This window comes from Bacillus sp. AFS029533, from assembly GCF_002585125.1.
Lineage (GTDB): Bacteria > Bacillota > Bacilli > Bacillales > Bacillaceae_G > Gottfriedia > Gottfriedia luciferensis_B.
Genome location: NZ_NUQC01000053.1, coordinates 1 through 57,671 on the forward strand (window position 1 = coordinate 1; position 57,671 = coordinate 57,671).

The window sequence follows — 57,671 nt, forward strand, 5'->3', positions numbered from 1 at the left end:
TTTTATTGACGTAGATACAGAAAACCGCAATTAAACGTTTATTATACCCATACCGCTTACCGTTTCACGTGTAATTCCACTAAAATCAGATGATAATATCAATCTTATTCAAACTTTTTCATCTAAAAAGGTTAACACAGACCAATTATTACCTAGAATCAGCTATTTTTCAGAGCTAAGCATGGTTAGGCTCGAAAGAATACCCTAAAAAAATAAAAAATCAGGCCACTGATCTAGCCTGATTCACTTTTTATTAAATTACTTCTTCACTTACTAAACTTGATTCCATTAAAAGTTTAATTTCATTAATCTTATTTTGATTAAATAAATCAACAATTTTACTTCCAACAATAACTCCATCACAATCTTGGCTTAATTCCTTTACTTGTTCTGGATTAGATACACCGAATCCAGCTATTACAGGTTTATTACTAATTTCTTTAACACTTTTTAAAAAGGATGATAGGCTATCATCTAGCTCATTTCGAACACCAGTAATCCCTTTTACTGTTACTGTGTATAAGAATCCTCTTCCTTTTTCAGCAATTTTAATGATTCGATCTTTTGGTGTAGCCATTGTGACTAATCGAATTAGTTCTACTCCACATTCTTCAAGTTGATGAATGATAATTTCTTCTTCTTCGATTGGTAGGTCAGGAATAATACATCCATCTACCCCTGCTTGCTGTAGGTCAGATACGAACCTGTCAATTCCATAAGCTAAAATGGGATTCATATAGGTCATGACGATTAAAGGTACAGAAATTAACTTACGAACTTCTTTTATTTTTTCGATTACAGCTTTTAATGTTGTACCAGCCTGTAATGCTCGAATACCTGCTTGTTGAATTACTGGTCCGTCTGCTACTGGGTCTGAGAATGGAATACCTATTTCGATTGCTGATGCGCCAAATTTTTCTAGTAAAGCAAGTCTTCCCCCTAATACTTCAAGACCACCATCTCCTGCCATTACATAAGGAATAAAAAGCTTTTCCCCTTTTTTAAGTCGTTCTGAAAATTGGAATTCAATTCGATTTAACATATTATTTACCCTCCTTTAATCGCTCACGAACGGTATGAACATCTTTATCGCCTCTACCTGATAAACAAATGACTAAACTTTCATCTTTCTTCATTGTTGCTGCTAGCTTTATTGCATAGGCAACAGCATGTGCACTTTCTAATGCTGGAATGATTCCTTCTAATCTTGCTAGTAATTGGAATGCTTCAAGTGCTTCTTCATCTGTGATCGATTCGTATTTAACTCGTTCAATATCTTTTAAATAACAATGTTCAGGACCTACCCCTGGGTAGTCAAGCCCCGCAGAAATTGAATGGGCTTCTTGTATTTGACCATCTTCATCTTGTAGTAAATACATTAATGCACCGTGTAATACGCCTGGTACACCTTTTGTTAAAGATGCTGCTTGCTTATCTGTATGGATTCCATGCCCAGCCGCTTCTACTCCAAATAACTTTACACTTTCATCCGTTATAAATGGATGGAACATACCAATTGCATTACTTCCTCCGCCAATACAAGCTACTACTGCATCAGGAAGTTTACCTTCCTTTGCTAAAAATTGTTGTCTTGTTTCTTTTCCAATTACACTTTGGAAATCTCGTACCATCATAGGAAAAGGGTGCGGCCCCATTACTGATCCTAATAAATAATGTGTGTCATCTACATTTGCAACCCAGTAGCGAAGTGCTTCATTTACTGCATCCTTTAGTGTCGCACTTCCGGATTCAACACTAATCACTTTTGCACCTAGTAATTCCATTCGGAAAACATTCAGTTCTTGTCTTCGAACATCCTCCGCGCCCATGAAAATAACACATTCTAAATTTAATAAAGCACAAACAGTTGCAGTTGCTACACCATGTTGTCCCGCTCCTGTTTCAGCAACGATTTTTCGTTTACCCATTCGAATTGCAAGTAATGCCTGACCAATCGCATTGTTAATTTTGTGAGCACCAGTATGATTTAAGTCCTCACGTTTTAAATAAATGCTAGCTCCGTTAGCATGCTTAGTTAAGTTTTCTGCAAAGTAAAGAGGTGTTTGGCGACCTACATAATCCTTTGACAATCTTTCAATTTCCTCATTAAATGCTGCATCATCTTTAATTTTTGAATAAGCTTCTTCTAATTCAGTTATGGCTTGAACAAGCGTTTCGGGTATATATTTCCCTCCATACATACCGAAATGACCTTTTACATCTGGAAGTGTATACGTAGACATTTAAATTCCTCCTAATTTAACTTTTTTTATAAAACTTTTTATTTTTTCTTTATCTTTTTTTCCGTTTGTTTCAACCCCACTACTTACATCAACCATTATTGGTTTTACGACGCTACATGCAGGTATTACATTCTCAATCGTCAATCCACCGGCTAAAATCAAATTATCTACTTTCTTTGATCTAACAAGATTCCAGTTAAATGTTGTTCCGTTTCCTCCACGATATTTTCCACTCGGGCTATCAACTAAAATATAATCACAATCATATTCTGCTATTTTTTCAACGTCCTTTTCCGATTGAACTCGTAATGCTTTGATTACTGGAAAAGATAATGAACGACAAAATTCTGGCGTTTCATCCCCATGTAGCTGAAGATGTGTTAAACCAACTTCCTGGTAAATGGATTCTAATGTCTCCTTTGTTTCATTTACAAAAACGCCAATCTTCATTACCGAATCTGGCAATGATTCGATGATTTTTTTTGCCTCGGAAATTTCAATTTGACGTTTACTTTCTGCAAAAACAAAACCAATTGCATCAGCTCCGGCATCTATTGCACTTTTAGCTGTTATTAAATCGGTAATACCACAAATTTTCACTTTCACTGCTTAGCCTCCTTAAGAATAGGAACCATCAACTCTCTCATGTTTGATGATAATTCATTGCTCCTCATTAATGCCTCTCCGACTAAAATTCCGTTTGCCCCAACATCTCTTACACGTTTTGCATCATACTGATTGAAAATTCCACTTTCACTAATAATGAACCCTCCATCTGCTTGAATAAGTGGTGCTAGTCTTTCTGTCACACCCAGATCCACTTCAAATGTTTTTAAGTTTCGGTTATTAATGCCATATAGACCAGGCCTAATTTTTAGTGCTTTTTCTAAATCTTCCTCGTCATGTACTTCCATCAATACTTCAAGATTTTGCTGCTTAGCATACTGATATAAATGATTTAATGCTGTAAATGGTAACGCAGCAGCGATTAGTAAAATAATGTTTGCTCCATGCTCTTTTGCGATATCTATTTGAACTGGATTGATAATAAAATCCTTGCATAATATCGGAATATTAACGGAATCACGCACGATTTTCAGATCTTTAAAGGAACCTTTGAAGAAAGTTGTATCTGTTAAAACAGATATTGCGGCTGCTCCATTTTCTTCGTATTTCTTTGCTTGTTCTGCAGGATTAAGATTTGTATTAATATCACCTTTTGATGGTGATGCACGTTTAAACTCTGCAATAATCGATAAATGGTCTGCAACTTTTAATTGTTCAATTAATGATAAATTCGTTGATTGGTTTGTTATTTTCCGACTAATCGCTCTTAAACTTTTAATTTCGATTTGTTTTTGAGAAATAATTCGATCTAAAATGGTTTCCATTTATATAACCTCTCTTTTTAGTTTGCTAGTTTTTTCGACTAGTTTTTGTAATTTCTCATAAGCTGCACCAGAATCAATGCTCTCTTCAGCCTTCCTAATACCATCTGTAATTTGATTGACAAGCCCTGAGGTATAGATTGCTAAACCAGCATTTAATAAAACTGTATCTCTAAAAGCTCCTTTTTCTCCTTTTAATACTCGAAGAAGAATATCTGCATTCCTCTTTGCATCTCCACCTTTTATTTCTGTATTTGGATAATAAGTTAATCCGACTTCTTCTGGATGAAGTGTCATCTTTTTCAGTTCCTTATTTTCAAGTAGGATGATATGATTTTCGCCGGCTAACGATGCTTCATCTAAATGCCCTGCACCGTTTAATACAATCGCTCGTTTACGTCCTAATTTATTTAGTACTTCTGCAAATACCTCTAAATAATCTCTTCTGTAAATTCCTAATAGTTGGGTCTCTAACTCAACAGGATTTGTTAAAGGTCCTATTAAATTAAAAATGGTCGGGATTTGCAACTCACGTCTAACCTTCATAACTTTTTTCAACCTTGGATGAACATATGGAGCAAATAAAAAGGCAATTCCTATTTCATCTAAAAGCTCCTCGGAAGCTTGTGTTGGAATCGATAGCTCCACACCTAATTGTTCTAATACATCGGCACTACCTGTTTTACTGGACATGCTACGGTTTCCATGTTTTGCAATTGGAATTCCACTTCCCGCAATAACAAACGCTGATGTTGTACTCACATTAAAGCTCGATGAGTTATCTCCACCTGTCCCACAGTTATCAATGACATTATGAAACTTCCTAGTAAATCCTACCGTATGATTTCGAATTGCGTTTACTAGTCCTGCGATTTCGTTTACTGTTTCACCTTTTGTTTTTAAAGCAACTAGAAATGCTGCGATTTCACTATCTGATATTTGATCATCCTGTAGAATCCTACCGACAGCTACTTGCATTTCTTCTACTGTAAACGACTCTCGATTAGCTAAGCGTTGAAGGTACTCTTTCATCTTTTAATTCCTCCTTTATTTCATTTAAAAAATTTAGTAAAAGTTGTTTTCCGTATTCTGTTCCAATAGATTCCGGATGAAATTGCATGCCGTAGATTGGATATTTTCGATGTTTAATGGCCATGATTTCTTGATCGTCCATAGCAAATGCTAAAGTTTCAAATAATGGCGGTATAGTTTCCTTTTCAATTACCAGTGAATGGTATCGCATAACTTCTAACGGTTGGGACATGTAGGCAAATAAATTACTGCCATCATGCCTAATTTTCGATGTTTTTCCATGTTTGATTTGTCCAGCTTTAATGATTTTTGCGCCGAATGCATAACCGATTGCTTGGTGCCCTAAGCAAATGCCTAGTATTGGCACAGTCTTATGAAAAGTTTGTATGAGTTCATTCGTTTCCTGCTTCTCTTCGGGCTTACCTGGTCCTGGAGAAAGAATAATTGCTTTTGGATTCATTTCTTTTATTTCATCAATCGAAATTTTGTCATATCTAGCGATTTTCATTTCTTCGCCAAGCTCTCCTAAAAATTGATAAAGATTGTAAGTAAAAGAATCATAGTGATCAATTATTAAAATCATGATTTTCCTCCAAAAAAGCCTTTAGTTTATTAATGGTCTCTTCATATTCGTTTTCAGGTTTGCTGTCATAAACAATACCTGCTCCTGCTTGAATATAGGCCATTTGATTTTTTAAAATCATCGTTCGAATAGCTAATGCAAAATCAAGGTTTCCATTTACGGATACATAACCGACTGCACCGGAATATACCCCTCTCTTTGAACTCTCTAAATCATTAATGATTTCCATTGCTCTAATCTTAGGTGCACCCGATACAGTTCCAGCTGGTAAGCAAGCAATAAGAGCATCAAGTGAGGTATGTGGTTTTTTTAATTGCCCGCTAACTTCGGAAACGATATGCATGACATATTTGTATCTTTCAACGTTCATATATTTTTCTAATTTGATTGTTCCAAACTCGCAAACTTTGCCTAGATCATTTCTACCTAAATCAACAAGCATTTTATGTTCGGCAAGTTCCTTTTCATCCTGTAATAAATCCCTTTCGATCATTAAGTCTTGTTCATCCGTTTTCCCTCTTCGTTTCGTACCGGCAATTGGATTCGTTATGACCTGATTATCTTTAACTTTTATTAAACTTTCAGGGGAAGTACCAGCAACAACGCTATCACCAAAATCGATATAATACATATATGGTGACGGATTTTGGATTCGTAATTTTCGATAATAATCAAATGGATTCCCTTCAAATTTTGCTCCCATTCGATGTGATAGAACGACTTGAAAAATATCTCCTTTTTGAATAAATGACTTTGCCTTTTCTACTTTGGACATATAGTCCGATTTACTAACTTCAGATTCGAACGTAGAAAATACAACTGGTTTTACTTCCTCCTCTTGATTTGAGTTAGATAAAATTAGTTGCTTATACTTTTGAATTTCGCTCTTCAAATCTTCTAATGTTGTTTCATCCGTAAGCCTTGTTCCAACCAAATGAATTTTCTGTTCCAAATGATCAAATACAATAATGACTTCAAAAAACATTAAATGGAGATCTGGCATTCCGATAACATCTTCCAGTTCATCACCGATCTCTTCAAACTGGCGAATCATATCATATCCTACATACCCAATTCCCCCTCCAATGAAAGGGATATCCAATATCTTTAAGCAATCCTGCTTTGGTATTAACTCTTTCAGTTTTAAAAGAGGATTTCCAACAAACTCTTCTTTCTGGCCATTTTTATAGATGATTTGGCCACTTTGATTTGTCCCAACCAATTCAAAAGCTGGTTTTGAGCCAACAAATGAGTAACGTCCAGAATCTTTATGTTTAAATGAACTTTCAAATAAAAACTTTTTGCTAGCGGTCAATTTCTTAAATAATAAAATCGGTGTAAACAAATCCCCCATTATCGTTTCAATGACTATTTCTGCTTTGTTTTGTACTGACAATTTGTTCGACCTCCAAAAATTTAATGTTGAATATAAAAAAGTCCCCTATACGCACAAAGATTGTGCATATAGAGGACGATTAGTTGCTACCGCGGTACCACCTCAGATTGGATCAGATTTATCTGAATCCCACTTTTCGGATACGGGAATAAGTTACTAATCTAATTCCGATATCCTATCCTTTTAACGGTGGAAATCCGTGCATCCCTACTATATTGTTCAAGATGCCTCTCGTAAGCCCATTCGATAAAGGTTCCTGTATTAGACTCCCACCATTGTCTAACTCTCTGTGACATTCACCAATATTTACTCTTCTTACTCAGCGATTTAATTTTATTTAATTTTAAAGAAATACAAAAAGGGCCCCCCGTCTTAAAAAGGACGAGAGACCCGTGGTGCCACCTTCATTAGCTGATTAACAGCTCGCTTTGTCGGTATCCAATCAACTTTCCATTGAATACCCGTCTTTTGTAACGAGAAGACTACTCGCCAAAGCCTACTACTTATTTAAGGTTCGGTTTGAATGCTCAGAAGTCCATTCGCGATTACTTTCACACTGATTCGCACCAACCATCAGCTCTCTTTAGTTTCCGTAATCGTTACTACTCTTCGTCAACGCAAAGTAATTATAGATGTTTATTTAAATTAATTGTCCTTATATTATTATGCAAAAAATAAAAAGTCAACAAGTTTATTTCTACAAGATTCGATTTTTCTACTTTTTATAAAACTGATATTTTACGTTTTTGTTAATCTAAAAAACGGAATCGTAAATGATTTATCATATGAGTCTTCATTGCATACACAACCTAATTTTGGAAAGAATAAACCCAATTAGACCTTCCATCAAAGAGGTATCAATATGAGAACAAATACAACAACGATGAGTTCAAATAAAGATGAAGTTTTAACAAAAAATCTAAAAAATAATATTGAAATGATTCAAGATTACTTATGTCAAACAGAAGATTTAGTCGTTAAGATTATTCATAAAAATGCTCAGATTTTTGCTATTTTGTTTCTTGAATCGATGATAAAAATTGAGGCACTTCAATCATTTATTATTGAACCTATTTTAAGAGAAACAAAGGATGAAACAGGCAATATCGTCAAATCATATGAGATTAAAAACTCAACAAATATCTCAGAATTAGGGGATAGTTTATTAGACGGATTTTGTCTAATTTTAGAAGAAAATTGTTTAAATGGAATATTAGCAGCAGCAGCAGATGATAAGGAACGTACAATTTCTGAACCTGCTAATGAACAAAATATTAATGGTCCTCACGATGGTTTTGTTGAAAGTATAAATACAAATATACAATTACTAAGAAAAAGAATTCGTACACCTGAGTTAAAGATTAAGTATTTTACGATTGGTACGATTACGAATACTAAGGTTGCTATGGTTTATATCGATTCAATTGTAAATCGAAAACTTGTCGAGGTCATTGAAGAAAGAATTTCAGGTCTTAAACTAGACAGTCTTCGTTCAACAGGACAACTCGAAGAATTGATTGAGGATAATACGTTTTCACCTTTTCCACAAGTATTAAATACAGAAAGACCAGACCGAGCTGCATCCTATCTTTTAGACGGAAAAATAAATTTACTTGTAGATGGGAATCCAACTGTTTCTATTGTTCCAATTACCTTTTTCGCTTTTTATCAAGCTCCAGATGATTATAATCATAGATGGTTGATTGGTTCATTTTTTCGAATTATTAGGGTATTTAGTTTTATAGTTGCAATTAGCTTACCTGCCATATACATTGCAATCGTATCCTTCCACTCTGAAATACTACCCATAGGCCTTCTTTATTCAATTAGGGTTTCTTTAGAGTTTGTACCATTTCTCCCTCTCGTCGAAGCTTTTGCGATGCAAATCATATTAGAGTTGCTCAAGGAAGCTGCTATTAGACTGCCTTCTCCCATTGCTCAAACAATTGGTATAGTTGGTGGGCTAGTAATTGGTACAGCTGTTGTAGAAGCGCATTTAGTATCAAACACGATGATCGTCGTAATTGGTTTTACAGCAATTGCTTCGTTTGTAGCTCCAGTTAGTGAGATGGGTACTAGTATGAGGCTATTGGGCTTTCCGACGATGATCATGGCTTCAATACTAGGTTTCTTTGGAATTACACTAACTTTAATGTTAATTTTTATGCATATGTGCAAATTAAAATCTTTTGGCATGCCTTATTTTTCTCCTATGGCGCCTTTTCGAAAGGAAGATATAAAGGATACTTTCTTTAGACTCCCTTCATGGAAACAAAATACTCGACCAACTGATGCAGTTCCCCAAAAGATTGTACAGCAAAGAATATCTAGGGTGTGGAAGAAAAAATGATAACGAATAGTAATTCGATTTCTAAATTACAGCTCTACTTTTTTATTATCCAAAGTCAAATCGGTATTGGACTTCTCTCATTACCAAATGCAGTTCAAAGTACAGCCAAAGGTGATGGGTGGATTTCTACCTTAATTGCAGGAGTAGCAGTCCAAATTACATTATTCATTTACTGGCTTTTACTAAGAAAATATCCAGATGCAACATATACAGATATTACAAAAAAAATTTTAGGTAAATATGTAGGAAAGCTCTGTAACTTATTTATATATATCTATTTTATTATGATTGGAAGTCTGGCTTGTGCTCTTTTTATCAGAAGCATAACTCTTTGGTTATTACCGTTAACTCCTATGTGGTTACTATCGCTAATTATTATTTTATCAAGCATTTATTTAACAATTAGTGACCTAAGAATCATATCAAGATTTTTTGTATTAGCATCGGTTTTAATCATCCTTCTTTTTTTACTATCGTTCTTTACCTTTTATTTACCAAATGATTTTCACTATATTCAACCGATTGGCCAATCAGGTGTAAAAAATATAATTTTAGGAAGTCATAAATCATTACTCTCGATATTAGGATTTGAAAGTCTTTTACTAATTTTCCCTTTTGTGCTTGATACTGAAAAAGGAATATTAAAAACTGTAAGTCTTGCCAATTTCTCTGTGACATTATTCTATACATATTTTACCTTTATTTGTCTAATAAGCTTTAGTCCGACACAACTTCTGCAAATTAGAGAGCCTGTTTTATATTTATTTAAAGCCCTTTCGTTTGAAATGATTGACCGCTTAGATTTGATCTTTTTATCGGTCTGGATTGTACCAATGACAACCTCGGTAATCCTTTATTTATTTTTATCAGCTAAAACTATCAGTAATGAAAGATCATTTAAAAAAAATGTATGTCTTAGTGGAATCTTAATTTTTTTCATAACAAACATACCATTGGATGAGGATCAACTAGCTATCTTTGATAAGTATGTAACTTACTTAAGCTATGTAGTTGTTTTTGGACTTCCCATCATTCTGTTATGTTTATCCTTCATCATTTCAAAAACTGAAAGGAGTGAACAATTATAAGAAAATCAATTTTGATAACCTTATGTTTGTTTACCTTTTTTTTAGCTAGCTGTTGGGATCAAAATCTATTAGTAAATAAAAAAATGGTCAATGGCATTAGCTTCGATTTAGATCAAAACGATAATGTTTTAGCTACAGTTAGAGCTTTAAATATTGAAAATAAAGGTGGAGGACAGTTTGAAGTTAAGGACGAACTTGTTAAAGTAAACCGCCCTAGTGTATCCGGGATGGAAGTTGACATTAACAATAAACTACCTGGCTTAATTGATGTAAGTAAAGCACATATTATCTTAATCGGAAGAGAACTTGCTAGAAAAGGAATTTACCCTTATTTAGAGCTTTTTTATCGCCCTAGACAAGCCTATGTTTCTACTAGAGTTGTAATAGCAGAAAATAAGGCTTCAGACATTATTACACTTAATCCTGGAACTAGCCCTATAGCATTTGTTATTTTAAAAGGGCTAGAAGCTGCTGAAGATACTACAAAGATTCCTAAAGAAACTGCTTTTACAGCATGGACACAAATTACAGATACAGGTCGAGATATCGTTTTACCTTTTGTAACAAAAGACGAAAATGATAAAATTACAATCGGTGGAATAGACCTATTTAATGGGGATAAATTTTCAGGAATTAGCTTACCTAATGAAAAAGGAAGTCTTTTATTGTTACTAATGGATCGACTAAATAAATATGCTGAAATGGCTGTACAGTTAGGAGACCATCGTTCAATTTCATATAGAGTAAAAACAATGAAAAGAGATTTAGATTTAAAAGTAGATAAAAAAACTAAAAAAATAACTTGTAGAATTAATTTAACTCTTGATTTAACAATTACTAGTTACACAGGTAAAGTAGGAGAAAAGCTTAACAAAGACAAATTAAATAAAGATGTTTCAAAAATTCTTACTAAACAGTCTGATGAAATCACTAAATCACTATTGGAAGCTAATTGTGATGCTTTAGGAATTGGAGGAATCTTATCTAGCTCTTATCCAGATATATGGAAAAAAATAAATTGGGACAAAGAATATAAGAATGTTAAGTTCAAAACTTCCGTAAAGGCAAAAATTGATCGAACTGGACCTGTTTTTTAAGAATCATATTTATAAAATTTCATACTCTTGAGCAACATAATGTAAGGATTAGAATCAATCTGTTTTTTAGGAGGAACTATACTTGAGACTAGGTAAAAAAAATGATACATTCTTTGAAATGCTCTTAAATATTGCAAATAATTTAAATGAATGTTCGATTTATTTTGATGACTTTAAAATAAAAAATGCTACTGATTTAAAAACATTTTCTGCAGAAATGAAGGCTTATGAAACAAAGGGTGATACATATATTCATCAAGTTATCGTTGAATTAAATAAAACATTTATTACACCAATTGAACGTGAAGATATACTAGAACTGGCAAATAAAATGGACGATGTACTAGACGGAATGGAGCAATGTTCAGCAACATTCGAAATGTACTCCATCATTCAAATAGATGAATTCATGGTGAAGTTCGTTAAAAATATTCGCAGTGCTGCAAATGAAATATTAAAAGCAATTCAGTTACTTTCAAGGAAAAAATTATTAGAAATGCGCGTACACGCAATCCAAGTAAAGGATTATGAGTCACAGTGTGACGCGTTATTACGCACTTCCATTAAAGAGTTATTTAAAAATGAAAAAGATCCAATCAAAATCATTCAGTTCAAAGAGATTTATGAAATGCTAGAAGCAGTTTCTGATAGTGCACAAGATGTAGCAAATACACTTGAACAAATTATTATGGGTAATGCGTAATTAAATACTAACTAAAAAATACAGCCTAATTAGACTGTATTTTTTTATCTCTCATCTAATAGTTTTTTTGCAAGTTTTCTAACGATTGATCGTGGGATGAATCGAACAGATTGCGCTAAAATTTTATTCTTAATACCTGTAATAACAACCGTTTTCTTCTTACTAACTGCCTCATAAGTCAACTTCGCAACTTTTTTTGGGGTCATAATTTTACCTTTAAATAGCTTTGAATTATTTCCACCGGATGAATTTATGATTCCCGTTCTAGTTGGTCCTGGACATACAGCTGTTACACTAACTCCTGTGTGCCTTAATTCCTCTGAAAGAGCTTCACTAAATGATAGTACATACGCCTTTGAAGCTGCATAAACAGACATTTTTGGCCCTGGTTGGAAAGCTGAAGTAGATGCAATATTAATAATTTGGCCCGATTTTTTTTGAAGCATATTTGGTAAAAAGTATTTTACTATCTCTGTTAAAGTAACAATATTTAGCTGAATCAACTTTAACTCTTTAATTAAATCAGTCTGACCAAATTCCCCGTATAGGGCAACCCCAGCATTATTTACTAGAATATCAATCTCCGTTTGTGATTTTGTAACTTGATCAAAAATGGACTTAGCAGAATTTACTTTAGAAAGGTCTTCTGTAATAACTAGTACTTTTATATTGAACTGCTTCTTCAATGAAATAGCCATTTCTTCTAATTTAGTTTTATTCCTAGCAACTAAAACTAAGTTGTAATGATCTTTTGCAAATAATTTAGTTAACTCATAGCCGATTCCTTCCGTTGGACCGGTAATTAATACTGTTTTACCTTTTTGTTTTTTGACCATCATTTTGATTATCCTTTATCTTTTTATCGTTTGAACACTTTTCGTTTTACTATATGTTCAACTTAATAAAAAAAGGAATCTTACTTTATTTTTCATAATATTTCTTAACTAACTCAATAAATATTTCCATCGATTTCGTTTGCAGTTCGATTTTATCAGTGATAATTGAAAAATTCCGTTGAATAGGTGTCCCCTCTACTTTTAGGTAATCAATGGTATTTAACTGTTTTTCTTTTTTTATTGCTAGCTCGGATAGATAGGTAATTCCCATGCCAGCTTCTACAGCTTCTTTAATTAATTGTGTACTACCAAATTCAATTATATTTTTAGGACGTATCTTTAATAATTCAAATAATCGTTCAGTCGCTTCCCTTGTTCCAGATCCTTCTTCCCTAACAATCCAAGTTTCATTTTCAATTTGATTCAATGTCACAGCTTCAATGGAATATATTTCACTCTTAGTTCCAGAAATAATATACATTTCATCATTTGCAAAAGGCTGTATATTTAAATTTGAATGAGTCGCTTCTCCTTCAACTATACCAATATCAATTTGATAACTTAGTGCGGCCTGAACAATTTCTCGAGTATTCCCTATTTGTACTGATGGTATGACATTCGGGAAAAGCCTCTTCATTTCAGCTAAAATTTGCGGTAATACATATTCACCAAAAGTATAACTTGCACCTATTTTAAGATGACCACTAGCCTCATTCATCAGATCATTCACAAGAGTTGACATACGCTTGTATAAACTAGTTATTTCCTTAGCATGCAAATAAACAATTTCTCCAGCTTTCGTTAACTGAACATATTTATTCGTTCTAATTAAAAGCTTTGCACCGATATGCTTCTCAAGTAATTGAATTTGCTGACTAACAGATGGTTGAGTCATATGTAACTCTTCAGCCGCTCTTGAAAAGTTTCTTTTTTCAGCGACCGCCATAAAAACCAAAAGAATTTGATCCATACTCAATCTCCTAGTATTAGATTTACTTATTATCAATATTATCATCATTTATTTTTCTTATAATAAGAAATTGATAAAACAGGTAAATAGAAAAGACTGATTCAAAATGAATCAGTCTTCTTTGACGCCTTAACTTTTCGAATTAAGTTAATTGCCAAGTATGCTAAAACCATAAAGACAAGATAGATTGATGCATAAAACCAGTACTCTTTATTGGTAAGTTTATTACTTAGGAGACTTAATATGAAGAATGTTGTAAATGAACCTAATAATAGCCCAATTAATGTTTTTAACTTCATTACAATGCACTCCCATTAAAGTAATTTTAAGTATTTAAAGAAACCCTTTTACAGTCTATATAGTTCATTATTGGTAAGAATATTCCATTCTAACCTTTTAAAGTGCAAACTAAGCCCTTTCTATACACGATTTCCAATAAAAAAGGCTGAATTAATCGGTCAATAATCCGATACTCTTTTACTATATTGAACTCCGACATCAATTAGATCATTTATAAACTCTTTAATATTTCCTACTAGGATTCCTCCATGTCCAGTACACATAACATTACTATCAAACTGATTTATTTTTTTTAGTCCACTTAGAAAATGATCTAAGTGTTCTATTGAGACTCCACCATCTCTCAGATACTTTACCCACTCATTTCTAAGGTCATCTCCTTTAGAAACTAGCCCATCTTTTGATAAAGGATCACCGAAGAAACATAAGAAATCACCCGTAAAAACTGTTTTTGATGGGCGCTGATAAAAAACGACCGAACCTGGAGTATGGTATCCAACTAATTCATATTCAAACTCATTAATTACTTCAAATACTTCTAGGTCATTACTAAACTGAGTTAAATCAAGTGAATCCATCAAATCATTATCATTTGAATGGATAAACTTCTTAGCATTTTTAAAAATATTAGAACCTTCAATATGATCTTCATGTCCATGTGTAGCTAAAAAGAGATGGACGTCTTCTGGTGTTTTACCCAGTTCAACCAGAGCTTTCCTAAGATACTTAGAGTGGATCCCTTTTCCTGAGTCAATGAGAGTAACTCCATTATCTTGAATTATAAAATAGCAATTATTATATGACTTCCATTCAGTATCCCATATCGCTAAAGCGTATATGTTATCTACTACATGTTCAAAAGAAACTTCCACGTCTTCACCTCCAGAATAGATAGCATTCCACAATTAACAAAAAATCGGTCTAAAATACCTAAATTATAGTGTTCGATCTTTACGACTAATAACCTTTTATCAATAGGTTATATAGTCATAATGAATAAATTTTATGAAAGATTCATCAGATTTAATGGGTCTTATCCACTATATCAAAATCACATAAGACATAATTTTAATTTTTCAGAAAAAAACAGATTGGAAAATTAATATGCTATAATCTTTCTAATTTTATAAATATAGTCCTGGAAGGAGCGTTTAACGTGGAAAAAGAACTAAATTTAAAGAAAAATATTGGCTTTTTCGTATCAACGTCTTTAGTAATCGGTACAGTAATCGGTTCTGGAATCTTTATGAAACCTGGGATCGTGCTGTCTTCAACTGCTAACTCCACTATGGCTCTTCTAGCGTGGATTATCGGTGGCGTTATTACACTAGCAAGTGGATTAACAATCGCTGAAGTAAGTGTAAAAATCCCAAGAACTGGTGGATTATATGCTTATATAGAAGAGGTTTATGGTGAGAAGTGGGGATTTTTGTGCGGTTGGGTACAAACCCTCGTCTATGGACCTGCTGTTATGGGTGCCCTTAGTCTTTATTTCGGCTCTTTATTGGCAGATTTTTTCGGTTTTCAGGGAAGTAGTAAAGTTATTGGTATTATCACGATTATATTACTAGGTGGTCTAAACATACTAGGCACTCAACTTGGTGGATTTATTCAAACAATTTCTACTGCAGGTAAACTTGTTCCTATTATTTTAATTGCTGTTTTTGGTATCCTTCAAGGGGACGTATCAGTTTTTAATGCAGATAGTGGTAGTTCTACTCAAGCACTTAGTATGGGCGCAGCAGTATTAGCGACTTTATGGGCATATGACGGCTGGATGAATGTAGGTTTTATGGCAGGAGAAATGAAGAATCCTTCAAAGACTCTACCTAGAGCTATTATTTCTGGTATTGTTATTGTTATTTTAGCTTATCTTTCTGTTAATATCGCAATGCTACATGTTTTATCTGCAAGTAAAATTGTTGAATTAGGTCCTAATGCAGCTACAGCGGCGGCTTCTTCACTTTTTGGTAGCATTGGTGGAAAAATTCTTGCCATCGGAATCTTAATTTCTATTTTTGGCTGTTTAAATGGCAAAATTCTCACATTCCCAAGGGTTACATTTGCAATGGCAGAACGAAACTTTCTACCTGGTTCAAAAGTATTATCTAGTATTCACCCTAAATTTAATACGCCAGTAGGCTCAACAGTTTTTCAAATTGTTTTAGCTTTAGCAATGATGATATTCTGGAACCCAGATCGACTTTCTGATATGGCTATATTTGCAGTGTTCTTATTTTATGGACTAGCCTTTAATGCAATCTTCATATTACGTAAAAAAGATAAAGGAGGAAATAAATTATATAAAGTGCCTTTATACCCTATCACTCCGATTGTGGCAATATTAGGTACACTTTACATCATCTGTAGTACGATTATAAATGCACCAATGGATGCACTTGTATCAATTGCTATTGCAATTGTTGGTTTACCTGTTTATTGGAGATTAAAATCGACTATTAGAAGTGACGAAAAATATAAAGCAAGTTGATATATAAGTATATTTAAGATTAATAAAAAGCAGGAAAAGACTTCAGTGTCTTTAACCTGCTTTTTATGTTCTCTATTATTTATGTGCAAAAAATACTAATTGAACTAAAAATAATACTGCAAATAAATAAACAAATGGGTGTACATCTTTAAATTTACGTTTTACGATTTTCATGATTGGATAAGAAATAAAGCCTAAAGCAATACCGTTTGCAATGCTTGATGTTAATGGCATACTAACGATGACTAAAAATGCCGGGAATGCTTCTTCAAAATCATCCCATTTAATCTCCGAAATACTTTTAATCATAAAACAGCCAACAATAATTAAGCTAGGCGCTGTAATTGCAGCAACTTCTGAAACGGAACCAATCATTGGGCTAAAGAATGCTGCGATTACAAATAGGACTACAACCGTTAATGAAGTTAAACCAGTTTTTCCACCAGCACCAACACCAGCAGAGGATTCTACAGTTGCTGCAGTCGGACTTGTTCCTAACATTGCACCAACAATTGTTCCAATTGAATCAGCTGAGAATGCACTTCCTCCCTTTTCTAACTTCCCATTTTTGATAAGACCCGCTTGTTTAACAATTGCTAGTAAAGCTCCTGTTGTATCGAATAACATGACAAGTAAGAATGAGAAAATCACACTATAAAGTCCATATTGAATAATGTCTTTCACTGAATCAATTGGGTTGTATACTAAAATTCCTTTTGGTAAATGAGGCATAGCAACAAAGCCATTTGCAAAATTTAATTGACCTGTAAAATAGGCAATTAGCCCCGTCGTAATCATCCCTAGAAATAACGCACCATTTAAGTTAAGTGCCATAAATACAATTGTTATTAGTAAACCAATCAATGTAAGTGCAACCTTAGGGGAACTAAAATCACCGATTTGAACTAGATTAGTAGGGTGATCTGTGACAATACCTGATAAACGTAAGCCAATAAAGGTAATGAACAAACCAATTCCAGCAGCAATTGCATGCTTTAAGTTTGCAGGAATTGCCTGAATCAATTTTGTTCGGAAAGATGTTAAAGAAAGTAGTAAAAATAAAATTCCAGTAATAAAAACAGCAGAAAAACCTACTGAGTATGGGAGATTATGTCCCCCAATTACAGAATAAGTAAAATAGGCATTTAACCCCATTGCAGGCGCAATAACGATGGGATAATTAGCAATCAATGACATGGTTAAAGTCCCAATAATTGTTGCTAGAATAGTAGCTAGGAATGCCTGGTTAAAAGGTACACCTGCGTCCTTTAAAATCATAGGATTGACAATAATGATGTACGCCAATGTTAAAAATGTAGTTAAACCAGCTAATACTTCAATTTTAACTGAAGTATTTCGTTCTTTAAGTTGAAACATATGATGACTCCTTTATTATATTGAAATAAAAAAACTGCCCGCTTTTCATGAGAAAAAGCAGGCAGTTTTACATTGTAAAGAAAACAAAAATCCAGAGCTCTTCCTCATAGTCTAGCAGTTTACGGGCGCTAGGTAGAAACTCTTGAACCTTATTTTCAAGTTTATATGAGAAAATATTAATATATTTTTTCTATCATACGACCTGACTTACAGTCTGTCAATAAAAAACATTTTTGTTATATAATTTAGAAAATAATATAATGAATGTGGATAAAATAGTAGTAAACAAAAATAATTTAAAAGTACTTTTCGTTATAGTCGAATGGTATTCTCATTAAAAAGCTATATATGTTATTCTGAAAGTATAATTTAGAATTTAAGGGGTTGTTTAACATTCGTTTAAATAAATTTATTAGTGAGTCTGGAAAGGCTTCGAGACGTGGAGCGGATAAGTTAATTAGTGAAGGACGAGTAAAATTAAATGGTAGAGTAGCAAAAGTCGGCGATCAAGTTGAGCCTGGTGATGAAGTAATTGTAAATGGTGAACATATTAGACTAGCCCGCAATCATGTTTATATAGCCTTGAACAAGCCAGTTGGTATAACAAGTACTACTGAAAAAGGTGTTAAAGGAAATATTGTTGATCTAGTAAACCATCCATTACGTATCTTTAATATCGGAAGATTGGATAAAGATTCTGAAGGTTTAATTCTCCTTACAAATGATGGTGATATTGTAAATGAAATTTTACGAGCTGAAAATAGGCATGAAAAAGAATATATTGTATCTGTAGATAAACCAATAACTCCTGAGTTTTTAACAAAAATGTCTGAAGGGGTAAAAATATTAGGTACAAAAACATTACCATGTGAAGTTAAACAGCTTTCAAAATATGATTTCCAAATTATTTTAACACAAGGTTTAAACCGTCAAATTCGTCGTATGTGTGAAGCGCTTGGATATGAAGTTTATCGATTACAAAGAACACGAATTATGAATATCACTCTAGGTAATCTACCAATGGGTCAATGGAGAGACTTGTCTAAGAAAGAAAAAACTCAATTGTTTAGAGAATTAAATTATGAACCTAATGAATGGTGATTTTTAAAAGACTGATTCGATTGAATTAGTCTTTTTTTATGATGGGTTAGTGAGTTTCATCTTATCAATTTTTTGCTTAATCATGAACCCTTTATGAGTTACTATATTTCATTTTTTCGCTTTTTTACTTACTCATGAACCTCTTATAAGTCATTATATTTCTTCTTTTTCCTTTTTTACTTACTCATGAACCTCTTATGAGTCACTATATTTCTTCTTTTTCCTATTTTACTTACTCATGAACCCTTTATGAGTTACTATATTTCATCTTTTTCCTTTTTTACTTACTCATGAACCCTTTATGAGTTACTATATTTCTTCTTTTTCCTTTTTTACTTACTCATGAACCATTTATGAGTTACTATATTTTCTCTTCTTCCTTTTTACAAAAAACAAGGTTTCCCATAAAAAAAGAAACTACTATTAAGTATTATTTAATAGCAGTTCCTTTGGGAAATAAGATTATAAGCCTAATTGACTCTTAATCGTTTCTAATGTTTGGTTTTTGTAGATCGTTTTCGGTGTCGGCGCATTTTGTACTGATGGATTTTTCTGCAAGTAATTTTTCTCAATCAAAGCGAAATCTTTTGCATCTACTGTTCCGTTAAAATTGATATCAGCACTTCGTTTATTTGTTCCCCAGTAAGTTTGAACGTAAAGTGCATCTTGTACATCGATTACGTTATCTTGGTTAACATCTCCACCAACTAAGTCAATGTTTGTTGATTCGGATTTTCCGTATAATTCGCCTTTATATTCAAAACCGAATTTCTGTGTTTTCTTCGTAATAAAGTGCCCTGGTACATTCACTTCAAATGTGTATGCATCTTTGCTTAGAGGAAGTGGTTCTATCTCAAAACGCCCACCACTTTTAATTAAATTAGTTCCGTCAAGATTATAGGCCCCATCTGTTACCTTCATTGATGCACCTATTTTTGTCCAATCACGGTATCCAGTATATGATTGACCTTCAACTAGGTACCCTTCTGGTATTATATTACCTTGCACTCGATTAAATCTTGGTTTTAACTGGAATCGTTTACCTGCGTTTAATAGCTTCACTGATTGACCGTTAGCATCTACTATATTAGCAGATGGGTTAATATAACCTATTGGATAGAAAAGTTGGTCTTGTACTTTTACTTTTACATTTACGATTTCTGCACGATCAAATACCATCGCTTCTTTAAATGTCACTTTAATTTTATTACCAGTTACTTGAATAGTTGCTTTATCTTTGAATTTATCCGTTAAAGCAGCATCTACAAGATTAACATAAGGAATCCCCGCAGCTTGAGCATCATCAAAATTCCAAGTAACTTCTTTTACACCTTGTAAGTTATCTAATACTAGAGATGCTGACAATATATCGCCTGATCTAGCTAGCTCTACATTATGTTTAGCGTAGGAGACAGGTGTACCTTCTTTTACAAAGTAGTATTCCTTCCAGTTTGCTTGATTTCCAGCTGCATCGTAACCAATTAAGTTAAATGATAATGCTGGAACTGTTTCAATCATTTCTACTTCATCAATCCACTTGCCGTTTTTGTCCATTTTAATTGGTCCATTTGGAAAAGGAGCACCATACGTATAGACTGCAAAATTCGATGTTTCGTCTAGATCAATACCAGCCTTCTGCATTTCAGTTAAAGCGTCATCTTTTATATCCATTTCAAAAGGATATGTTTTTTGTCCCGATTTATACTCTATAAACGGTGAATCTCCATCTAATGAACTTTTTACTTTAGGTGTGTCGATATCAATAAATACATCATCAAAGCTTATTTTTTGTTTCCCACTTGGTAAAGTAGTAGCGTATTTTAATTTGTAGTGTCCAGGTTTAGCAATCGTTGTTTCTTCAGAAATAGGATGTTTTTTATCTCCAGTAAACTCGTTATATGCACCACCAAACGCTTGAAGGAAGTAGTCTTTGTCCGTTGGTCTTCCTTCTAAATTAAGAGTACCGACTAACCCTAGATCTTCATTCGTTTTTCCGTCTTGTAAAATTACATCTAATGTATTAATTGGTGAACCTAAGTTGAATTTTAACAAGGCTGTTGTGTTACGATAGCCGTCATACGCATGATTATAATAAGAAGGCGTAATAGCAGGCGTTAGTAAATCAAGCATATCAAAGCCTTCATCTGATTTTTTGAAACTAAATGGGATACGATATTGCTCTGTTTTATCTTCACTATTTGTGATTAAAACATAGCCTTCATAAAAACCTTTTTTTGCTGTGGATGGGACAGTTAATGTTGCTTTGATTGTTTTAATGGTGTTCTTGTCCACTTTAAATGAATTACTTATATCTAGAACCACTCCGTTATCTTGTAATCCATTCTTACCATTTGCATTATCTACTATTTTTACATCAAATGTTTTCTTTTTATTACTATTGTTTGTAAACTCAATGTCTTTCTTTACTTTAACTTGTGAGTCATCTTTTACTACTTGTTTACCGAAACTCAACCCACCTGTTTCATTCTCAGCTTTTAATAACTTATCACCGACGGGGATTAGTGTTTCATCTTGTACTTTTATTTCTGTTTGAGTATGAAGAGCTTGATATGGATCTACACGACCTGCTCCTACTTCAAAAACGCTATAGTCTCCATTAAGTTGATCAGCAGTGTTCATCAGAATTGATTTAACGTCTGCTGGCTCAAGGTTTGGATTCTGTCCGATTAATAATGCTGCCACACCAGCTGCAAATGGTGATGCCATAGACGTTCCATCCATTCTTTGGTATGCATATCTATAGTCTTCTGGTGTATCATGATTTGCAATATAAGAAGGAACCGTAGATAGAACACTTACACCAGGTGCAGTAATCTCTGGCTTCATTTGGAAATTACCATTAACTGGTCCTCTTGAACTGAAGTCAGCTAATTTATCTCCTCCAGTTAAGATTTCCTTCAGGTTCGTAAACGTGAACGTTGTATTTCCGCTCGCAATTTTTTCTTTTAATTCTTCTCCTGCTTTCTTTGTCATAGAGAACGCAGGAATATATTCCATTGATTCACCTAAGTTATATCCAACATGGCCATCAACATTATTGTACATAATGACAGCTTTTGCTCCATTTTGCTTTGCAAACTTCACTTTATCTACTAGAGCAAAATTTCCACGTTGAACGAAAGCAATTTTCCCTGCAACATTTTTATTCTTGTATTCATCTAGTGTTCCTAAACCAACATCTACTAGTTCAAGAGATTTTCCTTCTAAACTATTGAAGGTATCAGCAAAGCTTCTAGCCATACTAACAAGATCAGTTGACCATCCACCTGCTATTTTCCCTTCAAATGTTAAAATTGAAGTTGGGACATCACTAGCTCCAACCGTTAGAGCAAATGCTGCTGTACCTGGTGAGCCTAAGGTATAAGCGTTAGGTCCACTGTTACCTGCTGAAACCACCGCTGTTACGCCATTTAGTACAGCATAATTTATTGCCGTACTAGTTGGATAATATGGATCGTTTATTGCTGCTCCTAATGAAAGGTTAATAACATCCATACCATCTTGAACTGCTTTATCAATACCTGCAATTACATTTTCAGATGATCCGCTACCGTATGGACCAAGCACACGGTACATATATAGATCCGCGTCAGGAGCAACTCCTTCTACCGAAACTTCACTATCATTTTTATTTTGTCCAACAATTGTCCCTGATACATGCGTACCATGCTCTGTATAGTAAGAGCCACCGCCATTACTTTCTGGTTGGTTTGATGCCTTCCAATCCTTATATGTAGTTTCCATTGGATCATTATCATTATCTACAAAATCGTATCCGCCTTTATACGCGTCTTTTAAATCAGGGTGGTTATAGTCAATACCAGTATCTAGTACCCCTACTTTAACGCCTTTTCCTGTTATTCCTTCTTTATGTAGCTTGTCCACATTTAAATAAGGAATGCTATCTACTGATGAAGTTGTTTTACTAGCAACATCTGTTGGAACCTCTTCTTTAATTGGATCTACATTAAAAGTTACATCTTTATATATCGTTTTAACAGCATCTGATTTTAAAAGTTCTTTTACTTGATTTGCAGGAAGTGTAATCGCTGCACCGTTAAATGCTGTTTTATATGTTTTTGTAATAACAGGTGCCTTTTTCTTTTCTTTCACTTTTACAAACTTTCCAACGTCTTCTTTAAAAGTATTGTGCTCTTTGTCTACCTGAGCTTGTGCTGATGCTTTTGTTAATGACTTTCCGTCAACTGCTGCTTCTAATACTGCGACATTACTTGGATCTGAGTTAAACTGAACGATGACAGAGATGTTTTTATCAGAATTCAATTCACCTTCTTGAAAGCCCTGAAGCCCATCTTGATCGTTTAATTCTAATTGTTTTAGTGCTTCTCTTTGCTCTGGTGTAATTGATGCTAAAATTTCTTCAGCTTTAGAAGTTGCTGCTTTTGCCGTTAAATATGACTTTGCACTGATAGGTGAAATAAGCAGACTTGTTGAAAGGGCAAGTACTGCCGAGTGCTTTGCCAATGTTGTTGCCTTCATATTCTTCATCCCCCATTATTCTCTATATAATTAAAAAATTCTTACTATTTAAATAGTAATCGCATTTAGGAAAAAAGCATATTGTGTTATTTTTAATCGAAATTTTGGTTATTTTGTAGGATTTTTTTACTAAAAAGTATTGAAATCTGAAAGAAAATTTCATTAAATATTAAAAAAGCATGAAATTTTGATAAAAAAATTGTGTTATTTTTAATTTAAATTGAAAGTATTTGACTTTACCAATTTCTAGCTATAATGAAATTAATAGGTATTTCAAAGTCATTGTACTTTCTAGTTTCTTAGATTTGCGTTTCAAAATGAACATTCGCAAATTGTAGGAATGCAATCTTGCATTGACGAAAAAACTTCATAGTTAAGCAACTGGAATTAGAAAAGGAGAGCACATATGCTTGAAGGCGAAATCATTAAATTTTATCGTAAAAAAGCGGGATTGACCCAAGAGGAATTAGGAAAAGACATTTGTACCGCTACCCATGTAAGTAGAATTGAAAGAGGGGAAACTCGATATTCTGAAGAAATTATTCAACTGTTCTCTCAACGTCTTCAGATTGACATTAAAAATGAGATAGCCGCTGTTCAAAATATTGAAAAGAAACTCCAAAAATGGCATAACGCAATTATATTAGAGCGAATGAAGGACGTTATCATCATAAAAGAAGAATTAGAAAGCATTCACTATATTAGTGCGTCTAACTATGCCATCTATTTTCAGCTTTTATTAGCCCGATACTTTATTTTATGTAAAAGCATTGAAAAAGCAGAGCGTATTATAAAACGGATTGAAAAAGATTCTCCTCCTATGTCAACTTATGAAAAGAACCTATTCCACCATGTCAGAGGAATATATTATTTAGTCCAATATACCCGTCTAGAAGATGTAAATAAACAAATTGCCTTACAAGAATTAAAGAAGGTTAATATAGAAGAATACGGAAATAAAGAATATTACTATCATCTAGGAACAGCCTATCATTGGACACGCTCTAAGGTTATGGCATATTTCTATGGTGAAAAAGCTTTTAGATACTTTAATAAAACAAATAATTATGCAAGGGCAATTTTGGCTGAATCCTTGATGCTAGTACAATTAAAAGACAGTACACAACTAGATTTTAAAGAAATTGTAAAAAGGTATGAGAGTTTAATAGAGCATAGCGAAGCTTTAGGCCTTTTAGATAAAAGAGGAATGATCTTACACAATTTAGGTCTAATGTACTTTTGGAAGCAAGACTTTAAAAATGCACATATTTTTTATAAAAAATCAGTTGAAGAAGCCGATAAACAATCATTACCTTATTTAAATCGTTTGTATAACTATCTAGATAATGCAGAGGAAGGTAAGCTTTTATTGACGAATGAATTGCTTAATGAAGCAAATGAAGGACTTGCCCTTTCAGAAAAGGCCACAAATAATTTATATAAGATCCTCTTTACTCTTCTAATTTTACGTTTTAACGAAAAATTTGATGAGTATTATGATTACATGGAACAAACTGCATATCCTTTCTTTAAGAATCACCATCATGTTACACATGCAATTAAATATGCAAAGTTGCTTTACAACTACTATGTCGAGACTAAACAGTATGAAAAGGCAGTTCATACTGCGGATATGTTTATTAATGGTAATTAGAGAATAATTAAAAATAGACAAAAAGGGACTAATTCAGATCGAATCTGTCCCTTTCAGTGCTTTTTAGAATCTATAAATCTAGTAAAATTAGTGTACAAGTAAGTCCTTCTCTAACTGATTGTATTCATCAGTAATTAAACTAATTAACTCGTTGTAATCTGATAATTCAGAATATTTTACGAGCAACTCTTCCACAGTATGATCTTGAAGGAAGTTTTGTAGTTCAACTGCTTCATGATCATCATTATTTTTATAGAATAAAGCAACTGCAATTGCTTTAACTAAAAAGGTAGGAGTTATTCCAAAATTTATTAATTCTCTAGCTGGCTTAATAAAACGGTCATTTGCTCCTAATTTACGAATTGGCGAACGAGCAACACGAGATAATTCATCTGAAATATATTCATTATCGAATCTACCTAATATTTTACTAATATAGGCAGTGTGTTCATCCGAATCAAAGTTATATTTTTTAACTAATAACTTACCCGTTTCATCTAAAATAGAACTAACAATATTTCTAATATTTTCATCAGAAATTGCTTCTTTAATCGTTTTATATCCATAAAAATTTCCTAAATATGCAGTTGCTGCATGTCCAGTGTTTACAGTAAATAGTTTTCTTTCAATATAAGGAAGCAAATCCTCTACATAAGTCACACCATTAATTGCTGGAACTTCTTCTATCATTTTTGATTGATCAATAACCCACTCATAAAAAGGTTCTACCGCTACTAATAATTTATCTTCGTGACTTTGAATTGGTACGATTCGATCTACAGCAGCATCCGGAAAACTGACCGACTGTTCAGTTTTTTTCTTCTGAGATTCAGTCATATTTAAATAAACTTCGTCTCTTAAAAAAGTACTTCCACCTATCATATTCTCACATGCAATTATATTTAACGATTTATCTGAATTCTCAACTCTCTCAATTAATCCCTCTGCAATTAGCTTTGCTATTTTAGGAAGAATTGTGGGACCCACTGCTGTTGTTACAATATCAGCCTGTACAATTGCTTTTGCTACTTCCCCTGGATCTTTTAGACTATTGATACCTCTTACATTAGTTATTTTTATTTTTTCTTGAGTACGATCTGCTAACATGACAGTATACGATTTCTTCTCATTCAGTTCATTAATAATCTCTTCGTTTACATCAACGAAGCAAATCTCATATCCTGCCTTGTGTAATAATTGTCCTATAAATCCTCTTCCAATATTACCTGCGCCAAAGTGTACGGCTAACATCTTACTCCTCCTCGCTAAACATTAAAATTAGTTCCTCTTTTGATGTGGCTGCGACCAATTTATGTACATTTTCTTCCTCTGAACAAAGGATCGCAATTTGAGATAACAGATCAAGATGCTCATTATCTTTGCCAGCAATACCAAATACTACCTTTACAATATTTCCGTTCCCAAAGTCTACTCCATTAGGAATTTGAAGAATTGAAATTCCAGATGAGATTACCTCTTGTTTTGACTCCTCAGTTCCGTGTGGAATCGCAATAAAGTTCCCCATATAAGTTGTTAAAGACTCTTCTCTTTCAATCATCTTCTCAATATAATTTTCTTTTACATAACCGTTTTTTACTAAGAGATTTCCCGCTAAACGAATAGCTTCATCTTTTGTTTTCACATCTACATTTAATAAAACATTATCTGTTGGTAATACTGTCTGAATCATTTCATAATCCCTCAATCCTTAAATCTTTTTTGTAAGTTGTCATAAAGTGCATAGCTTAATTTGCTATATATATCTGTATAGTTATTTGATGTAAAAATCCGTGTTGATTCTTCATCATCAATAATTGTTGAACTAATTGTGCTCAATACCTCTAATTGACCTGTTTGCATATCAACTGGAGCTAGTAATAATAATAATGTATTGATTTTTATTGACGAGTGGTCCATTGCTTTGACTACCATAGGCTCATGAAGCAAAAAGGATAAAAACACCGGTTGCATAACATATTCTGAACGACAATGATACAGTGCTATGCTAGTACCTGGTATCCCTAGACCACCCTTCTTTTCTCTTTCTGTGAGTTGATTAGTCACCTCAAAATAATCACCTATTAAACCTCTAACATTTGCCTGTTTGCATACTTCCAATAATAAAATAGATGAGGTTGGAATAAACGGTAATGAAATTGTCTCAAATGTATTCAATATATGGAGTACCGTTTCTGTGTACTGCTGAATAACTTCAAGATTTTGTTTAATTAATTTTGGCGTTTTTAGCTTTATCTGCTTTTTAAACTTTTTGTTGTGAAGCTTTCTTAGTAAAGTTGCTTCCGTTGTAAGAGAGTTACGTTTTATTTCATCTCGAATCTGTTCAGCCTCTTTCTTTGGCAATAAAGGATTTACGGTAATATATTTTTTTGAAAATCCCGGCATCTCAACTGTAGATAAAATAATGTCATATTGGTCAATTTGAATATTTCTTAAGTTCGCTAAAGACGATACTTCAATCTCCGTTATTTCTTTTATCTCTTTTTTGATTCGACTCGCTAGCATTTTAGAAGAACCGATCCCACTTGAACATAATACAAGCGCTCTTACCTCTTTACTGTTATCATAGATTACTTGAGATGAACCAAAATGTAGGACAAGATAAGCGATTTCCTCAGTTGGAAAAACAATCTTTGGAAAAGCTTCACTTAAACCTTCTTGAATGATCTTAAACATTGCAGGATAATCCTCTTGAATTTGACCTGCTAAAGGATTATTTGCATCTAGCTTTTTTTGAATTCGATAGATTGCTGGTTCAATATGAGTAATTAATCCTTCAAATAGGGCTTGGTCTTCTTCAAAATTTATTTCAAGTTCTTTAGATACATAATTGATTAACTTTTTTGAGCCTACAACCATCTCTGTACTACTCTCTTTTTGCCAATCATTTTTCTCTTGACGCTGCCTTGCACCTAATAAATGCATCGTAATATACCCTTTTTCAGCAATTGGAATATTAACTTGAAACACTTCTTCTAATTCAATAACAATCTGACTTGCGATAATAAATTCTTTAGAGATACTTAATTCCTCAAGAACCTCTTGATCTATTTGTATTACTTCACCTTGAATAATTCTTTCTATGGCTAAAGATAAGTGAATTGTAAATGTCATAAATGCACTATCAGCTAGAGAATAAGGTAATTGTTGTTCAATATCTCGAATCATTTTTCCAATCATGGTGAGTTTTTCTAGTTTTATTATTTCTAATAATCCATTTGAGAATCTAGTCTTTGACTCATACTCATCTTCCACTACAGATAAAAACTCATATTCATTTAATTGCTGTGCGATTAGATGTCCTAGGGCTTTTCTTTTTTTTCGTTCCGAACCAAGTAAGGCAATGCCATAACCTTTCTTTCTTATTAGATTCAAATCGAAGTCTTTTAACCATTCTTCTACTTTATTGAGATCATTACTAACTGTAGCAACGGTGACATGCAAATCATTTGCTAGTGAGCTTAGTTTAATAGATTCTGGTTCTTTTAATAACGAACATAGAATTAACTCTTGTCTTTCTTTTTGAGTAAACTCTTGCCCACTTTTTAATATTGCAATTTGAAGCTCATTTTTTTGCTCAGGTGTCCCTTCAATATACATTCCGACACCTAATACCTTTTTTAAGAAAAGACTATGAGCTGAGGCAATACTTTCAACTCCTTTTAGTTCCCGTTGCACGGTTCGGCTACTAACATTTAAACTCTCAGCAATTTCTTGAACATTGATTCCGTCTGGATGATCCAACAACAAATTAATGATTTCTCTTTCTCTTGCTGATATATGCATTTACATACCTCTTTAAATTTTTATTATTTTATTAAAGAATTCACTAATTCATCATACTTTGGACTGTTTAAGAAGTTCTCTACTGAGATATGAACTGCATTCGGTACTTTTGCCTTTGCTCGATCAGTTAAATCTTTATGAGTTATGACAACATCTACATCACTTGGTAAATTATTAATTGCTACATTCGTAACCTCTAATTCTAGTCCCTCTGTTTTTACCTTTTTGCGTAATATTGATGCTCCCATGGCACTGGATCCCATTCCAGCATCGCATGCAAAAATAATCTTTTTAACTTCTTTATTAATACCAAGGGAACTTGCTACCTCTTTTTCAGTCTGTAATAAACTAGCTACTTTACTTTCTTTACCTTTTAATTCTTGTGTTTTTTGAGCTGCACTTTCTAAATCTTCATCTGATGCAACCGACTTAGATGATTTCAGTACTACAACTGAAACTATAAACGAAACGGCTGTTGCAACAAATACGCCTGCAAGAATTGGTAAGTATCCTCCTTTTGGAGCCATTGCTAATATTGCAATAATACTACCTGGTGAAGCTGCTGCTACTAGACCTGCGCCAAATATATTAAAAGTAAATGTACCAGCCACACCACCAGCGATAACGGACAAGATTAACAAAGGTCTCATTAAGATATAAGGGAAATAAATCTCATGAATCCCACCTAGAAAATGGATAATCACTGCCCCTGGTGCTGTTTGTTTAGCCGTTCCTTTTCCAAATATCATATATGCTAGTAGTACGCCTAAGCCCGGTCCTGGATTGGCTTCTAGTAAGAATAAAAGTGACTTTCCAGCTGATTTTGCTTGTTCAAGACCAATTGGACTTAAAATTCCATGGTTAATCGCATTGTTTAAAAATAAGATTTTTGCTGGTTCAATAAATATGTTTGCCAGTGGAATAACGTTTGCTTTTATCATCATATCTACACCGTTAGCTAATGCTTCTGTTAGTGTCGAAACAACTGGATTAACACCTATTAAACCAATTATTGCTAATATTGCTCCTAAAATACCCGCTGAGAAATTATTAACTAACATCTCAAATCCTGACTTAACTTTTCCTTGTATAGCTTGGTCAAATTTCTTAATAGCCAAACCGCCAAGTGGTCCCATAATCATAGCTCCTAAGAACATCGGCATCTCTGCACCAACAATTACCCCCATTGTTGCAATCGCACCAACAACTCCACCTCGAATATCATGGACCATTCTTCCGCCAGTAAAACCAATTAGCAAAGGTAATAGGTAAGTAATCATAGGTCCTACTAATACAGCTAATTTTGCATTAGGTATCCAACCTGTTGGGATAAACAATGCAGTTATTAACCCCCATGCAATAAAAGCACCAATGTTTGGCATTACCATACCGCTTAAAAAGCTACCAAAGCGTTGTATTTTTACCTTTATATTATTATTTTTACCTGTATTCAAATTTTTACCTCCTTTATGAAGCTTCTACTTAAATGATAAAACGCTTACAGTATCAATACAATGAAATGAATATTCGTATTTGTCGCTTACTAATGTGACAAAATTTAAAAGGGCTAAAAAAAGAAATAACCTTTTTCTATAATATCTACTTTTAATAGAATGCTAAATTTCATCAACCTGAGCAATAGGTCTCTAATCACACTCAAAAAAATGACATTCTACCTACAAAAACACCCCTACATCAGACACATAATCGGTATAAATAATAGAAATAAAAAAGGAACATATTCAAGTTATGAATATGTTCCTTTTAATTTTATAATGTAGAAATTAAAGCTTCCAACCTACAACTCTTATCCGACCTGTCCACTATATTTAGATTCTTCTTCTGGGAATAAAAATCCTAACTCATGGTGTTCACCTTCATAAACTGAAGATTGAGTTATACGGATTTCAGAATTCAAATCAACTACTTCCAATTTACAGTATGCACGATTAATTTGTAGCGCTTCATAAAACTCATTAACAGTAGAGACATTTTGTCCATTTACTTTTGTAATGCTTTCGCCTACTTTAATGTTCATTTTATCTGCTACAGAGTTTGGTAGAATTCCTAAAACAATTAGGCCCGTTGATTTTACTGTAAAGTATGATGGTGTATTAATATCTCTATTTTTATGAATATAGTTTATAGCCTCTCGTCCCACTACTGCAACTGCTACAGCTATAAATGCTACAAAACCAATAAAGTAACTTACTATACCACCTACACAAACTATAATTGCTAAAGCCACTATTTGTTTACCAACAAGCTTAATTGATTCCTTTGGTAGCATCCCTTGAATTAACTGGTAAAATCCAATTCCAAATGGTACACAAAGAATGGAATAGCCACTATCACCTAAAGCAAGTGTAGGCCACCATGAATAATCACTAACGATCGAACCACTTGGTATCAGTAAAAATAATGGCACCATCCATAACCTATTTGCCTCATGTGCCCCTACTCTTTTTCCACGTTTACTCTCAATAAATAAAGGAGTTGTATGATTTGCAGCATTACGTTGAACTAAAATTCCTTCAGCCAATAAAAGTAAAGCCAATAGAATCGTTATAGCAGGAAGCATCGCATTCAGATCATTAGGTATAAAGTTTTTCAACAAAGGTAATGAATCTTGCCCTCTATTTAGTAATGGAAGTGCTACTAATGCTAGTCCAAAAAGATAAGCAGGAGACATCCATCTGAATTGCAAAATAAGTGCACTAATGATCGTTAATACACTTAGTAAATAAACCATTTCAATCGGAATGGTAATTCCAGCTACCAATGTGATAACTGAAAGAATTAATCCAATCAGTAATCCATACCCTAATGAAGTTTTCCACTCGAACGTTACATTAAAATTTCGAACCGAAAAATGCTTACGTTCTCTTTTTACACGTAAATTGCCACAGAAAATTGATGCGATGAAAAATATATAAGTAAATGGATTTAAAAATAGTTTACCGAATCCAACTAATAGTTCAGATAATAAATTTGACCACATAACATTCACCACCTTTTTCTATAATAGATTGATATACTTATGTTATCGGTTTATTAATGTTTTTTCAAAGAGAATATGCTACAAAACAATAAAAAAAGCACACTTCTCCATAAAGTGTACTTTCGACATACTAAACTAAAACTCCTGCATGGATTGTAATTTCAAATCTATTTCCCGGGAATTATGTCAAAAGAGGACGAAATAAAGTTCGCCCTTGGACTGGACTTTGTCTATATACAAAGAGGACAATACGATATTGTCCTCTTTGTGTATTATTATTGAGCTACCATATCTAAAGCTTTTTCTAACTGAAGATCATTCTTTTCATCTTTAATTTTATCAATTAATGATGATTCAAGTTTTTCTGAAGTTAGAGGATCAATCTCACCGTTAACAGTAATTCCAACAGCTTTTTGATAGTTTTTAACTGCTGTCTCAGTTTGCTTGCTGAAATATCCATCTTTACGGCCTGGGTCGTATCCTAAACCTTTTAACATGATTTGCGCTTGTTTAATATTTTCATCATTGTCATCAAACTTAAATGTTTTCTTTTTATCAATTGGTGTAGCGTAGAAATAATCAGGTTGTTTCACAGCAACATCTGGTTTAATACCTTTTTTGTGAATCCAAGTACCATCTGGAGTTAACCATTTAAATTGCGTTAACTTAATATTGCTACCATCTTTGAAATCTAATGTAGATTGTACAGTACCTTTACCATAAGATTTTTCCCCAATTAATTCATAATGTCCTGCTTCACTTAATGCCGCTGCTAAAATTTCAGCCGCAGATGCACTTCCTTTATCAATTAATACATCAATTGGATATGGTTTCGCTTTATTTAATTTAGTATAATACTTTTCACGTTGGCCATTTCTATTTTCAACTTGTAAATATGGCTCACTTTTTACAACTAATTCTTCTAAAACGCCTTCTACAGCTTGTAAGTACCCACCAGGATTTCCTCGAACGTCAATTGTTAATCCTTGGATATTTTGATCCTCTAGCTTTTTCAATTCTTTCTTGAACTCGTCTGCTGTTTTTTCATTAAACGAAGTAATATGAATATAACCTATTTTTTCGTTATTTACGTCTTTTACTGAACTAAATACTGTATACATTGGAATATCATCGCGTTTAATTGTAAATTTAATTGGATCCGGAACTCCTGGACGTTGTATTTCAATCGTAACATTTGTTCCTTTTTTACCACGGATTTTTAACACTGCATCATATTGAGATAAACCTTTTACACTTTTGCCATCAACTGATAAAATTTCATCCTTTGGTTTCAGACCAGCTTTTTCCGCAGGAGAGTTCTTAATTGGTGATACAATAATTAACTTTTCACCATCTTTAGAAACTTCCGCTCCAATTCCTTGGAAAGAAGAACCTAATGATTCATGGAATTGTTTAGCTGTCTTTCCATCCATATAAGTAGAAAACGGATCATCTAAAGTTGTTACCATCCCCTGGATCGCACCTTCAGTTAATTTATCAGGATCAATCTTTTTTACATATTGATTTGCAATAATTTCGTAAGCTTTTTGTATTTTAGCAATATTTTCATCTTCTGAAGCCTTTACTTCTTTACTCTCAGAGAATTTCGAAACGATTGTACTTGTACCATCATTAAATGCAAATGTACCTACCCCCATACCAACAACAAATGTTGCTGTTGCAAGTAAAGCCGTTGTTTTACGATTCATACAGAACCTCCTATTTTTCGTTCCAAAGGGAACGTACCAATCTATTAAATAGTGTATGTACTTGAAAAAGCATCACACAGACGTGCGATGCCATTTCTGTTCTATTATATGATAAGCCTGTATCACTTATGTTTGCAAGTAGAACACGATTTAATAAATTTTTATTAGAAGAGTTTAATTTATTTTGGTAGATGTTGTAAGTATGGCGTTAGGTTAATACCTAATTTAGCCGCAAGTCTCTCACCTAACTTTGCATCTGCACGATAGAAGTTACAAACTGCACGAAGCTTAATTTTTTCATCTACACCTGCTAGATCAGCACTAATATTTTTAATAACAGCATCCTGCTCCGTTTTACTATATCTATTCCACACTTCCCCTGCTTGGCCGAAGTCATTTGTTTTTTCTATTTTTTTGCGCTCAGAAACACCACTTAATGGTTGAGCTACTTCAACATAATCGGCATCCTCTTTTGGTGTATCCGAGTAGCTATTTGGCTCAAAGTTAATATGATGTGTTTGCTGACTAAAAGGCATATGACCATCACGTTGACCATTCGCTACTTTCGCAAAAGGACAATTAATTGGAAGTTGTAAATAATTTGCCCCAATACGATATCTTTGGGTATCTGAATAAGAGAATAATCTTCCTTGTAGTAACTTATCCTCAGATGGTAATATACCAGGAACTAGCACACCTGGATTAAATCCAACTGATTCAGTTTCTGCAAAAATATTTTCAGGGTTTCGATTAAGGACCATCGTTCCGACAAATTGTCGAGGAATCACATCTTCAAACCAATCTTTTGTAGGATCTAATGGATCAAAATCGAAATCATCCATATCTGCAGGATTTAATACTTGTACATATAAGTCCCATTCTGGAAAATCTCCGTTTTCAATTGAATCGTATAAATCACGGCTTGCATGATTAAAGTCTATACCTTGAACTTCACTAGCTTCTTCCATTGAAAGATTTTGAATTCCTTGCTTTGGTACCCAACGATGTTTTATATAAACAGTATTTCCATATTCATTTACCCATTTATATGCGTGAACACTTGAACCTCTCATTTGACGATAGTTAGCTGGAATACCTTCATCAGAAAATACATGTAATAACATATTTGTTGACTCAGGTGTTAGAGACATGAAATCCCAATATCTGTTAGGTGTTTGTAGATTAGTCCTTGGATCAGGCTTTAATGAATGAACCATATCGGGGAATTTCATTGCATCACGAATAAAGAATATAGGAAGATTATTACCTACAAAATCATAGTTACCATCTTCAGTATAGAATTTTACAGCAAATCCACGAGGATCACGTAATGTTTCAGGAGAATGTAATCCATGAATAACGGTTGAGAAACGAGCAAATACTGGTGTTTCTGTTCCGGCATCTTGTAAAAACTTAGCTTTCGTATATTTTTTCATACTATTTTTAGTTATGAAAACACCATGTGCGCCGGCTCCACGTGCATGCACAACACGCTCAGGTACTCTTTCACGATCAAAATGAGCTAGTTTTTCGATTAATTGATAATCCTCTAATAAAGTTGGACCTCTACGTCCCGCTGTAAGTGAATTTTGATTATCTCCAATTGGCACACCTTGATTCGTTGTTAGTCGATTATTTGTCATATCATTTCTCCTTAATTATAATTATTATAATCTAGTAATAATTATATAATAGTCTAACTTATAATGAAAATCAATATCAAATTATAATTATTATAATCTAGGTATCAATATGATTGAATTTAATTTCCTCTTAACTTAAGTAGGTATAAATTGTAGTTTTATAAATTAATTGAGATTTATAAAACAAAAATAAAGAAAAAAACCTATCCTAGTGTTTTAGGATAGGTTTTTAGTAAATTAAAAATTAATATATTTCATAGGATCTACTGCATTTGATTTAGCATAATTCCATTCACCTTTATGTAATTCAAAGTGTAAATGTTGTCCAGTAGAATGACCTGAATTTCCCATATAACCAATTTGCATACCTTTTGAAACAGTTTGTCCAGTTGATACATTAAAACTAGCCAAGTGAGCATATACTGTTGTCCATACTTGTCCATCAATATTATGTGTAATAAATACACAATTTCCATAAGAAGATGAGACATAAGCACGAATTACAACCCCATCGCCTGCTGCTACAACTGGTACAGTTCCCGCTGAGGCAATATCAACACCTTCATGGAACTCTCCACCCTCAAATGAACGTTGTCCAAATCCAGAAGAGACATAACCATTTGCTGGTCTTGTAAAGTTGCCACTAGACACGGTTGGTGTATTATCAGAACTACCGGCACTATCTGAATTACTAGAATTACCTGAACCACTTGAGCTTCCAGATCCACTTGAATGACTTGTACTTGTAGATGTCTTTTTACTTTTTGCAGCAGCTTCTGCTTTACGTTTAGCCTCTGCTTTACGTCTAGCTTCTGCCGCAGCTCTTTCAGCAGCTTGTTTCTTAGCGATTTCAAGAGCTTTTTGCATTGCAGCCTGCTGACTTGCTAATAATTGATCTTGTTCCTTTAAATCTAAAACATCTTCATGAGCTTCACTTTCTTTAGCTTTTAATGAAGCCATTAATTTGTTCTTTTCGCTAACCTGACTTGCAAGTTGATTATTTAGACTCTTTAAGTTCGCTAAATCTCTTTCGATTTTTGCTTGTTTTATAGTCAAATCATCTTTTTTAGCACTAACTTCTTTTAAGTCCAAGTTTTGCTGGTTAATTATGTCCTCGTCAGCCTTCATAATAATTTGTACGGCACTCATTCGTTGAATTAAATCTCCGAAACTATTAGCACCTAAAATGACATCAATGTATGATACCATTCCACCAGCTTTTTGAAGAGAACGCATACGGTTTTTCAATAATTCTTCACGAGATTTAATGCGTTCTTCAATAAACTTAATTTCTTCCTTTAGTTTTGAAATTTGCTTTTTCCCATCACTAACTGCATCTTCAGTTTGGTTAACTTTCTGCTTAGTCAGTTTCATCCGAGCATCAAGTTTTTCAAGCTCCGCAACAACTTCTTGCTGGTCATGCTTTATATCAGCAATTTTGTTGTTTGTTGCATCAGTCTTATCCTGAACTTCACTACGCTTCTTTTTAATGCGGTCAATTTCTGATTGGTATTTACTTTCAGCAAAAGAAACGGATGGGATAGCACCGACTATGAAAGTACTGCATAACATAATCGTTATTACTTTCGATGATTTTCTCTTACTCATCTAAGATCCCTCCTTATATGTATATAGAAAAGCCCTAGTACCTGTATCAACTCAGACAGACGTTAAATTGGGAACTAGAGCTTATCAATCGAATTACACTATTAAAACAATAGAACTACAAATGAAAAAATTTATCTTATTTACGTAAAAACTTACGAATTGACATGACAGAACCCCACATCCCGATTATTGCACCAATAGCTATTAATATTGCAGATAGCTGGTACACAAACGGTGAAAATGGCAATAATGTAAACATTGTTCCTGCTAATTTTGGCATTAGCATATTATAAATGACTTTATAGCCAGTTAATAGTAAAACAATCGGAATAACCGATCCTAACACACCTAGCAGTAAACCTTCTATTAAGAACGGCCAACGAATAAAGTTATTAGTTGCCCCTACTAATCTCATAATCTCAATTTCACGTCGTCTTGCCATGATCGTTATTTTGATAGTATTAGAGATTAAGAACATCGCAGTAAATAATAGTCCGAAAATCAGTACTAAACCGATATTGCGACCTACCGAAACTGCATTAAATAATTTTTGAACCTGTTTTTTACCATAGATTACTTCATCAATATATTTTAAGCCTTCAATTTTTTTGGCTACTGGTGCGATTTGTTCTGGAGAATCCGTTTTAACAATATACGTATCATTTAATGGATTTTGCTGTTCAAACAGTTTGAATGCTTTTCCATCTTCTCCCATACTTTTGATTAGATTGTTTAATTCTTGATCTTTCGACGAGAACTTTACAGTAGTTACATGATCTAATTTTTTGATTTCTTCTTTTAAAGTAGCTTGTTGCTCTTTGTTTGCTGTTAAATCAACTAAAACACGTACCTCTACATCTTTTTCTAAAGTTGTTCCAATGTGATTAACATTCATAATTACGGTTAAAAATACGCCAACAAGCATTAAAGTAACTGCAACAGCACTTATCGATGCAAACGTCATCCAACCATTTCGTTTTAAACTACGTAAACCCTCACGAACATGTCTTCTTGCAGTTCTAGCTTTCATAACCGTACACTCCTCTCGCTTGGTCGCGTACAATTTTTCCAGCTTCAATTGCAATTACTCGTCGCTTGATCGTATTTACGATATCTTTATTATGAGTTGCCATTACTATAGTTGTTCCACGATCATTGATTTCTTTAAATATATCCATAATCTCCCATGTAGTTTCAGGGTCTAGGTTACCCGTTGGCTCATCGGCGATCACTACTTGTGGTTTATTTACAATAGAACGAGCAATCGAAACACGTTGCTGTTCACCACCAGAAAGCTCTGTTGGTAAAAATCGAGCTTTATGTTTTAACTTAACAAGGTCAAGTACTTCCATAACTCTCTTCTTTATTGTTTTCGGGTTTTCTTCAATAACTTCAAGTGCAAATGCAATATTTTCATAAACTGATAAAGTCGGTAATAATTTATAGTCTTGGAAAACTACTCCAATATTTCTACGTAATAAAGGAACTTTTTTATCCTTCATATGGCTTAAATCCATTCCATTAATTAAGATTGCACCCTTTGATGGTTTTTCTTCGCGATACATCATTTTAATGAATGTCGACTTTCCGGCACCACTCGGGCCCACGACATACACAAATTCACCTTGGCGAATTTTTACATTAATACCATCTACCGCAAGAACACCATTAGGATAAGTCTTATAAACATCTTTTAACTCAATCATGACATTCTCCTTAATTTTTGTTCCGTTTTCTTCTATCAAACTATAAGATCCATTCTGGATGAAATTATAATTAACTTAACTTTACTTGATCTTGATCTTATTATTTCGCCTGCTATTTACATATTTCGATAATTTCAGCTAAGCTCCTCTATTATACCACTTAAAAAATGTCAAAATTGATAAATTTATGTTACATTTTAATAATAGGCTAGATTTTTTCCGAACGATTTATGGGTTTGTTTAACAAATTATGGCAAAATGTAACTAAAATGAAAAGAAACAGACCTTTTCTAATTAACAGAAAATTGTCTGTTTCTTTAATTCTTTTCGATAGAAAACATTTTATTTTTTAGTCGCAAGCCATTTCGCTACACTTTTCGCGTCATTTCCTTGAACAACTCCGCTAGGCATTGAACCTCTACCATCATGGATAATATTTTCTATTTCTTTTTCAGAATATTTCGCTCCGACCTTTTTTAAGCTTGGTCCAATTATACCTTCTAATTCTCCACCATGGCAGCTAGCACAGCTTTGTTTAAATAGCTTTTCCCCATTAGCAACTGAAACCGGCTCACCTGAATCATTATTTTTACTTGTATCATTATTTGAACCACATGCTGTAATCGTTAACAGCATACCACCAGTTATAAAAGCAAGAAGTAGCTTTTTCACAAAAATCATCGCCCCTTTAAAAATCCCATAACTATAGTCTACTACTAATGAAAATATTTATTTTACCTTTTTATGTCAAATTTGTGAAACCTTCTCCAAGAACTTCTGTTGCATCTACAACTGTAATGAAAGCATTTCGATCAACTGTCCGAACGATATCACGTAGAGAAGAAAATTCAGTTTGATCAAGTACACACATTAATACTAAACGGTCTTCATTTGTATATCCACCAACACCAGTTAGTTTTGTAACTCCACGATCTAATTGGTGAACAATTGCCGTTGTTACAGGCTCCACTTCTGAAGTAATAATAAGTGCCATTTTTGATCTAGCAAGACCAATTTGAACTAAATCAATTGTTTTACTCGTAACAAAAAGTGCAATTAGTGCATACATACCACTTTCAAGATTAAACACGATTGCAGATGTAAGAACAATTAATCCGTCAATAAAGGCTACACAAATCCCAAGTGATAAACCAGTATATTTATGAACAATTTGAGCTGCTAAATCTGTTCCACCAGTAGATGCTTTACCACGGAACACGATTCCTAGACCTAAACCAATAAATAGTCCACCAAAAATTGATGCTAAAAGTGGATTATCAGTTGCAGGTTTTATATTGTATAAATCAACTAAATAAACAACAAGTGGAATAAAGATTGTTCCAACTAATGTTTTAGCGCCAAATTGTCTACCTAAGAAAAAGACACCTGCTATAAATAAAGGAATATTAAATGCCCATTGTACAAATGCAGGATTAAATCCCATTGTACTCTTTAGAATTGTCGAAATACCACTTACCCCACCAGAAGCAATATGATTTGGTAATAAAAACACACAAAACGCGACAGCAATGATTGCAGAACCAATTAATACAAAAAAGTACTCAAAAAACGTTTTTCCCCACCCTACAGTTAGAGCAGTAGAATATCTGACCTTTTTCAAACTTATCCCCCTCAAAATTTCTCACTTACAGACAACTTTTCTATTTTATATCCTTTATATCGGATACTCTCTCTATTTTTTATTATGAAAAAAACAATAAGATTTAATTACATATAAACAAAATTTACTTTCTTCTATTTGTAAAACAACTTAAAAATAAATATGATTCATGTAACTCCTTCACATTAGTAAGGTAAAATCCTTATTAATCCTCTAAAGAAAAAAAGCTCAAAAGAATAACATCTCCATAATTAGAAGATGTCCGTTTAGACAAAGTCCAAAAAACTTGATGATCAGACTAATTGCAAGTGTTTGGCAGGCAGTCTGGTAGATGTTCTAGGTTAAAAGATGGATTTACAGCTAACGAACTGATAAAATATACCCCTTTTGTCCCCAAAGATTAGGGCTGGTAAGAAAGAAGTTTCCCCCAATCTTATCAGCCCATTTTTCAACATTAAATCTTAGAACGTAAGTAAGCATCAATAAATGGATCAAGATCTCCATCCATTACTGCATGTACATTACCAACCTCTGTGTTTGTTCGATGATCTTTAACCATTGAGTATGGATGGAAAACATATGAACGAATTTGACTTCCCCAGCCAATTTCTTTTTGTTCTCCACGGATTTCATCTAGTTGAGCTTGTTGCTCTTCTATTTTACGTTGATATAGTTTTGCTTTTAACATTTTCATTGCATGTTCACGGTTTTTAATTTGTGAACGCTCTGTTTGACATGTTACTACAGTGTTAGTTGGAACATGTGTAATACGTACTGCTGAGTCAGTTGTATTAATGTGCTGACCACCGGCTCCACTTGCACGATACGTATCAATCTTTAAATCTTCTGTACGAATATCGATTTCAATTTCTTCATTGAACTCAGGCATTACTTCGCAAGAAACGAAAGAAGTATGACGACGACCTGATGAATCGAATGGAGAGATACGTACTAAACGATGAACGCCTTTTTCTGCTTTTAAATAGCCATAAGCATTATGGCCTTTAATTGCTAAAGTTACGCTCTTAATACCAGCCTCATCTCCAGGTAGATAATCTAAAGTTTCAACTTTAAATCCACGTTTTTCAGCCCATCTAGTATACATACGTAATAACATTGAACCCCAATCTTGAGACTCGGTTCCACCTGCTCCTGGGTGAAGCTCAAGAATTGCATTATTTTTATCATATGGCTCGCTTAATAATAATTGAAGTTCAAAATCATTCAGCTTTCCAGTTAAAGATTTTACTTCAGTTACTAGTTCTTCAAATAGTTCATCGTCATTTTCTTCTTTAACTAACTCATATGTTACTTCAAGATTCTCATATCCATCATTTAAATCATTGAATTCATTAATGACTTCTTTTAAACCATTTACTTCACTTATTACTACTTGTGCAGCTTTTTGATCATCCCAAAAATCTGGCTCTGACATAAACGCTTCAAGCTCATCTAGTCTTGCTTGTTTTGTTTCGACGTCAAAGAGACCCCCTAAATGCTTGAAGGCGTTTCGCCATCTTTTCTAGTTCTTGCTTTACTTCTACTAATTCCATTACATAACACCTCGATTAAATTTTACGAACAATAAAAAGCAGGTAAAGACAAGTAGTGAAGTAAGAATAACCTTTGAAGGTTACTCTTCTTTCCTAATAACTACTTGCCCTTGCCCCTTTTCATATAGTTTCTATTTTATTAGATTCCTTTACCGTGGCAGTTTTTATACTTCTTACCTGATCCACAAGGACAATCTTCATTACGGCCAGTTTCTTCGCCTTTTACGATTGGTTTTTTCTTTACTTCACCATCACCATCATTACTTACATGAATTGCATCGCCTTGTATAGCTTCACGCTCTACATCAGCTTCAATTTCAGCTTTCATAATAATGCGAGATACTTCTTCTTCAATTGAAGCAATCATCTCTTCAAACATTGCGAAGCCTTCCATTTGATATTCACGTAGTGGATCAATTTGTGCATATGCACGTAAATGGATTCCTTCACGAAGTTGATCCATTGAATCGATATGAGCCATCCACTTGTTATCAACAGTACGTAATAATACAACTTTTTCAAACTCACGCATTTGTTCAATTGGTAAAGCTACCTGTTTTTCTTCGTAACGCTCGAATACTGTTTTTTGAATTAATTCAACCATTTCATCCGGTTCAATTACACGTAATTGATCAACTGTGATTTCATCTTCATTTAATAAGTTTGCTTCTAAGAAATCAATGATTCCTTCTAAATTCCACTCTTCTTGAAGCTGCTCGTTTGGAGTATGAGCTTGAACTACTCTGTTAATAGTACCTTCAATCATATTCTTAACGATTGGTTGTAAATCATTTGAATCAATAACTTCAGAACGTTGAGCATAAATAACTTCACGTTGTTGACGTAATACATCATCATATTGAAGTAATTGTTTACGAGCATCAAAGTTATTACCCTCTACTCGTTTTTGTGCAGATTCAACTGCACGAGAAACCATTTTACTTTCAATCGGTTGAGAATCATCTAATCCTAAACGGTCCATCATAACTGATAAATTTTCTGAACCAAAACGACGCATTAATTCATCTTCCATTGATAAATAGAAAGTTGTCACACCAGGGTCACCTTGACGACCAGAACGACCACGTAACTGATTATCAATACGACGGCTTTCATGACGCTCTGTACCAATAACAGCTAATCCGCCAAGCTCACGAATACCTTCACCTAATTTAATATCTGTACCACGACCAGCCATGTTTGTCGCAATAGTAACTGCACCACGGTGACCAGCTAATGCGATAATATCAGCCTCGCGTTCATGGTTTTTCGCATTTAATACTTCGTGTTTAACACCTTTACGTTTTAACAATTGAGATATTAACTCTGAAGTCTCGATCGCAACTGTACCAACTAGAACTGGTTGCCCAGCTTTGTGACGTTCAACGATTTCATCAACAACAGCATTAAATTTACCAGTCATTGTTTTGTATACTAGATCAGGTTTATCCATACGAGCGATTGGTCTGTTCGTAGGAATAACTAGAACATTCATATTGTAAATATTACGGAATTCTTCTTCCTCAGTTTTAGCTGTACCTGTCATACCCGAAAGTTTTTTGTACATACGGAAGTAGTTTTGGAAAGTAATTGTAGCAAGCGTCATACTTTCATTTTGAATTTTTAATCCTTCTTTAGCTTCAATCGCTTGGTGAAGACCTTCACTGTAACGGCGGCCTTTCATTAAACGACCAGTAAATTGGTCAACGATTACAATTTCACCATCTTGAACTACATAATCTACATCATGAGTCATCGTAACGTGAGCACGTAATGCCTGAGTAATATGATGGTTTAAGTTAACATTTTTCAAATCAAATAGGTTTTCAACGCCAAAAGCTTTTTCTGCACGTGAAATACCATCTTCAGTTAATAAAACTGATTTTGTTTTTACATCGTACGTATAATCTTTGTCTAGCTTAAGCATTCCAACAAATGCATTCGCTGCAATATATGATTGTGCAGACTGTTTTGCTTGTCCAGAAATAATTAATGGAGTACGTGCTTCGTCAATTAAAATTGAGTCAACCTCATCGATAATAGCATAGTTTAGTGGACGTTGAACTCGTTGTTCAGCGTATACAACCATGTTATCACGTAAATAGTCAAATCCTAATTCATTATTTGTACTATACGTAATATCACAAGCATATGCTTCACGCTTTTCATCTGGTTCCATACTATTTAAATTTAGACCAACAGTAAGTCCCAAGAACTCATATAATTGACCCATCTCACGAGCATCACGACTAGCTAAGTATTCATTGACTGTAACAACGTGAACACCTTCGCTACTTAATGCATTTAAGTAAACAGGTAAAGTGGAAGTTAAAGTTTTACCTTCCCCAGTTTTCATTTCTGAAATATTACCTTCATGTAAGGAAATTCCACCTAATAACTGTACAGGATATGGAGTCATACCAAGCACACGAGTAGCACCTTCACGAACAACGGCAAATGCTTCAACTAAAATATCATCAAGAGTTTCACCTTTTTGGATACGCTCTTTAAATTCAAATGTTTTACCTCTAAGTTCATCATCAGATAATTTTGCATACTGATCCTGTAAAGATAACACTTGATCAACTTGTTTTTGCATTTTATTTAATTGTCGCTGATTAAGATCAAAAACCTTTTTTATCATTCCAAGCATTCGTAACGCTCCTCTATTATAAAGTCATAAACTAAAATGTCATTAAGTTAGTAGATACTATTTCTAATTTTATCATTAAATGAAGATACGTGACAACCTTATGTCGAGATTGTTCTATTAGAATTAATTAATATTTTAGAAAATAAGCAAAAAAGGACTAAGCTAATTGTTCAGCTCAGTCCTTTTATTATTATTTTATTAATTTTTATTTGGCTTCAATTAAACCATAACGCCCATCTTTTCTAGCGTAAACGATGTTCGTTTTATTTGTTTCACCGTTTAAGAATACAAAGAAGTTATGACCTAACATATTCATTTGTAGCACTGCTTCTTCTGCATCCATAGGTTTTAAATCAAATTGCTTTGTTCGAACTAACTCAATATCATTTTCGTGTTCTTCTACTGCTACAGCTGATTCAGTAGTTGATGGTGCAAACATGAATTTTAATGATCCTTTTTCTCTTAACTTGCGATTTACTTTTGTTTTGTGTTTTCTAATTTGACGATCTAGTTTATCAATAACTAAATCGACAGCTGCATACAAATCTGAATGCTCTTCTTCTGCACGTAATAACATATACGTTCCAGGAATAGTTACTTCAATTCTTTGCTTGTCGTGGAATACCTTAGCATTAACTCTCGCCGTTAACTCTTCGTCAAAATAACGATCAAATCGCGATAATTTTTTATCTACGTAATCACGAATTGCTGGAGTAATTTCAATATTTTCGCCTCGGATGTTTAGCATCATATGGGTTTCCTCCTTCATCAAGCTCCAAAAATGAAAGCTGTCATACTTATATTCTACACCTCTATCTCAATTTCCTCCTTGAAATATTTGTCAAATATGAGAAAACTCTGTGTCCATTTTTTGAACTTTTATGGTTTATATCTGATTATATTTTTATAATAATTTAAAGATACTTAAAAATTTTCCAAAACAAACAAAGGCTTACTCAAATGAGTAAGCCTTCGTGGTCCGAATCTATATAAGCAAATACTTACTTATTAACGGAAAAAATTAAATTTTAGTCACATTAGCAGCTTGAGGTCCACGGTTACCTTCAACGATTTCGAAGCTAACTGCTTGGCCTTCTTCTAAAGATTTGTAACCTTCTGCGTTGATAGCTGAGAAATGTACGAATACATCGTCTCCATCTTCACGCTCGATAAATCCAAAACCTTTTTCTGCATTAAACCATTTTACTTTACCTTGCATTCAAATCCATTCCCTTCAGTCGAAAACTTGTGAATCTTCTCCACATTTCAACTATACATCATAAAACTAGGGCAAGTCAAAAGTAGCTTATCGCCTTTTTTTTCACGAATTCGACAAATAACGAAAAATTCTAATTATTTCCCTACCTATCTTATTCGCTTACCTTTTGACTTGTCCTATTATTTTTTTCCTATTTTTATAAAAAGTAAATTTATGCCATTTTTCCTGCAAAGTTTTTTTCTTCTATAAAAAACTTTACTATACCTTAAATCTATAAGGTACAGTAGTTACAATAACACTTCGTTTATGAAGTAAATACGCTCTTAGTAATAAGCTTGATTGATTATGTAAAACATTATGCCAATTTTTTCTCGTAATAAACTGTGGTATTAAAACTGTAATTTCAAAGCCTTGTGCATGAGCTTTAGCTTCCATTTCATCTATTACTTTTAAAAGAGGTCTAGTGATTTCTCGATACTCAGAATGTTCAACAATTAGTTTTACGTTAGGGTTCCAAGCTTCCCATTTTTCTCTCATTTGCTCTTCACTTTCTTTATCAAAAGAAATGTAAACAGCATAGACTTCATCAGCAATTCCTTGAGCATATTGCATTGTACGTTCAACTACTTTTGTGATCCCAGCGACAGGAACTACCATGATATTTCCACTAATTTTTTCAGGAATATCATTGTTTAATCGTAATTGGTCACCTACTGCTTCATAATGCTTACGAATTCTTAAGAATAGAATAACAATCAAAGGTAAGAAAACAAATATTGACCAAACTTGATTTAACTTAGTAGTTAAGAAAATAATCGAAACTGTTGCTGAGATAAATGCCCCAACAAAGTTGGCAGTTAATTTCGGTAACCAGCCAGCCGGTTTTTCCCTAATCCATTTAATTACCATACCAGTTTGAGAAAGTGTAAATGGTACAAACACACCAACAGCATATAATGGAATTAATGCTTCAGTTTTACCTTGGAAAGCAATAATTAATAAAATTGAAGCTACACCAAGTGTAATAATACCATTTGAATATCCTAAACGATCTCCTCGAAGTAAGTACATTCTTGGCATAAATTTATCACTTGCTAAGTTATAAGCTAGTAATGGGAATGCAGAAAATCCTGTATTAGCTGCTAATACAAGGATTAGCGCTGTTGTCCCTTGTATAAAGAAATAGATTATATTTCGTCCAAAAATATCAGAACCTAATTGGGACATAACTGTTTCTTCTGCATTTGGTACAATTCCATACCAGTAAGCTAAAAACATAACTCCCGAAAATAGTACTGCTAAAATCGAACCCATCAACAATAGTGTTTTTGCCGCATTTTTATCTGAAGGCACTTTAAAGTTCGGAATTGCATTTGAAATTGCTTCAACACCAGTTAAGGCTGAGCAGCCAGATGAAAATGCTTTTAAAAGAATAAAGAGAGAAATCCCTGGAACAACTGTACCAATCGCTGAATGTGCTGTTTGTGGTGCATGGCCTGTAAAGACATTATATAAACCTACGATAATGATAATAACAAGTGCTACAACGAATAAATAAACTGGATATGCCAAAATCGAAGCAGATTCAGTTAGTCCGCGTAAGTTTAAAATTGTAATACATATAACCAAAATAACAGCAATAAAAACTGTATGAGCGTGCAAAGCTGGGAAGGCCGACGTAATCGCGTCCGTACCTGCTGACACACTAACCGCTACCGTCAAGATATAGTCAACTAACAATGATCCACCGGCAACTAAACCAGGAATAACACCGAGGTTTTGTTTAGATACGACATAAGCGCCTCCACCGTGAGGATAACTAAAAATAATTTGGCGATAAGATAAAATTAATGCTAGTAATAAAATCAGTACGCCTATACCAATCGGAACCGAATACCAATACGCTACCGCCCCAACCGTAGTTAAAACGATCAGAATCTGCTCCGGACCGTATGCTACTGAAGAAAGCGCATCTGACGATAGAATTGCCAAGGCCTTCGTATTCGATAACTTTTGTTCACTTAACTCTGTTGACTTAAGTGGTTTACCAATTAAGTATCGTTTTAAAATCGATAACATATGTACACCTCTACATAAAAAGTAAAAAACTAAACTATTTGAGTTTATCACATTATTAGAAACAATTGTGTGATATATTAAGAAAATCTTTCCATAATTTTATTAAGTTTTTTTCAAAATAATTAATATTAACTTCCCTCCAAATCAAATTAAAATACAATAAAATGAAAGAGTACTTTAAAAACTTCAAGACACAAATAAGATAAGATTTTGATTCGTATGTAAATCCTTTTTATTTCCTTGCCTAGACACAGAAAGAACTTAACATTTTGCTAAGTTCTTTCCTATTTTTTACATATATAGCTTAACAATTTTAGTAACAATCCGGTTCGGTTGTTAACCTTTATTTCTTATTAAAATAGCTAAGCATTTTTTCAGCCACTTTCATTGGTTGAACTTTGTATGTTCCCTCGTCAATTTGTTTTTTTAATTGCTTAATACGTTCATCACGTTTTGCGATTATCTGATTGGCGTTTTGATTATCCTTTGCTTGAGGGGAGATTTCTATTTTTCCTTCTTGTTCTCGTTTATTTTGTTCATTTTTTTCTACTTTGTATCGATGTAAATGAACTTTATCCTCATCAGATGTATTACCCTTCATATTTCTCACCTCATCGCTAATCGTTTTATACCTCGGATTTAATATTAAATTACGATCCTTTATCTGTATTTTTTTTTATTCTGTCCAATGACCACTATTTATATCGGTAAAACTCGTAGTAAAATTAAGTTCTTTTATAATTAACAAGCCGCCAAGCTTTATGCCCGAATTAATGTAAGAGAATGTACTTCAGTAGCACCATTTTGTAACAATATCGTTGCGGCATCTTGTACCGTTTTACCAGTTGTATACACATCGTCAAGTAATACAATCGGTTCGTTATCGATTTTTTCCGCACAACAATAAGAAAAAACTTGTTCTCGGCTAAGTCTTTCATAACGGTTTAACTTACTTTGTTTTTCCGTATGAATTCTTTCTAAACAATTTGTTAAGTTTAAACCTGCATATTGTGCAAGCACTTCAACTTGATTAAAGCCTCGTTCCTTTAGTCTCGCATCACTTAGAGGTATTGGAACTATTTTATAATTTTTGAAAGAATTTTCATAGTATTCCCTCAAATCATCCGCAAATATAGATGCTAACTGAACATCACCACAAAATTTAAATTTATTGAGCCACTCTTTTATTTCATTTGTGTAATGAAAGATCGACTTATTAATAATTAACGGCATTTCTAGCTTTAAACTTATATACTCGATACAATTTTTACAAAGCTTTTGATTCTCCATAATGTAACCACAACAAATTTCACAAACAGGATCAATTATTTTTTTAAATTTCGATATACATTGTGAACAAGTTAATTCATTGGTTTGAAAAAACAATTTATGAAAGGAAAACTTCTCAACAAATCGAACACCACAATATACACAAATCACTTATTATCCAACCAGCCTTTCTTGATACCTAAATGATTCATTAGAAGTATTTGCTTTTTAGCTTTGACCATTTCTTCGCTTATTCCATTATGAAAAAAGATAACTTCTCCCTTTGCATAATTTATATGCCTACCAGCACGTCCAGCAATTTGGACTAATGCACTTTCAGTAAAAATCTCTTCATCAGCACCTAATACAGCTATTTGGCTATTCGGAATCGTAACGCCTCTCTCTAAAATTGTCGTTGTAATTAAAACTTGCGTATCACCATTTCGAAAAGCACTCACTTTTTCATGTCTTTGTGGATCTTGACTATGAACTGATGCCGATTTAACTGTTATCTTTTTAACGGCCTCTTCTATAAAAATACATTCATTAATTGTAGGGACAAACAAAAAAATAGGGCAGCCTTTCTGAATAAATAATTTAATCCATTTTTCTAAAGAATTTGGGAGTTTTTGTGTTTTGCGGATTGTTTTACGCCAGTTGCCAATCCATTTAAAGCTTGGTACTGGCAGGGGTTGCCTATGGTATCTTGTGGGAACCATTACATTTTTGATTTTATTTTTTAGCGCAAGTAGTTGTTGTTCACTAGTGGGAGTAGCAGTCATTTGTACTGTAGAACCTTTAATCGTTCTTGATTCATTTGCAACCCAGTGCAAATGTGTTTCAATATTATAAGGAAAAGCATCAACTTCATCGATAATTAATAAGTGGAAGGTATGTCTAAATTTCATTAACTGATGTACTGTACAAATCGTTATCCTATTTCCATCCCATATCTCTTCACTACCTCCATAAAGTACTGCAATTGAAATAGTAGGGAAGGCTTGTCTGAATCGAATCGATAGCTCCAAAACAACATCTACTCGAGGAGTTGTAATACAAACAAATTTTCCTTGCTGTAGTGCAGCTTCAATCCCTTCAAACAACATTTCTGTTTTTCCTGCACCACAAACTGCCCAAAGTAGCAAATTCTGATTTTCGTTCACAGCTTCAACTACTTTAATAGAGGCTTCTTTTTGCTGAGGTGAAAGTTTACCATCCCATTCGAGTCCAGAAATTGAGGGATCGAATCTCAAATCATCTTCATTAATGATTAACTCAGTACATGTCGACATCTTTCCCATAGTGATGCATTTTCGACAATATGTACAATGTGATGAACATTTAGCACAAAAATGAGTAGCGAAAAAGTGTTGATTTTGATTACCACAACGAAAGCATTGATAACGATTTTTAATTTTTTGAACCGCTTGAATGATTACACTTGTTGGAGGGATTTCCTGAAGGTTTATTGTGGGGAGAAGTTGGAGTTTTCTACCGTAAAATTTGTCCATTTTTAACCTACTTTCTTATATTATTTATTTTGAGGGATGAAACTTGGGAGCTTTTAAAAAGGTTCCACATAAATATGGCCATCTTCAAATATTACATCCAATCATTCACTAACGAAGTAAAATCCAGTGAAATTTCTTTGTCAAATATATAGATATATTGTGACGAGTTTTTAAGGATAAAAATCCCTCTTCAATAATTCTACAGTTCGTTTGTAAAGTAGACTAAAAATAATTTAATTCTAGTTAAAAACGAAGCATTTTTGATCAAATTCTATATAAACTCTAAAAAAACTTTAAGTGAAATTGAATAAAATCTTCAATAATTTATCGAGTTTTTCTCTTTCATTGCGATTTCTCTGGTTTTATTTGTGATTTTCTATTTTTAATTGCGATTCTCATTATTTAATTGCGTTACCTAGATTTTATTTGCAATTCTCTATTTTTAATTGCGTTACCTAGATTTTAATTGCGATTCTCACTATTTAATTGCCTTACCTAGACTTTATTTGCGATTCTCTATTTTTAATTGCGTTACCTAGATTTTAATTGCGATTCTCACTATTTAATTGCCTTACCTAGATTCTAATTGCGATTTCTAGTTTTTATTTCAAATACTCACTTTTTAATTACAATAACAAATATTCACTGCTAAAAAAAAAGCCCCTAATCAAAGGAGCTCCTACTCAAACAACATACCAACCCAATCCTAAAGCACCTTCACCAAGATGCGTTCCAATTACTGGGCCAAAATATGAAGTTTCTATTTCAACATTCGGATATGTTTCACTAAGTTGTTGGGCTAACTTTTTTGCATCGTCTTCACGATTTGAGTGAATAACAACTGCTTTCATTTTTTCGCCTTTTGATGCAACTTCGCCAAATAAATCTGTAATTCGTTTCATTGCCTTTTTTTCAGTTCGAATTTTTTCAAAGGCAACAATTTGTTTGTCTACAAATGTTAGAATTGGCTTTACTTGTAGTAAACTTCCTACAAATGCTTGTGCACTTGAAAGTCTTCCACCGCGTTGCAGGTGATCTAAATCAAAAACCATAAAGTAAGCATCAGCAGATTGTTTTATTTCATCTAATCGCTCTATGATTTCAGTTGGTCCAGCACCATTCTTTGCCATTTTCGCAGCTTCAATGACATAAAACCCTTGGACCATGCAGCTAATTTCTGAATCGTAAGCGACTACTTCTAAGTTATCAATCATTGAACCTGCTGATACAATACTTTGATAGGTTCCACTAATTCCACTTGATAAAGTGATAGCAACTACTGCCTCATATTCTTTTGATAGCTGTTCAAATTTTTCAATAATCGTGCCATATGCAGGCTGTGAAGTTTTTGGAAGTTCCTTTTGTTCACGGACCTTGAGGAAAAATTGTTCAGCAGTAATTTCAACTTCTTCTTGGTAGGACGCGTCTCCGAAGATTACATTAAGAGGCAACATATGTATATCTAAAGAATCTCTTACTTCCTTTGGGATATAGGATGTACTATCTGTAACAATTGCAGTTCTCATGTTCATATCCTTTCTTATATATATTAACGTTTAACTATGTATTTATTGGTTTTAATTTTACACAACTAATTAAGTAAAATCATTGTATTTCATTCTCTTTACTCTTTAGCCCATTCGACAAGTCAGCTAGACTTAGAAAGACTATTATACTCAAAAGCCTATTTATTGAAAAGATAAAGTGGGCATTTATTGTTGCTATGTTTCAGACTAAAAGTGAAATATCAAATATAATGTTCTTTGTCTACAAACTAAAACAGAGTACCGATCCTCCGATACTCTGCTTTTTGTATCTAACTATTTCACTTCTACCCAAGCATTTCTAATTGCCGTCACTACAGCATGAGTACGGTCATTTACTTCTAGCTTTTGTAGAATATTACTTACATGGTTTTTGACAGTTTTTTCACTAATAAAGAGAGCTTCACCAATAGCACGGTTACTTTTACCATCTGCTAGCATTTGAAGCACTTCACATTCTCTTCTAGTAAGTAAATGTAATGGACGGCGCACTTCTACTTCGCGAGATTTAAATAATTGTTCTTTAAGTGATAGTCTTCTAAATTCTTCAACTAGGTTGTGAGTAATCTTCGGATGTAAATAACATCCACCTTTTGTAACGACTTTAATCGCTTCAATAAGTGTATCTGAGTCCATTTCTTTTAATAAATAGCCTCTTGCACCTACTTTCAGGACATGAGTTACATACGATTCATCATCATGAATTGATAAAATGATTACTTTTGCATCAGGATGTTTTTCTAGTAATGCTTTTGTAGCAGTTACTCCGTTCATTGTCGGCATGTTTATATCAACAATAAATATATCTACTTGATGTTGATCCATGATATTTACAACCTCTGTACCGTCTGAACCTTCAGCAACAACATCAAAACTCTCTTCAAAATCTAGGATTCTCTTAATTCCTTCACGAAACAATTTATGATCATCTACAATTGCAATTCTAGTTTTCATTTCATTACTCCTCTGTTTATTTGATCTAGTTTGCTAATCTATCGAAATTTGTAGAAATTGGTATTTTTTTCTAAATTATAGTATATTTTAACATATTTTCTTATTGCTTACGACGCAAATCTCCAAAAAACGTGAAATAAAATTTTACTTTTAGGAATTTTCAGACGCTTTATTTTGAAATGACATTTCTAATTCATTCTCTATTTCTACATCTAAAGTGATCCTAATTGTCGTACCTATGTCTATTATAGATTCGATTATAAAATCTCCACTTAATAACTCAACGCGTTCTTTCATTCCTATTAATCCAAAAGAGTTTTCACTTTGCCCTTTGCCAACGGGAAAACCAATTCCATCATCCTGTACGAAAACTTTAATTTTGTTTCTTAAAAACTCTAATCTTACAAAAATTGTTGATGGATTGGCATGCTTACATGCGTTTTGAACCGCCTCTTGGATGATCCGAAAGATTGCAACTTCTATTTTTGAATTAAGTCTTTTTTCGCTTTGACCGCAATAGTCAAATTTTATTTCAATATGCTTATACGACTCTAGCGATTTTAAATATTTATTAAGGGCTGGAACTAAACCTAAATCATCTAATGCCATTGGGCGTAGATCATATATAATTCTTCTAACTTCCCCTAATGCGCAACGGACTTGTTCCTTTATATCACCTAATTCTTTTCTTGCATCTTCTTCTGGTCTTTGGCGATATGTTTTTATTAAAAAGTCTGACTGCATTAATATACTGGCTAACGTTTGGGCTGGGCCATCATGAATTTCGCGTGATAACTTTATACGCTCCTCTTCCTGAGCTTGTATCAGTTGGAATCCGAACTCTTGTTTTTGTTTTGCCTCTTCATGTAAATGACTAACTTGCTTAAAGTCTGTATTAAGGTAGTTTAAAACAATTGAAATACGGGAAACTATTAATTCGGCTTTTTGTAGTTTCTCTAACAAAGTCTGAAGTCTATTTTCTAATTCTTTTCTACGATGATTTAGGACTTTTTCTTCCTTTAATGAAAGAAAGTGCTGTTCCTGAATGTTTTGGACAGTTTCATATACTGACTTTACTTGAGATTCAGTATACCGATTAAATTCCCCATCAACTTCAGTTAGTTTTTTGCGTGCCGCTCGGGCTAATAAATCTAATCTAACCGTATTTTCAATCTTCTCTACTACTTGTAATTTTACTTCTTCAAGCTCTACTCTTAATTTCTCGTATTCTGAGCGAGTATCTTCAACAATTCCAAACACATGGGACTTACTATCTATAACAGATGAGAGCATATTATCCATAATTTCGTCTAGTGTCTGATTGTCCATTTTTCTAGCTGTCATTCACCTTTTCCCCCATTAGCCTATTACTAAATGACTAATAAATTTATGTATATTTAATATTATAATGTAAATAGGATTATAATTGTACAAAAATTTGAAATAAGCAAAAATTTTAATTTTTCCGATTCAAACCTTATATTACCAATATATATTGGTATTTTATTATAAATTTTAAAAAATACATACCTTTATATAACATCCTTAACACAATGTTAACAAGTATTACAAATATATTACGATTGACCCAATAAAAAAGCTGATTCCTGTAAAAGAATCAGCTTTCTGCCTATTTATTTATTGGTACTATTTTCATTTTCAGAACTACTATCTGAATTAATTGTATTAGTTGTATTCGTTTTAGATGGTTTTTCTAAACCTAAGTGAACTCGGAATTTGCTAGTAATTTCTTTTACACTTTCCTCTTCAGGAACATAGTAGTAAATACCGTGAATCGTATCATCGTTACCTTTTAATTTTATTGTTTCTAAGTCATTTTCAGTAATATTAGGTAAATGCTTCGCAAGTGAAATACCACCGCTCATTTTCATATTCGTACTAATATTTTTACTGAACACTTTCGCATATTGATCCATTTTCATGATTGTTTCAGGTGATTTAATTTCATTTAAAATCGCTTTAATTACTTGTTGTTGTCTTTCTTCACGTCCAAAATCACCACGAGGATCACGTTTACGCATACGTGAATATGCTAATGCCTGTTGTCCATCTAAATGCATCATACCCTTTGTAAAGTAAACCTTTTTCCTTGGTGTAGTATCTGTATTTTCCCAGAAATCAAATGGTACATCAACATCAATTCCACCAACTGCGTCAACTATGTTTTTAAAGCCATTAAAGTCGACTGTAACGTAATAATCAATTGGTACATTTAAGAATTGCTCAACTGTATCAACTGTTAATTGTAAACCGCCATATGAATATGCATGGTTTATTTTAGTTTTATCTGCATGTCCAGGGATACTTACATATGTATCACGAGGAATACTCATTGTTTTAATTGTCTCTTCTTTTGGATTAAAGGTAGCAAGGATCATCGAGTCAGTTCGTCCACCCTTTCCACCGGTTGAATAGTTTTCAATCCCTAAGAAGAGAATAGATATTGGGTCTTTCGATATTGCAACTTTTTCATTTCTTAAGTTTGAAGAAATATCTTCCCCTTTTGTTGCTTTATTTAATTCAAGATATGTTCTAACGCCTTTATATCCTACAAACACTAAGGCTACTACAATGATAAGTAATAATACCCTAGCAATTATACCTCTCTTTTTCTTTCTTCTTTTCTTGGCCATTTTTCGAGAATGATTCTGATTCATATGTTCGAATAGACCTCCTTTAAAATTAGTATGATTGTTCTATTTAAAATTAGTCATAAATTTACTATTTATAAAGCTAGACTACTACATGTATTTAACAATACTTTCATTTATATGGCAACTACCATTTGTTAACTCAATCATCCAGTTTTTGAAGATATCTACTTCATCAATCTTAATCCAAAGTTCAAAGCTTACTTCTTCCATGTGGTTAACATTTTCTAAATGATAATGCGAGTTCCGTAAAGCGAACTCTACTTTACCTAACAATTTATAATTTATCTTTACGTTCATTACTTTAACTAATGAACGCTCAACAATTCCAACGGCGTTTAGCCCTTCACTGACTGCTTGTCCATATGCACGAATTAATCCTCCTGCTCCAAGCTTTTTACCGCCAAAATACCTTGTTACAACAACAACAGTATCTTTTAAATCTCTCTTTTTCAAAACTTCTAACATTGGAACTCCAGCCGTACCACTCGGTTCACCATCATCATTGGCTTTTTGAACTTCATCATTTTCACCGATTAAATAAGCTGAGCAATTATGTGATGCATCAAAATGCTTTTTTTTAATTTCTGAAATGAATCGTTGCGCATCAACTTCAGTTTTCGCTTCATTTATGTAACAAATAAATTTCGATTTTTCAATCTCAATCTCATGACTACCAAAGCCACAAACAGTGAAATAATTCGCTAGCATTTAACACCTAACCTTTCGACTAAATTAAACAAAATTTCGACTCACTTCAATATATTACTACAATTATTCATTCCATTCCTTAAAAAACACTAACATTCTTCAAAAGTAAGTATTTACTGACAAGATTTTATACAGTAACATTAGAAATAATGCTTAATAATTTAGTTTTAAATTTTAACCAACTTCAATGATCAACCATTATGATTTAATCATTTCATACAAAAAAGTAAAGATTTCATTTTCGCACGAATATCAAACTGTCTATCCACAATGCATAAAATTTATATCAATTACTGATACCACTTCAAGAGATTTCTACTCAATTTAAATTAAATTTAACAATATTGAAAACTAAGTGATAAATCCATTTCATCGTTGGTCATTTCTAGGCATATCCCCATTAATTTATTTGTTTTTTCATTTAAAAATTAAAGTTTACACCTTTTTTAAGAAGAAGATTATCCTAAATGATCAAAAATATTAGAATCATATTTCTTCTGTGGTAATAAGTTTAATAATGCGGTAATTAAAAATGCAGTTAATAAGAGCATTTTATTTACAATCATATGATAAAAAAGCAATACTCCTCTCTGAATATTAATATAGTCCTTAATGGAACTACGTAAATTATAAATTGCGCCTACTTAATTCAAAATTAAACATAACAGCAATGAAAAGTGCTAAAAGAGGTTTTCAATAAGTAAAAAAATTCTTGAGCAATTACGAAGAGGGAGCTGATTTTTGGAGAAACAAAAAACAAGGTTTTAAAGGAAGGATAAAAAAACTATATTTATTCATAATAATTATAAGGAGAATCATCAAAATATTGTTATTACATACTCAATTACAAAACTAAGATTATAAAAAAGATTAATCCCCACAAATAGTTAGATTCTTTGTTTATTTAACAAATGTTTTTATTTACTTATTTTCTTACAATAGCGTATGAAAATAAGGGAAGACAAATAGCTGATAAAATATCTATATGGGGTTTTATTCCTTTGGGAAAGTGCTATTTTAACGCGACGTATTATTCCACTTACTTTAAGCTAAAATAATAATACTTAAAAAGTCGACCTGGACAAAAGTTTGATCAATTACTAATTATTGTAATGCCGATTAATAATTCATTCTTGCACACACTATAAGTGTAAGGTACCCTTGTGAACTTTTTATGTGGAGTAATAAGCTTGTAACATAAAAATAATTTGATTTTTTTCTGCGAACATTTATAATTGTTATGATGTTATAAAACGTAAACGTTATACATTAGGACATGTTGCA

The 57,671-nt window shown here is 33.2% G+C and carries 45 protein-coding genes, 1 riboswitch and 2 other annotated features; of the genes, 7 read left to right on the plus strand and 38 right to left on the minus strand.

Annotated elements, in window-relative coordinates; translation table 11 throughout:
* Window positions 1–253: 253 nt before the first annotated feature.
* Genes trpA through trpE form a run of 7 tightly spaced genes read right to left on the minus strand, consistent with a single transcriptional unit; the run spans window position 254 to window position 6,600 of the window.
* Window positions 254–1,042, minus strand: coding sequence for a tryptophan synthase subunit alpha (trpA, locus tag COE53_RS21610; RefSeq protein ID WP_098948710.1), 789 nt, complete (start codon window positions 1,040–1,042; stop codon window positions 254–256).
* Between the two features lies 1 nt (window position 1,043).
* Complete coding sequence (gene trpB / locus COE53_RS21615; protein ID WP_069034969.1) at window positions 1,044–2,243, minus strand: tryptophan synthase subunit beta; 1,200 nt, start codon at window positions 2,241–2,243, stop codon at window positions 1,044–1,046.
* Entirely contained in the window at window positions 2,244–2,849 is a 606-nt protein-coding gene (locus tag COE53_RS21620) for a phosphoribosylanthranilate isomerase (protein WP_098948711.1), read from the minus strand.
* Window positions 2,846–3,634, minus strand: coding sequence for an indole-3-glycerol phosphate synthase TrpC (gene trpC, locus COE53_RS21625; RefSeq protein ID WP_098948712.1), 789 nt, complete (start codon window positions 3,632–3,634; stop codon window positions 2,846–2,848). The genes COE53_RS21620 and trpC overlap by 4 nt, the downstream gene beginning before the upstream one ends.
* The gene (trpD, locus tag COE53_RS21630) at window positions 3,635–4,663 is read right to left on the minus strand and encodes an anthranilate phosphoribosyltransferase (protein WP_098948713.1); all 1,029 of its coding nucleotides are present in this window, start codon (window positions 4,661–4,663) and stop codon (window positions 3,635–3,637) included.
* Window positions 4,635–5,246, minus strand: coding sequence for an anthranilate synthase component II (locus COE53_RS21635; protein ID WP_069034973.1), 612 nt, complete (start codon window positions 5,244–5,246; stop codon window positions 4,635–4,637). The genes trpD and COE53_RS21635 overlap by 29 nt, the downstream gene beginning before the upstream one ends.
* Window positions 5,230–6,600, minus strand: a complete 1,371-nt coding sequence (gene trpE, locus COE53_RS21640) for an anthranilate synthase component I (protein ID WP_098948720.1) — start codon at window positions 6,598–6,600, stop codon at window positions 5,230–5,232. The genes COE53_RS21635 and trpE overlap by 17 nt, the downstream gene beginning before the upstream one ends.
* Window positions 6,601–6,710: 110 nt before the next feature.
* Window positions 6,711–6,974 (minus strand) — a binding site (T-box leader).
* Window positions 6,975–7,016: 42 nt separating this feature from the next.
* Window positions 7,017–7,267 (minus strand) — a binding site (T-box leader).
* A 237-nt stretch (window positions 7,268–7,504) separates the two neighbouring features.
* Here trpE and COE53_RS21645 point away from each other — a divergent pair.
* From COE53_RS21645 to COE53_RS21660, 4 genes are all read left to right on the plus strand, one after another.
* Window positions 7,505–8,992 (plus strand): spore germination protein, encoded by a 1,488-nt coding sequence (locus COE53_RS21645; RefSeq protein WP_091023342.1) that lies wholly within the window; start codon window positions 7,505–7,507, stop codon window positions 8,990–8,992.
* Complete coding sequence (locus COE53_RS21650; protein ID WP_091023340.1) at window positions 8,989–10,080, plus strand: GerAB/ArcD/ProY family transporter; 1,092 nt, start codon at window positions 8,989–8,991, stop codon at window positions 10,078–10,080. Before COE53_RS21645 ends, COE53_RS21650 begins: the two co-directional genes overlap by 4 nt.
* A gap of 11 nt (window positions 10,081–10,091) precedes the next feature.
* Window positions 10,092–11,177: a Ger(x)C family spore germination protein gene (locus tag COE53_RS21655; RefSeq protein ID WP_286143775.1), complete on the plus strand. Its 1,086-nt coding sequence runs from the start codon at window positions 10,092–10,094 to the stop codon at window positions 11,175–11,177.
* An 82-nt stretch (window positions 11,178–11,259) separates the two neighbouring features.
* Entirely contained in the window at window positions 11,260–11,880 is a 621-nt protein-coding gene (locus tag COE53_RS21660; protein ID WP_286143774.1) for a DUF47 domain-containing protein, read from the plus strand.
* 44 nt (window positions 11,881–11,924) lie between these two features.
* On the opposite strand, the gene COE53_RS21665 is transcribed toward COE53_RS21660, so the two are convergent.
* The 4 genes from COE53_RS21665 to COE53_RS21680 all read right to left on the minus strand — a co-directional run bounded on the left by COE53_RS21665 (window position 11,925) and on the right by COE53_RS21680 (window position 14,858).
* Window positions 11,925–12,719, minus strand: a complete 795-nt coding sequence (locus COE53_RS21665; protein WP_069034976.1) for an SDR family NAD(P)-dependent oxidoreductase — start codon at window positions 12,717–12,719, stop codon at window positions 11,925–11,927.
* Between the two features lie 82 nt (window positions 12,720–12,801).
* Window positions 12,802–13,686, minus strand: a complete 885-nt coding sequence (locus tag COE53_RS21670) for a LysR family transcriptional regulator (RefSeq protein ID WP_069034977.1) — start codon at window positions 13,684–13,686, stop codon at window positions 12,802–12,804.
* 101 nt (window positions 13,687–13,787) lie between these two features.
* A complete protein-coding gene (locus COE53_RS21675) occupies window positions 13,788–13,985 on the minus strand; it encodes a hypothetical protein (protein ID WP_069034978.1) in 198 nt (65 codons plus the stop codon).
* Between the two features lie 159 nt (window positions 13,986–14,144).
* On the minus strand, window positions 14,145–14,858 hold the full coding sequence (locus COE53_RS21680) for an MBL fold metallo-hydrolase (RefSeq protein ID WP_069034979.1): 714 nt from the start codon (window positions 14,856–14,858) through the stop codon (window positions 14,145–14,147).
* Window positions 14,859–15,142: 284 nt separating this feature from the next.
* On the opposite strand from COE53_RS21680, the gene COE53_RS21685 reads away from it, so the two are divergent.
* On the plus strand, window positions 15,143–16,477 hold the full coding sequence (locus COE53_RS21685) for an APC family permease (protein WP_091023336.1): 1,335 nt from the start codon (window positions 15,143–15,145) through the stop codon (window positions 16,475–16,477).
* 75 nt (window positions 16,478–16,552) lie between these two features.
* Here COE53_RS21685 and COE53_RS21690 read toward each other — a convergent pair whose 3' ends face one another.
* Window positions 16,553–17,854 carry an NCS2 family permease gene (locus tag COE53_RS21690; protein WP_069034981.1) on the minus strand — a complete coding sequence of 434 codons (1,302 nt, stop codon included), beginning with the start codon at window positions 17,852–17,854 and terminating at the stop codon, window positions 16,553–16,555.
* An 87-nt stretch (window positions 17,855–17,941) separates the two neighbouring features.
* Window positions 17,942–18,043, minus strand: a riboswitch (purine riboswitch).
* Between the two features lie 195 nt (window positions 18,044–18,238).
* Here COE53_RS21690 and rluF point away from each other — a divergent pair.
* Window positions 18,239–18,955 (plus strand): 23S rRNA pseudouridine(2604) synthase RluF, encoded by a 717-nt coding sequence (gene rluF / locus COE53_RS21695; RefSeq protein WP_175495618.1) that lies wholly within the window; start codon window positions 18,239–18,241, stop codon window positions 18,953–18,955.
* Window positions 18,956–19,417: 462 nt separating this feature from the next.
* Here the strand turns inward: rluF and COE53_RS21700 are convergent, their stop codons facing one another.
* Complete coding sequence (locus tag COE53_RS21700; RefSeq protein ID WP_098948714.1) at window positions 19,418–23,476, minus strand: S8 family serine peptidase; 4,059 nt, start codon at window positions 23,474–23,476, stop codon at window positions 19,418–19,420.
* A gap of 406 nt (window positions 23,477–23,882) precedes the next feature.
* Here COE53_RS21700 and COE53_RS21705 point away from each other — a divergent pair, with 406 nt between their 5' ends.
* Window positions 23,883–25,130 (plus strand): helix-turn-helix domain-containing protein, encoded by a 1,248-nt coding sequence (locus tag COE53_RS21705; RefSeq protein ID WP_069034983.1) that lies wholly within the window; start codon window positions 23,883–23,885, stop codon window positions 25,128–25,130.
* Between the two features lie 87 nt (window positions 25,131–25,217).
* On the opposite strand, the gene COE53_RS21710 is transcribed toward COE53_RS21705, so the two are convergent.
* From COE53_RS21710 to COE53_RS21830, 25 genes are all read right to left on the minus strand, one after another.
* Window positions 25,218–26,381, minus strand: a complete 1,164-nt coding sequence (locus tag COE53_RS21710; protein ID WP_069034984.1) for a mannitol-1-phosphate 5-dehydrogenase — start codon at window positions 26,379–26,381, stop codon at window positions 25,218–25,220.
* A 1-nt stretch (window position 26,382) separates the two neighbouring features.
* A complete protein-coding gene (locus tag COE53_RS21715) occupies window positions 26,383–26,820 on the minus strand; it encodes a PTS mannitol transporter subunit IIA (protein ID WP_069034985.1) in 438 nt (145 codons plus the stop codon).
* Between the two features lie 11 nt (window positions 26,821–26,831).
* The gene (locus COE53_RS21720) at window positions 26,832–28,934 is read right to left on the minus strand and encodes a BglG family transcription antiterminator (RefSeq protein WP_069034986.1); all 2,103 of its coding nucleotides are present in this window, start codon (window positions 28,932–28,934) and stop codon (window positions 26,832–26,834) included.
* A gap of 23 nt (window positions 28,935–28,957) precedes the next feature.
* Window positions 28,958–30,388 carry a PTS mannitol transporter subunit IIBC gene (locus tag COE53_RS21725; protein WP_098948715.1) on the minus strand — a complete coding sequence of 477 codons (1,431 nt, stop codon included), beginning with the start codon at window positions 30,386–30,388 and terminating at the stop codon, window positions 28,958–28,960.
* Between the two features lie 353 nt (window positions 30,389–30,741).
* The gene (locus COE53_RS21730; protein WP_069034988.1) at window positions 30,742–31,935 is read right to left on the minus strand and encodes a PDZ domain-containing protein; all 1,194 of its coding nucleotides are present in this window, start codon (window positions 31,933–31,935) and stop codon (window positions 30,742–30,744) included.
* 275 nt (window positions 31,936–32,210) lie between these two features.
* A complete protein-coding gene (locus tag COE53_RS21735; protein ID WP_069034989.1) occupies window positions 32,211–33,644 on the minus strand; it encodes a S41 family peptidase in 1,434 nt (477 codons plus the stop codon).
* Between the two features lie 179 nt (window positions 33,645–33,823).
* Window positions 33,824–35,287: a catalase gene (locus COE53_RS21740; protein WP_069034990.1), complete on the minus strand. Its 1,464-nt coding sequence runs from the start codon at window positions 35,285–35,287 to the stop codon at window positions 33,824–33,826.
* Between the two features lie 237 nt (window positions 35,288–35,524).
* On the minus strand, window positions 35,525–36,895 hold the full coding sequence (locus COE53_RS21745) for a murein hydrolase activator EnvC family protein (RefSeq protein ID WP_069033822.1): 1,371 nt from the start codon (window positions 36,893–36,895) through the stop codon (window positions 35,525–35,527).
* A 136-nt stretch (window positions 36,896–37,031) separates the two neighbouring features.
* On the minus strand, window positions 37,032–37,925 hold the full coding sequence (gene ftsX / locus COE53_RS21750) for a permease-like cell division protein FtsX (protein ID WP_069033821.1): 894 nt from the start codon (window positions 37,923–37,925) through the stop codon (window positions 37,032–37,034).
* The gene (gene ftsE, locus COE53_RS21755) at window positions 37,915–38,601 is read right to left on the minus strand and encodes a cell division ATP-binding protein FtsE (RefSeq protein ID WP_069033820.1); all 687 of its coding nucleotides are present in this window, start codon (window positions 38,599–38,601) and stop codon (window positions 37,915–37,917) included. The genes ftsX and ftsE overlap by 11 nt, the downstream gene beginning before the upstream one ends.
* A 342-nt stretch (window positions 38,602–38,943) precedes the next feature.
* The gene (cccB, locus tag COE53_RS21760; protein ID WP_483295442.1) at window positions 38,944–39,273 is read right to left on the minus strand and encodes a cytochrome c551; all 330 of its coding nucleotides are present in this window, start codon (window positions 39,271–39,273) and stop codon (window positions 38,944–38,946) included.
* 70 nt (window positions 39,274–39,343) lie between these two features.
* Window positions 39,344–40,222 carry a YitT family protein gene (locus COE53_RS21765; RefSeq protein ID WP_069033818.1) on the minus strand — a complete coding sequence of 293 codons (879 nt, stop codon included), beginning with the start codon at window positions 40,220–40,222 and terminating at the stop codon, window positions 39,344–39,346.
* A 454-nt stretch (window positions 40,223–40,676) separates the two neighbouring features.
* Window positions 40,677–41,775, minus strand: a protein-coding gene (gene prfB / locus COE53_RS21770; protein ID WP_248267333.1) for a peptide chain release factor 2 whose coding sequence is annotated in 2 segments (ribosomal slippage) — window positions 40,677–41,711 and window positions 41,713–41,775 — 1,098 coding nt in all. Because the reading frame shifts where the segments join, the coding sequence is not laid out codon by codon here.
* A gap of 139 nt (window positions 41,776–41,914) precedes the next feature.
* Window positions 41,915–44,428 carry a preprotein translocase subunit SecA gene (gene secA / locus COE53_RS21775; protein WP_069033816.1) on the minus strand — a complete coding sequence of 838 codons (2,514 nt, stop codon included), beginning with the start codon at window positions 44,426–44,428 and terminating at the stop codon, window positions 41,915–41,917.
* Window positions 44,429–44,633: 205 nt separating this feature from the next.
* Entirely contained in the window at window positions 44,634–45,179 is a 546-nt protein-coding gene (hpf, locus tag COE53_RS21780; RefSeq protein WP_069033815.1) for a ribosome hibernation-promoting factor, HPF/YfiA family, read from the minus strand.
* A gap of 270 nt (window positions 45,180–45,449) precedes the next feature.
* Entirely contained in the window at window positions 45,450–45,647 is a 198-nt protein-coding gene (gene cspD, locus COE53_RS21785; RefSeq protein ID WP_056469532.1) for a cold-shock protein CspD, read from the minus strand.
* 258 nt (window positions 45,648–45,905) lie between these two features.
* On the minus strand, window positions 45,906–47,726 hold the full coding sequence (locus COE53_RS21790; protein WP_069033814.1) for an APC family permease: 1,821 nt from the start codon (window positions 47,724–47,726) through the stop codon (window positions 45,906–45,908).
* Window positions 47,727–48,069: 343 nt separating this feature from the next.
* Window positions 48,070–48,327: a flagellar biosynthesis anti-sigma factor FlgM gene (locus tag COE53_RS21795; RefSeq protein ID WP_069033813.1), complete on the minus strand. Its 258-nt coding sequence runs from the start codon at window positions 48,325–48,327 to the stop codon at window positions 48,070–48,072.
* A 158-nt stretch (window positions 48,328–48,485) separates the two neighbouring features.
* Complete coding sequence (locus COE53_RS21800; protein ID WP_091023320.1) at window positions 48,486–49,016, minus strand: ComF family protein; 531 nt, start codon at window positions 49,014–49,016, stop codon at window positions 48,486–48,488.
* Window positions 49,017–49,162: 146 nt separating this feature from the next.
* Complete coding sequence (locus tag COE53_RS21805; protein WP_180242467.1) at window positions 49,163–50,296, minus strand: ATP-dependent helicase ComFA; 1,134 nt, start codon at window positions 50,294–50,296, stop codon at window positions 49,163–49,165.
* A gap of 893 nt (window positions 50,297–51,189) precedes the next feature.
* Window positions 51,190–52,032 (minus strand): DegV family protein, encoded by an 843-nt coding sequence (locus tag COE53_RS21810; RefSeq protein ID WP_069033810.1) that lies wholly within the window; start codon window positions 52,030–52,032, stop codon window positions 51,190–51,192.
* 294 nt (window positions 52,033–52,326) lie between these two features.
* The gene (locus COE53_RS21815) at window positions 52,327–53,004 is read right to left on the minus strand and encodes a response regulator (protein ID WP_069033809.1); all 678 of its coding nucleotides are present in this window, start codon (window positions 53,002–53,004) and stop codon (window positions 52,327–52,329) included.
* A gap of 150 nt (window positions 53,005–53,154) precedes the next feature.
* The gene (locus COE53_RS21820) at window positions 53,155–54,348 is read right to left on the minus strand and encodes a sensor histidine kinase (RefSeq protein ID WP_091023314.1); all 1,194 of its coding nucleotides are present in this window, start codon (window positions 54,346–54,348) and stop codon (window positions 53,155–53,157) included.
* Between the two features lie 290 nt (window positions 54,349–54,638).
* Entirely contained in the window at window positions 54,639–55,682 is a 1,044-nt protein-coding gene (locus COE53_RS21825; RefSeq protein WP_084006880.1) for an LCP family protein, read from the minus strand.
* 84 nt (window positions 55,683–55,766) lie between these two features.
* The gene (locus COE53_RS21830; RefSeq protein WP_069033807.1) at window positions 55,767–56,387 is read right to left on the minus strand and encodes a YigZ family protein; all 621 of its coding nucleotides are present in this window, start codon (window positions 56,385–56,387) and stop codon (window positions 55,767–55,769) included.
* Window positions 56,388–57,671 lie beyond the last annotated feature (1,284 nt).

Bases quoted from the DNA above. Each gene is read 5' to 3' on its own strand.
- hpf (WP_069033815.1), bottom strand. From the start codon at position 45,179: ATGATGCTAAACATCCGAGGCGAAAATATTGAAATTACTCCAGCAATT.
- COE53_RS21730 (WP_069034988.1), bottom strand. From the start codon at position 31,935: ATGTGGTCAAATTTATTATCTGAACTATTAGTTGGATTCGGTAAACTA.
- COE53_RS21790 (WP_069033814.1), bottom strand. From the start codon at position 47,726: ATGTTATCGATTTTAAAACGATACTTAATTGGTAAACCACTTAAGTCA.
- COE53_RS21825 (WP_084006880.1), bottom strand. From the start codon at position 55,682: ATGAATCAGAATCATTCTCGAAAAATGGCCAAGAAAAGAAGAAAGAAA.
- trpE (WP_098948720.1), bottom strand. From the start codon at position 6,600: ATGGGGGATTTGTTTACACCGATTTTATTATTTAAGAAATTGACCGCT.
- COE53_RS21650 (WP_091023340.1), top strand. From the start codon at position 8,989: ATGATAACGAATAGTAATTCGATTTCTAAATTACAGCTCTACTTTTTT.
- COE53_RS21815 (WP_069033809.1), bottom strand. From the start codon at position 53,004: ATGAAAACTAGAATTGCAATTGTAGATGATCATAAATTGTTTCGTGAA.
- COE53_RS21665 (WP_069034976.1), bottom strand. From the start codon at position 12,719: ATGATGGTCAAAAAACAAAAAGGTAAAACAGTATTAATTACCGGTCCA.
- COE53_RS21810 (WP_069033810.1), bottom strand. From the start codon at position 52,032: ATGAGAACTGCAATTGTTACAGATAGTACATCCTATATCCCAAAGGAA.
- COE53_RS21710 (WP_069034984.1), bottom strand. From the start codon at position 26,381: ATGTTAGCCGTACACTTTGGCGCAGGTAATATTGGAAGAGGATTTATA.
- secA (WP_069033816.1), bottom strand. From the start codon at position 44,428: ATGCTTGGAATGATAAAAAAGGTTTTTGATCTTAATCAGCGACAATTA.
- COE53_RS21830 (WP_069033807.1), bottom strand. From the start codon at position 56,387: ATGCTAGCGAATTATTTCACTGTTTGTGGCTTTGGTAGTCATGAGATT.
- COE53_RS21800 (WP_091023320.1), bottom strand. From the start codon at position 49,016: ATGGAGAATCAAAAGCTTTGTAAAAATTGTATCGAGTATATAAGTTTA.
- COE53_RS21740 (WP_069034990.1), bottom strand. From the start codon at position 35,287: ATGACAAATAATCGACTAACAACGAATCAAGGTGTGCCAATTGGAGAT.
- COE53_RS21715 (WP_069034985.1), bottom strand. From the start codon at position 26,820: ATGATTCAGACAGTATTACCAACAGATAATGTTTTATTAAATGTAGAT.
- ftsE (WP_069033820.1), bottom strand. From the start codon at position 38,601: ATGATTGAGTTAAAAGATGTTTATAAGACTTATCCTAATGGTGTTCTT.
- COE53_RS21735 (WP_069034989.1), bottom strand. From the start codon at position 33,644: ATGAATCGTAAAACAACGGCTTTACTTGCAACAGCAACATTTGTTGTT.
- COE53_RS21635 (WP_069034973.1), bottom strand. From the start codon at position 5,246: ATGATTTTAATAATTGATCACTATGATTCTTTTACTTACAATCTTTAT.
- trpB (WP_069034969.1), bottom strand. From the start codon at position 2,243: ATGTCTACGTATACACTTCCAGATGTAAAAGGTCATTTCGGTATGTAT.
- COE53_RS21700 (WP_098948714.1), bottom strand. From the start codon at position 23,476: ATGAAGGCAACAACATTGGCAAAGCACTCGGCAGTACTTGCCCTTTCA.
- COE53_RS21690 (WP_069034981.1), bottom strand. From the start codon at position 17,854: ATGTTTCAACTTAAAGAACGAAATACTTCAGTTAAAATTGAAGTATTA.
- COE53_RS21670 (WP_069034977.1), bottom strand. From the start codon at position 13,686: ATGGATCAAATTCTTTTGGTTTTTATGGCGGTCGCTGAAAAAAGAAAC.
- trpC (WP_098948712.1), bottom strand. From the start codon at position 3,634: ATGGAAACCATTTTAGATCGAATTATTTCTCAAAAACAAATCGAAATT.
- trpD (WP_098948713.1), bottom strand. From the start codon at position 4,663: ATGAAAGAGTACCTTCAACGCTTAGCTAATCGAGAGTCGTTTACAGTA.
- COE53_RS21645 (WP_091023342.1), top strand. From the start codon at position 7,505: ATGAGAACAAATACAACAACGATGAGTTCAAATAAAGATGAAGTTTTA.
- ftsX (WP_069033821.1), bottom strand. From the start codon at position 37,925: ATGAAAGCTAGAACTGCAAGAAGACATGTTCGTGAGGGTTTACGTAGT.
- COE53_RS21820 (WP_091023314.1), bottom strand. From the start codon at position 54,348: ATGACAGCTAGAAAAATGGACAATCAGACACTAGACGAAATTATGGAT.
- cspD (WP_056469532.1), bottom strand. From the start codon at position 45,647: ATGCAAGGTAAAGTAAAATGGTTTAATGCAGAAAAAGGTTTTGGATTT.
- trpA (WP_098948710.1), bottom strand. From the start codon at position 1,042: ATGTTAAATCGAATTGAATTCCAATTTTCAGAACGACTTAAAAAAGGG.
- COE53_RS21745 (WP_069033822.1), bottom strand. From the start codon at position 36,895: ATGAGTAAGAGAAAATCATCGAAAGTAATAACGATTATGTTATGCAGT.
- COE53_RS21805 (WP_180242467.1), bottom strand. From the start codon at position 50,296: ATGGGAAAGATGTCGACATGTACTGAGTTAATCATTAATGAAGATGAT.
- COE53_RS21675 (WP_069034978.1), bottom strand. From the start codon at position 13,985: ATGAAGTTAAAAACATTAATTGGGCTATTATTAGGTTCATTTACAACA.
- COE53_RS21720 (WP_069034986.1), bottom strand. From the start codon at position 28,934: ATGCATATATCAGCAAGAGAAAGAGAAATCATTAATTTGTTGTTGGAT.
- COE53_RS21795 (WP_069033813.1), bottom strand. From the start codon at position 48,327: ATGAAGGGTAATACATCTGATGAGGATAAAGTTCATTTACATCGATAC.
- COE53_RS21705 (WP_069034983.1), top strand. From the start codon at position 23,883: ATGCTTGAAGGCGAAATCATTAAATTTTATCGTAAAAAAGCGGGATTG.